This is a genomic window from Syntrophorhabdus sp. (assembly GCA_012719415.1).
Classification (GTDB): domain Bacteria; phylum Desulfobacterota; class Syntrophorhabdia; order Syntrophorhabdales; family Syntrophorhabdaceae; genus Delta-02.
Map to the genome: position 1 here is coordinate 1 of JAAYAK010000053.1, position 41,661 is coordinate 41,661.

Consider the following 41,661-nt stretch of genomic DNA (forward strand, 5'->3'; position numbering starts at 1 on the left):
GGTCGCATGTCAGGGCCACGTTGTATATGGGAACCCTCAGTGCGATCAGGTTCAATCCTGTCATCAGGGCCTTCTATAAAAGGCTCGTCGATGCCGGAAAGGTCAAGAAGCTTGCCATCACCGCCTGCATGAGGAAGCTTCTGACCATCCTCAATACCATGATGAAGAACAAAACGACATGGGCAGAGGTCCGTTCATGAAAAAGAAATCAATTGACATTCAACACAGTTGCTGGAACGGTATTCATACAGATAGCACTGTATCCGGCCGTTGTAGAGCTTGCGGTTTCTGTCGGCACGTTTTCCGTAATGCTTCTCGAAGCCTTCGAATGCTGTCAGGATGAAGAAGGACCACGCCGGAAACTGCCCGAAAAGCCTGCCCATCTCACCGGCCTGTTCGGCGGCGCTCTTCCTGTCTCCTGACCGTTCGCCATAAGGCGGGTTACAGATGACCATGCCATCCTTTGCCGGGATAGGCAGGTCCCGGAAATCGCCCTTCCTGAAAGTGATAGCGGAGAGGACGCCGGCATGGCGCGCGTTGCGCCGCGCCTTCACGATGACGCTTTCATCGATATCGGATGCCAGGATGCGGAGCCTCTCCCTGTTTGCCGCGGCCCCGGCCTCCCGACGCGCATCATCCCAGGCCTGCGAAGGCATGAACGGCCATTGCTCGGCCGCGAATCGCCGTCCCGTTCCGGGGGCAATGTTCCTGCCCATCATCGCCGCCTCGATGGCTATGGTGCCGGAACCGCAAAAGGGATCGGCAAGGGCAATGCCCGGCTTCCATCGGCTAAGGTACACCAGGCCCGCGGCAAGCGTTTCCTTGAGGGCGGCCTCTCCCGCCGCGCTCCGGTATCCCCTCCTGTGGAGACCGGGGCCCGTGGAGTCCAGGTCTATGGTCGCGACGTCCCTGTTCAGGGACACCTCCACGCCGAAACGCGGTCCTGTCTCGGGAAAGCTCCCGCCGTGATAGGTCCTCTTCAGTGCCTCAATGATCGCCTTCTTGACGACGGACTGGCATGCGGGGACGCTGGAGAGTTTCGACCGGACCGATCTGCCCGTCACATGAACGGCCGCGTCGCGGGGCAGGATATCCCCCCAGGGCACCTTGAGGACACCCTGAAAGAGCTCTTCGAAATCGGACGCGGGGAACCGCCCCATTTCGACGAGGACCCTGTCGGCGCACCTCAACCAGATATTGGCCCGTGCCACGTCCCGTTCGGTGCCTGAAAACGATATCCGGCCGTTATCGGTCCCCGACTTCTCCAGGCCAAGATGCTTCAATTCGTGGGCCACCACAGATTCCAATCCGAAAGCCGCGGTGGCGGCAAGCCTGAACTCACTCATGGACCATCTCACCCCGAGACATACTCATCAACATCCTCCGCCCTCAAAACACCCGTCCCAAGCCCGCTTTTCTCCCTTGAAATCTGGAACGTGAAACCACAAACATCTTCAGTACCTTATCCTTCTGAGAAAAAGCCCCTGCGGAGGGGCGGTTGGGCCGGCGCGGTCGCGGTCTTTTGCCTCAACGATCCCTCTGAATCCCTCGAGGGTTATCTTTCCCTCACCGAGCAGCACAAGGGTGCCCACTATGTTCCTCACCATGTAGCGCAGAAAACCCGTTGCCTCGATGACTACATGGACAAAACTCCCTCTTCTCTTCACCCCGGCCATCAGGATCTCTCTTTCACAGCTTCGATAGAACTCCTTCTTCTTCTTGAAAGAGGCAAAATCGTGTTTGCCGACGAGTGACCGCGCCCCCTTGTTCATGATGGCGCTGTCGAGTTCGTACGGTATGTGCCAGGAGTACCGTATGGAGAACGGGGAATGGCGCGGCGCATTCTGTATGGTATAGACATAGGTCTTGCTCTTCGCAGAATACCTGGCATGAAACGACACGTCCCTCTCCACCGGGGACCCGACCCGGATGTCGTAAGGCAACATGCTGTTGAGGCCGCGCACGAGGCTGGCAAGATCGATCCCTTTCTCCGTGACGAAATTGACCACCTGGCCGAAGGCGTGCACGCCCGCATCGGTCCTTCCGGCACTAAACATCTTCACAGGGTGGTCGAGTATCTTCTCAATGGCGCCCTTGAGCGTTTCTTCGATGGTAACGCCGTTGGGCTGGCACTGCCAACCGTGATAGTTCGTCCCGTCGTATTCCACGACAAGGGATATGTTCCTCATTGGGTCCATCGCTGTTTTTTGAGGATAATTCCTGCAAATGTGCGGTTCACAACACCTGAAAGCCCCGGGTCATCGCGGTCTTTCGGTTTCAGGCTTCCTTTTCTCCGCGTCAGGCTTCTCAGTTCTCTCCGGTCCGCCAGGCTTCGCGTCCTTCTTCAACACCTCGGGTTTCGCCTGTGTCTCCGGCGCAGCCTTTGCCTTGTCTCTTTCTTCGAGCTTCCTGTAAAGCTCCTCGACCTCTTTCTTGAGGGCGATATTCTCGGCCTTCAGGAAGCTGTTCTCTTCCTTCATGACCCTCAGTTCCTCCTTGAGGCTCTTCGTCTCCCTGCTGCAGGAAGGCAGGAACAGGGCAAGACACACCGCGGCGACGATAAGGGTAAGGTATTTCATTGCCATTATTCTTCCACGATGCTCCGGCCGTTGTCAACTGCTTCCTGTAAATGTGCGTCGAGCGTCCGCATCATGCCGCTACTCTCATTTACACCCCTCCCGGAATATGGTACATTAACGCAAAAACCTACGAAGCATCCCGGAGGATCACAATGCAGTCATCTGTTGTCACCGTCCCCATCGAAGAGGAGATGAAGCGCTCCTATCTCGACTATGCCATGAGCACCATCATCGGCCGGGCGCTCCCCGATATCAGGGACGGATTGAAACCGGTTCACAGAAGAATACTCTATGCCATGTACGAACTCAACAACACTCACGACAAACCGTACAAGAAGTCGGCAAGGGTCGTCGGTGACGTCATAGGTAAGTTCCATCCCCACGGGGACCAGGCTGTCTACGACGCCATCACCAGAATGGTCCAGGACTTCTCCCTTCGCTATCCCCTTGTGGACGGCCAGGGCAATTTTGGCTCCGTTGACGGCGATGCCCCCGCGGCCATGCGGTACACGGAGATACGCCTGTCCCGCGTCGCGGAGGAGATCCTCAGGGACATAGAAAAGGACACCGTCCTCTTCAGACCCAATTATGACGACTCGCTCGTGGAGCCCATGGTCCTTCCTTCCCGCCTGCCCAACCTCCTCATCAACGGCTCCTCGGGCATAGCCGTCGGCATGGCGACGAACATCCCGCCCCACAATATGAAGGAGGTCATCAACGCCCTTGTCGCCTTCATCGAGAACAGCGACATCCCCCTGTCCGAGCTTATGGAGATACTACCGGGGCCCGACTTCCCGACGCAGGGCATCATTTTTGGAAGGCAGGGAATCATAGAGGCATACCAGTCCGGCAGGGGGCATATCGTCCTGCGCGCCAGGGCGGACATCGAAACGAGAAAGAAGGACGGCAGAGAGGCCATCGTCATCACCGAGATACCCTACCAGGTGAACAAGGCCCGCCTGATCGAAAACATCGTCGAACTCATCAACGCGAAGAGGATCGAGGGTATATCGAACATCAAGGACGAATCGAGCAGGGAGGGAATGCGGATAGTCATCGACCTCAAGAAGGGAGAGATACCCGAACCCATACTCAACAAGCTTTACAAGCACACCCAGCTCCAGACGACCTTCGGCATCATCTTCCTCACCATAGTCAACAACGAGCCCAAACTCCTCAATCTGAAAGAGATGCTCCACGAGTTCGTGGAATTCCGCAAGGAGATAGTCACAAAGAGATCGACGTTCGAACTCAACAAGGCGCTCGACAGGCTGCACCTCCTGGAAGGCCTCAAGACCGCCCTTGACCACATCGACGAGGTGATCGCCATCATCAAGGGTTCCGCCAATACGCCCGCGGCCCGTGAGGCCCTCATCGCGCGGTTTTCCTTTTCCGAGAAGCAGGCAACGAACATCCTCGAGATGCGGCTCCAGCGATTGACCTCTCTGGAGCGGACGAAGATACTCGACGATCACAAGAACACGTCCGACGAGATCGACCGATTGAGGCGGGTTCTGGCCGACGAGTCGCTCCTCATCGACATCGTAAAAAAGGAACTTGTCGAGATGCGTGACAGGTACGGGGACAAGCGCCTGACGGAGATCGTCGACTACGTCCCCGAGATAACCCTCGAGGATATGATCAAGGAAGAGGAAGTCGTGGTCACCATCACCAACAAGGGGTACATAAAGAGGACGTCCCTCGACCATTACAGGAACCAGATGCGCGGCGGCAAGGGAAGAACGGGCATCGTGGTCCGGGAGGAGGACTTCGTCGACCACCTCTACATCGCCTCCACTCACTCGAACATACTCTTCTTCACGAATATAGGCAAGGTCCACGCCGTAAGGGTCCACACCATCCCCGAGGCCTCCCTCACATCGAAGGGAAAGCCCGTCGTGCACCTCATCAATCTCGAGAAGGAAGAGCGGATAACGGCTGTCGCCCACGTCAAGGATTACGCGCCTGACAGGTTTCTTTTCTTCACCACGAAGAAAGGCCACGTCAAGAGGCTCAGTCTCGACCTCCTCAGGAACATCAGGTCGACGGGCATAAAGGCCATCACCCTGCCCGACGACGACAGCCTCATCAGCGTCCTCGAAACGGCGGGAGACGGTGAGATCATGATCGGTACGAAACTGGGCCTTGCGATACGATTCAACGAAACGGAGATACGGCCCATGGGCCGCTCCGCCTATGGCGTCCGCGGCATCCGCTTCAAAAAGGCCTCCGACGAGGTCGTCTCCGTGGAACAGGTCGACGAGTCATGCACGATCTTTACGGTCACGCAGAAGGGGTACGGCAAGTGCGCGCCCTGCTCCGACTACCGCCTGCAGGCACGCGGCGGTTCGGGGATCATCAACGTACGGTGCGGGATAAAGAATGGCAGTGTCGTGAGCCTTAACCGCCTGAGCGAGAAGCAAGACGTCATCCTTGTCACCGATACCGGCCGGACCATCAGGTTCCGTTCCAGCAACATACCGGTACAGAAGCGTGGCGGCCTCGGTGTCAAGCTCATGGGATTGCGTGAAGGCGAGGTCATAAGCGGCGTTGCCATCGTGGAGGCCGCCGAGGACATGATGGAGGAGAGCATCGACACAACGGACAGCAACGAATGAGGATAGGCGTTATCGGCGCGGGGGCATGGGGAACGGCCTTTGCCATCCACCTTGCCCGAACGGGGAAGAAAGTGCTCCTCTGGGTCTACGAGAAGGAGCTTCTTTCCGATTTTCGTGAACGCGGGGAGAACACCGCCTTCCTCCCCGGCTTCAAACTGGGCAGCGCCATTGACTATACGAACGACCTTCAAGAGGCGGCGGACTTCGCGGACACCGTCGTTGTCGCAACACCCTCCTTCGCCCTGCGCGACACCCTGATCCCCGTTGCCGCACATCTCCGGAGCAAGAAGATCCTCATCCTCACAAAAGGCATCGAACGCTCGACGCTGAAACTTATGAACGAAGTGGTGGAAGAGGCCACAGGATCAACGGGTGAAACGATTGCGGCCCTATCCGGCCCTTCCTTCGCGCTGGAGGTGGCCCGCGGCCTCTTCACCGCTGTCGTCGTTGCGTCGAAGAACATGGATCTCTCCCTCAATCTGCAGGAGCGGATCCACAGCGAATACTTCCGTGTCTACCGCGTGGACGACATAACAGGCGTGGAACTGGGAGGCGCCCTGAAGAACGTCATGGCGATAGGATCGGGGATCATCGAGGGTCTCGGCTTCGGCACGAACACCCAGGCCGCGTTCACAACGCGCGCCCTCGCGGAGATAAAACGCCTTGGCCTCGCCATGGGTGCCCGCGAAACAACCTTCATGGGCCTGTCCGGCATGGGCGATCTCATCCTCACCTCATACGGGAGCCTCAGCAGGAACAGGATCTTCGGAATGGAACTCGCCAAAGGAAGGAGCCCGGGGGAGATCATCGCCTCTCAAAAGACCGTCGTCGAAGGCTATTACACGATCAACGCGGCCCGCAACCTCGCCGCCAGGCTCGGCGTTGTAATGCCCATCACCGAGGAACTCTACCGCATAGTCTACGAGGACAAGGACATCACCGCATCCCTGAAAGACATCATCACGAGGGAATTCAAGAAAGAGGACTACTGAGAAGACAGGTAATAGGTAATAGGTGCTGGGTTATGGGAAAATAAGAGAGACCCGTCCCGCCTATTACCCATTACCTATTACCCATTACCCATCACCTGTCTTCTCCACATTCGCCTTTCCGCCCCGCACGGTTTGGAGAATGACGCAGCCCGTTATGAAGAGCACCGATATCGCCGCCACGGCGGGGCGCTGGCTCTTCGTCATGGAGGACACGGTCCCGAAGATGAGAGGGCCGACGACGGCCGACGTCTTGCCCACAAGGCTGTACACCCCGAAGTACTTGGATTCGTCTCCCGGCGGGATGAACTGGGCAAAAAAAGCGCGTGTCGCGGCCTGAACAGTGCCGAGGCCAAGGCCGGCCATGGATGCCACTACAAAGAAGAGCGATCTGTGGTACACGAAATAGGCGGCTATGGTGACAAACATCCAGAGCACGAGGGACAGCGAGACGACCTTCTTCGGCCCCCAGAAGTCTATCGGCCGGGCCATGAGGAACGCCCCGGCGAGGGCCGTCACCTGAACGACGAGATAGAGTCCGATGAGTTGTTGCGCCGTGAAGCCAAGCGTCGTGGAGGCAAAGATGCTCGAAAACACGATCACCGTGTTCACCCCATCCTCGTACAAAAAGTAAGCCAGCAGAAACCTGCGCTGGTCCCTGTCCGACCACATCCTTTTCAGGACACCCCATGTCGTGGCAAAACCATCCTGGGCCGCTTTTGTCAGCCTCTGGCCCCCTGCCCGGTCAGGGGGAAGAAAGATGAACGCCGGGAGGGAGAACACCGCGAAGAAGACCGCCACCATGGGCCAGACAAACGTGATATGGCCCGTCTCCACGAGAAGGAGCCCAACGGCAAGGGAGATTATCGACCCGAGATACCCCGTGGCATATCCCCAGGCAGACACCCTTCCCTGGTGCTCGTTGTCGGCTATGTCATTGAGAAAGGAATTATAGAATACTATGCCTCCCTCCATACCCACATTGGCAAGGACGATCAGAACGAATCCGGTCATCATCATGCCCTTCTCCACCAATGCCAGGGAAGCGGTCGCGAGCACGCACAGAAGCGTGTAGGCGATGAGGAACCTCTTTTTTGCCCCCGCGTTATCCGAGATGCCCCCCAGGAAAGGAGAACTCAAGGCGACGAAGGCCATGCTTACCGATATGGACCTTCCCCACCACACGTCGCCCAGACTGGCGTCGTTCCCGACCACCACCGTCGTGTAGTACACGGGGAAGATGACCGCCGCGATGACCGCCGAGTAACTCGAGTTCGCGAAGTCAAATAGACACCACGAGAATATTTTTCTGTCAAACAGGCTCGTCTTCATTGTCTTTTGGTATTCAACTAATTTACAATAAACGATGCTGTCATTCACTAAAATTTAGGAGGAACATGATGGATCTTTCTGTTTTTGACGACATGAAGGAAGGCGAGCTCAGGGACTATCTAACCTTCCTCCTGTGGCATTACCGTCTTATGGACGCCTTCTGGTTCATATATGTCAGCGACACCTTCGGCCAGGAACATGCCGAACGCATCAACGAAAAGGTCTGGTCCCGCGTCCCTGAAATGGGTACCCGCGATCTTCTGCAGCGCTTCGGCATAACCGACAAGGGGCTCAAGGGCTTCACAAAGGTACTCAAGCTCTTTCCGTGGACGATCCTCGTCGAGTACAAGTTCGAGGAGAGGGACGGGGAGGTCATCGTGACCGTTCCCCACTGTCCGACGCAGGAGGCCCGCCTGAAACGTGGCCTTGGAGAGTTTGTGTGCAAGCACATGCACCACGGGGAGTTCGAGAGCATAGCCCGGGCCGTGGATCCTTCGATAAAGGTGGAGTGTCTCTTCGCCCCTCCCGATGAGCACCCGGAAGACTGCTTCTGCAAATGGCGGTTCACGGAAACCTCATAGACAAAGACCGGCGCCGGGACGAACAATCGAGCGTGGAGGAAGGATCGCGATGATAATAGGTATACCCAGGGAGATCAAGGAAGGCGAGAACAGGGTTTCCATGACACCGGCGGGTGTTCATGCCCTCGTTTCCGCAGGTCATCATATAGTTTTCGAGGCCGGGGCGGGCGCGGCAAGCGGTCTTGCCGACGAGGAATACGCCCGGGAGGGGGCTGAGATCGTCGAATCGAGACGAACGGTCTACGCGAGATCGGACATGATCGTGAAGGTGAAGGAGCCCCTGGACACCGAGCTTTCTCTTCTTCAGGAAGGGCAGATACTCTTCACCTATCTCCACCTCGCCTCATCGGAGAAACTGACGAAAGGGCTCCTGAAAAGAAAGGTCACGGCCATTGCCTACGAGACCATGGAAGACATGTTCGGTCGTCTTCCCCTGCTCATTCCCATGAGCGAGGTGGCGGGACGCATCTCCGTCCAGGTGGCCATGCGTTACCTGGAATCGGACCATGGCGGACGGGGTGTTCTCTTGAGCGGGGTCCCCGGCGTGCCCCCGGCGGATGTCGTCATTATCGGCTGCGGTGTGGTAGGTCTCAACGCCGCCCGGATCGCCGCGGGTCTCGGTGCCCATGTGACGGCCATCGACATCTCCCAGCACCGGCTGAGATACGTGGAAGACATCATGCACGGCCAGGTCATGACCATCTATTCCACGAGCCACGCTATCCGCCGGGCGATCCAGTACGCAGACGTCCTCATCGGCGCCGTCCTCGTGCCAGGGGCGAAGGCCCCCATTCTCGTCTCCGAGCAGATGGTGGCCCTCATGAAGCCCGGTTCCGTCATTGTCGACGTCTCCGTCGATCAGGGAGGCTGCGTGGAGACGATACGCCCCACATCCCACAGCGAACCCACTTACAGGCTCTACGATGTCATCCATTACGCCGTCCCGAACATGCCCGCGTCCGTCCCGAGGACATCGACCTTCGCCCTGACCAACGCCACCCTCCCGTACATCGAGACCATAGCGTCCCTGGGGGTGAAAAAGGCGGCGTCCAAGGACCCGCTGATCGCCTCCGGAATCAACGTGAAGAAAGGCGCGATAACCCACCCCGCCGTGGCGGAGGCCTTCGGGATGAAATGGAAGAAATGGGACAAGGTGTAGGAAGACAGGTCTCAGGTCTCAGGTCTCAGGTCTCAGGTCTCAGGAAAAAGATAAAGACAGTGCTTTGCGTTGTCAATTACCGTCGAGGGCTGTTCGATCCTTCTGCATTCGAGGTAGAGCGTGCGACGGGCCTAGAGGTCTTTGATGATGTTGACGTTTCCGTCGTCGTTCTTTGTGGCTATGAAGGTGGGGACGGTGAATGCGTCGATGGCTTCGGAGATCGAGAGGCTGCCTTCCGCGGAATCCTTTCTGCCCGTGAAGGGGACCGTATCGGGACTGCGCTGGCACTGACAATTGATGTTGACCCGCGACACGTGGTGAACGAGATATCCCGTCAGTTTCCCTAAGGTTGCCCTGTCCTTCCCGAAAAGACTTGCCTGCTGGCCATACGGCGATTCCGCAATATATCTGAGAGGCTCGTCGATATCGTCGTAGGGAACCACCGGTACGACGGGACCGAACTGTTCCTCCCGGCACACCCGCATCTGCGTCGAAGCGGGGTACAGGACTGCCGGAGAAAAAAAGGTCCCCGTTGTTTCGCCCCCGCCTTCGTTGACGATCCCGGCACCAAGGCTCATGGCGTCCTCCACCAGCCCCGACAGGTACTGCGCCCGGTCGTGCTCGGCAAGGGGCGTGACGAAAACCCCATCTTCCCACGGCATCCCGTGCTTCAGACCCCGGACCGCATCGCCAAGGTACTCATTGAAGTCCCCCGCGATGCTGCGATGCACGAAGAGTATCTTCAAGGCGGCACACCGCTGACCGTTAAAGGCGAGGGCCCCTTTTACGCATTCCGAGGCCGCCCTGTCCACGTCGGCATCGGGAAGTATGATGGCAGGGTTCTTCGCCTCAAGACCCAGGATACATTTGAGCCGGTGCGCTTTCGGGTGAAGCCCCTTGAGATACCCGGCTACAGGACTCGTCCCGATGAAGTAGAAAAGGTCCACCATCCCCGACGACAGAAGTGGTGGTATTGTTCTCCTGCCGTCGCCATAGACGATGTTCACGGACCCGGCCGGAAAGATGTCCGCGACGGGTCCGAGAAGATGCTGGAAAAAGAGGCATCCCAGTCGGGGCGGCTTGACGATCACCGTGTTGCCCGCCAGTAGCGCCGGGGCGAAGGCGGTCATCGTTTCAAAGAGGGGATAATTGAAGGGGCCCATGATGAGAACAACGCCGCGAGGCACCCTTTCGAGTCTGCCGGCAACACCGTTGTCCACGGTGAGCCCTCCCGGCCTCCCGCCGCATGGCGGGAGCATCTCAAGACACGCCCGGGCGTATGCGAGGGACCGGTCGAACTCGTTCGCAGCGTCGCCAACCGTCTTCCCGATCTCCCACTCAAGGAGACGAACGATGCTGTCCCTTTTCTCCTCCATCCGGAGAATGAATGCGTTCATCCGCTCAGCCCTGGCGCTTGCCGACAGCCGGGGCCATTCTCCCATCCCGGCGGAATACGCCTCGCGGGCCTGGCGAAGCATGCCGAGGGACGCCTCCTCGTCCATGGAAGGCACAGACCCGATGCACTTCCGGGACAAACCTCCCGCACCCTGCAGGAGCACAGGAGACGAAACCTCCCTGAAGGGACCCTTCCACCCTTCGACCTTTCCCGCGACGAGATAGTCCATCCCCCCGACAGGTATGCCCTCGAGCATTTCCGTCGGAATGTCCTTTTCATATGGAAAAAGGTTCTTCATGCCGCAGTCATCCCTTTACCTATCCTTCACGACTTGAGGCTCTCCGATGCAGGGGTTGTCTATTATAGGAAGAAAACCAGGGAAACATCAAAGAAAAAACTCCGTGGTCACGAAGTCTCGCGCCCTCCCCGACCGGGGTGGAAAAGCGCCACACGGGACAACTGCCGGTCATGGAGCCTGGAGAGCAGGATGAGCGCAACGATGGAGCCTACAAGGCACCAGAACATGTCCGTCTGCGTATCCCAGACATAGCCCTGCGTTCCGAGAAAGGCCTCGGTGTCCGTCGGATCGGACAGGGATGCCAGCCACTCTATGATCTCATACAACGCCGAAAAGGCGAGAGGCACGGCAATTGAAAAACAAGCAAGCCACTTGCCCCGACCGAGCGGGGATGTGCGCACTATGATCTCCCGCGCGTATATCGCCGGCCCGAAACCTTGCATGAAATGCCCGATCTTGTCGTAGTTATTCCGTGTCCAGCCGAACCAATCCTCCATCCAGAAGCCGAGCGGCACTTTCGCATAGGAATAGTGGCCCCCGAGCATTAGTATCATGGCGTGGAGCGCTATTATGGTGTACGCCAGATCGGTCAGCGGGAAACGCCTGTACGTCAACACCATGATGGGTAACCCAATCATGAACGGGGCAGTCTCAAGGACCCATGTAAGCCAGCTGTCATGGGGGTTGATTCCCGACCAGGCAAAAATGGCAAGGACGATAGCCAGGAGTATCAGGTGGTACTTCTTTGATCGGGACACGTCGGTTATAATAATACATCAGGACAAGAAACAGAATACAAAAAACATGGGGGTGGTTCTATTCTGATTCGGAAAGGTTGATATCGATCCGCAGATCGCTGATCAGACGCTTCTCAGGTTGGACGTGTTACCGATACAGAATTTCCTTATCGTAGGCGAATATAGAACATACAGGATGTACATCGCAAAAGACCTCTGACCCAGGTTCCGAAAATAGCAGAAAAAAGCTCCCCGGGCAGGACTCGAACCTGCAACCTACTGGTTAACAGCCAGTCGCTACTGCCGATTGAGCTACCGGGGAGTGGAATTCACTATCTTCTCGTCAAAGAACATTGATAACAGCACAATCATCTAACGCTATCGAGGGTAAAATAAACTACAAATTACCCCTAATGTCAAGGATTACAGCCATCATTGGAGAACAAGTTTCCCGAACTTCCTCTTCCCAACCTTGATAACAAGCTCGTTTCCCGCCGGAAGGTCTTCCGAAGACATCTTTTGCCCGTTTATTGTGACCGCGCCCTGTTTGATCATCCGTTTCCCTTCCGAGGTTGAAGGCACGAGTCCCATGTTCACCATGAGCTTGGGAAGCCATGTACCGGCATTGTACCGGCTCATCGTCACGGTCTCGATTTCCTCGGGTATCTCCTTGTCCCTGAACATCTTCTCGAAGTTCTCATGGGCGACCTCAGCGGAGGATGCGTCGTGGAAGCGGGTGATGATCTCCTTCGCGAAATCGACCTTTGCCTGTTTCGGGTGGACCGAGCCTGCCGCGATCCCCTTCTTGAGAGCCTCCAGGGATGCGAGGGGAATATCGCTCAGGAGCTCGTAGTACTTTATCATCAGCTCGTCGGAAATGGACATCAGCTTACCGAACATCTCCTCGGGTGGCTCGTCGATGCCCACGTAGTTCCCGTAGCTCTTGCTCATTTTGTTGATGCCGTCGGTGCCTTCGAGGAGCGGCACCGTGACGAGGACCTGCGATTCCTGGCCGTAGGCCTTCTGTATGTCCCTCCCCACGAAAAGGTTGAATATCTGGTCATGGCCGCCAAGCTCGATGTCCGCCTTGAGAGCGACGGAATCGTAGCCCTGGACGAGGGGATAAAGGAATTCATGGATGCTGATGGGCAGGTTGTTCTGGTAACGGTTCCTGAAGTCCTCCCTCTCCATGATCCGTGCCATCGTGTACTGGGCGCAGAGCCTGATCATGTCTGCGGCGTTGATCTGTTCGAACCATTCACTGTTGTATCGGACCTCCGTCCTCTCCGGGTCGAGTATCTTGAAGACCTGCTTCTTGTATGTCTCCGCGTTGACCATGATCTCTTCCTTCGTCAGAGCAGGCCGCGTCTCGCTGCGTCCCGTCGGGTCGCCGATCATCCCCGTGAAATCACCGATAAGGAATATGGCGATGTGGCCCAGGTCCTGAAATTGCTTCAGCTTCTGGAGAACCACCGTATGACCGAGATGAAGGTCGGGGGCCGTCGGGTCCAGGCCAAGCTTGACCCTGAGCGGTTTTCCTTCCTTCTCCGAACGCGCCAGTTTGTCCCTGAGTTCCTTCTCATTGATCAGGTCTACAGCGCCACGCTTGATTATTGCCAGTTGTTCTTCGATCCCCATAACGTCTCCAATACGGTGTTTTCAGAAGATCTGAACTGTGTGACGAACTTCCGGTCAGATTACTTTTTCCTTGACCCTTTTGATATCAAGGCACCTGTGCCCGTTCCTGTCGATGGTGAGCAGGACCCCCTGGACCTCGACATCGTCCTTTCCTACCTCGAACTTCTGCGGCATCTGGGTGTAGAAACGTTCAAGGACCCCCTTTTTGTCCATCCCGATGACAGAATCGGTGGGGCCCGTCATGCCCGCGTCGGTGATGTACCCGGTGCCTCTCGGCAACACCCTGTCGTCAGCGGTCTGGACGTGCGTGTGGGTGCCCATCAGGGCCGTAACCCTTCCGTCGAGGTACCATCCCATGGCTATCTTCTCCGATGTCGCCTCCGCGTGAAAATCGACGATGATCGGCGCATCCGGTCTTTCCATCTCGAGGAACTCCTCCATGGCCCGGAAGGGGCAATCGAGGGAATTCATGAAGATACGCCCTTCTATGTTGGCGACACATAGCGAGAGGTCGTTCTTCTTCACCACGGTATACCCGAAGCCAGGTGTTCCCCGGGGATAATTGAGGGGACGGACCACCCTCTTCTCTTCCATGAGGAAGGGGATCACCTCTTTCTTCTTCCAGACATGATTTCCCGTGGTAATTGCGTCAACACCGAGGGAGAGCATCTCCACCGCGGTCCTGGTGGTTATCCCTATTCCCCCCGCCAGGTTCTCACCGTTTATCACGACGAAATCCGCGCGGTTCTGCTCGAGGTACCGACCGACAGCCTTCCGTCCCGGCTTCCCGATCACATCACCCAGGAAAAGTACTGTAAATTGGTCATTTTGCATATTCTATCGAACGTGTTTCCCTGATCACGACCACCTTGATCTGGCCCGGATAGGACAGGTCTGTCTCGATCTTCTTCGCGATGTCCTTGGACATCATAATGATGTTCTCGTCACCCACCCTCTCGCTGTTGACGACTATGCGTATCTCCCTGCCCGCCTGGATGGCATAGGATTTCTCAACGCCCTGGAAGGTGTTGGCTATCTTTTCGAGTTCCTGGAGCCGCTTGATGTAGGTTTCCAACATCTCCCTGCGCGCGCCGGGCCTTGCCCCCGAGAGGGCGTCGGCCGCTTGAACGATCACGTCGAGGAGGCTTTTGACCTCAACGTCCTCGTGGTGGGCCAGAACGGCATGGATGATCTCCTCGCTCTCCCCGTATTTTCTCGCCAGGTCGGCGCCTATCGTGGCATGGGAACCCTCGATCTCGTGGTCGACGGCCTTCCCGATATCGTGAAGGAGCCCCGCCCTCTTCGCCTCCTTGACGCTCACCTTCAACTCCGAGGCGATGGCGCCACAGATGAAGGCCACCTCGAGGGAATGCTGGTAGATATTCTGGGCGTAGCTGCTGCGGAACTTGAGCCTCCCCAGGAGCTTGACAAGCTCGGGGTGAACGTTGTGGATCCCGAGGTCGAACACCGCCTGTTCACCAGCCTCCTTGATCTTCTCCTCCATCTCCTCGGCAACCTTGGAGACGATCTCCTCGATCCGGGCAGGGTGTATCCTGCCGTCGCTTATGAGCTTCGCTATGGCGATCCTCGCCACCTCTCTCCTCACGGGATTGAAACAGGAAAGGATCACCTCCTCCGGGGTGTCATCGATGATGATATCCACGCCCGTCGCGGCCTCCAGGGCCCTGATATTCCGGCCTTCACGGCCTATGATCCTGCCCTTCATCTCCTCGTTGGGCAGAGGGACCACGGAAACGGTGTCCTCACCGACGTATTCGCCGGCATACCTCTGGATGGCAAAAGCTATGATCTCCTTCGCCTTCTTGTCCGCCTTCTCTCTGGCCTCCTCTTCGATCTTCTTGATCATTTTCATCGATTCGAAGCGGGCCTCTTCCTCCATGGCGGTGACGAGCATTTTCTTTGCCTCTTCGGCGGTCATGCCCGATATCTTTTCGAGTTGCTCCTTCGCGCGTACCACGAGGGTCTCCTGCTCCCTGATCCTGCCTTCCAGCTGGTTGTGCTTGTTCGACATCTCGCGGTCTTTTCGCGACAGCTCTTCCTCTTTCCTTTCAAGGGTATCGAGCTTCTTGTCTATGTTGAGTTCCTTCTGCGAAAGCCTGCGCTCGGTGTTCTGCATCTCCACCTTCCGGGCCTTCACCTCCTGTTCGATCTCGTTGCGGGCCTGAAGGACGACGTCCTTCGCCTGGATGGAAGCCTCCCGTATGACGACATCGGCCTCTTTCTTCGCGTCATCAAGGATCTTCTTTCCGATCTTGTCGTATTCGCCAACTTTCTTCTGGTGGATAAGCTTGGTAAGAAAAAAGCCGATAAACAGAGCTACAACGAAAGCGATAACGGCTATCACTATTGTATTCAATGGGACCCCCTAATATATCTCAATATTATTAAGGGGGTGCGGTCAAAAGGAAAGAAAGAGGATTAACAATATAGATACAGACCAATGAATATTTATATTGAATACCCCTCCATGACGGCTCGAAGTTTATTTATGTCAAACCTCTGTTTCCTTAAGCATTACCCCTTAAAATTAGCCCCGCAATGCCGTGTAGACGATATGTCTTGAACCTCGTGTTCACGTGGGTGTCGTTTTACTGCATCAGGCTTCTCACTCGAGGTGAGCATGCACACCGCAGCAGGGAACGACTCCCTGTGTTGAGGTGTTGGCTCACAGCCTACCGCCTATCACGAACACCGCAGGGAACATCTATATTTTCAATATCTTCGAACTTTTTAATAAGTCGAAGCGTCCTTCCGTCCACCTTTTCTATCTGCTGCTTCATCTCCAGGTATTCGTCCGCCAGTTCCATCATTGCCATGATGACTGCATTCAGTGTATTGACTATACCGTAGCGCGTAACAACGCGGTCGATCTTGTCGCCCACAAAGCGGGCATCGCGTTTGATCCTCTCATCATCCTCCCCGACGAAAGTGAAAGGCTGTTTCAGGATGGTCACTTCAACCTTCTTCTCCATGCAGACCCCTAAATCTCTACTCTTTCGACCTTTTCGAGTATCTTCTGGACCTTCTCGATGAGTAATTCCCGCTCGCCCCGGATCTCCGAGATCTTCCCCTGTAGATCTCTGTCATTGCTCTGGAAGGACTCGACCTCAGCTTTCAGCCTCTCGTTCTCTTCCTTGAGGGCTCGATAGCCCTCGATAAGCCGATCGATCTTTTCTTCCAGTTCTTCTATACGGTTTACGTTAATTACCTCTTTATTTATACTGAAAATTTCCATATCTACCTAATTATCCTTCCTTTTCTGATCGAAAGTCAAGTACAAAAGGTATTCCTTAATAAAAGCATCGATATCCCCGTCAAGCACGGCATCGGCATTATGCTCCTCGTGTTTCGTCCTGTGATCCTTGATGAGTCTGTAGGGATGGAGAACGTAGGAGCGGATCTGGCTTCCCCAGGCTATGTCCTTCTTTTCCTTGTTCAGGGAATCCATTTTTTCTTCCTGTTTCTTCTTCTCCAGTTCGTAGATCCTGGACTTGAGGATGGCCATGGCCATCGACTTGTTCTTGTGCTGGGACCGCTCGTTCTGGCATTGAACGACAATGCCCGTGGGAATGTGGGTGATCCTTACCGCCGAATCGGTCCTGTTCACGTGCTGGCCCCCAGGGCCGCTCGATCTGTACGTGTCGATGCGCAGGTCCTCTTCCTTGATATCGACCTGTATATCCTCCGATATCTCGGGATAGGCGTAAACGGAGGCAAAGGACGTGTGACGGCGATTGTTCGCGTCATAGGGAGATACCCTGACCAGACGGTGAATGCCGTTCTCGCACTTGAGATACCCGTACGCATGTTTGCCCGAAACCAGGAAGGTAACATTCTTCACCCCCGCTTCCTCCCCGGGCAGGAGGTCGACGACCTGGGTCTCAAAGCCCTTCCTCTCCGCCCACTTCAGGTACATCCTGAAGAGCATCTCAGCCCAATCCTGGGCCTCGGTGCCTCCCGCCCCGGAGTTGATGAAGATGATGGCGTTGTTGTCATCATTCTCGCCTGAGAGCATCCTCTCGATCTCGTAGGAGCCAAGAGACTCTTCGAGGGACCTGACACGTTCGACGAGTTCTTCGAGGTCCTTCGAGTCCTCCGTTTCCCGGAGGAAATCGCTGAGTATAAGGATCTCTTCGAGTTCTTCTTCTTTCTTCTGCCAGTTCCTTATCTCTTCGTCGATCCGGGAACGGTCCCTGAGAATCTTCTGGGCCTTTTCCTGATCGTCCCAGAAGGTGGCCTCGGAGATCTGCCTGTCGAATTGTGTCAGTGTTTCGTGAAGTTGAGGCAGGTCAAAGATAACCTCTGAGGGAGAGGATGCGCTCCTGAAGCTCGTCTATCTTTCCTTTGAGTTCGTCTATCATACACTTACCTTCCCTGTGTCTCCGTGCTTGCCCCTGAAACGGACAGCCTCCTAACGACCGCCTCACCGTATTCCGAACACCTCACGGCCTTTCCATCCCGGACCTGCCGCGCCAGATCATAGGTCATGATACCCGCCTGTATCGTCTCTTCAACGGCTCGGCGTATCGCTGAGGCCGTCTCGCCCATGCCTATGTGGTCGAAAAGCATTGCCCCCGAAAGAATGAAGGACGTGGGGTTGACCATGTCGCGACCCGCATACTTCGGAGCGCTCCCGTGGGTGGGCTCGAATATTGCCACGTCGGCACCGATGTTCGCTCCCGGAGCGACACCGAGTCCCCCGATGAGCGCCGCGCAGGCATCGGACAGGTAATCGCCGTTGAGATTCGGACACAGGAGGACATCGTAGTCCCCGGGTCTCGCGATGACCTGCATGAACATGTTGTCCGCTATCCTGTCGTTTACGGGTATCTTTCCCGCTGCCCCCTCGGCGGACAGGTCGTCGAATTCCCGTGCCGTTTCGTAGGCCCATTCACGGAAGGCGCCTTCGGTGTATTTCATGATGTTTCCCTTGTGGACGATGGTGATGCCCCTGCGGGCGGCCTTTATCGTCCAGTCTATCGCCCACCTGACAAACCGCCGTGTCCCGGCGGGGCTCATGGGCTTTATCCCTATTCCGCTGTCTGGATCCACCTCCACGCCCATCACGTTCCGCAGGAAGTCAATGACGGTCTTCGCCTCCGCCGTACCTCCCTTCCATTCTATCCCCCGGTACAGGTCCTCGGTGTTCTCCCGGAAGATCACCATGTCCACAGCCTGGGGGTTCACAAGAGGGCTCGGCAGACCCTTGAACCAGCGTATCGGCCGCATGCACACATAGAGGTCGAATCTTTGCCGCAGATAGACGTTGACGCTCCTGAAGCCTCCGCCGACAGGTGTGGTCAGGGGGCCCTTCAAGGCGATCGTGCTTTCCAGGATGGCGTCGACAGTCTCCTGGGGCAAAAGGACATTCCCGGCATCAAGGGCCTTCAAACCGGCCGTGACAGGGATCCATTCTATTTGCTTCGTACCGCCCGTCGTCTTGAGGACCGCCTCCTCGAAGACCTCGCGCGAGGCGCTCCAGATGTCCTCGCCCGTTCCGTCACCGGCGATCACAGGTATCCTGATCCTCTCCATCAGATGGTGAACCCTCCGTGCTTTCTTATATAGTGATCGAGACCGCCTTCATCCAGTATGCTCCGCATGATGGCCGGCAGGGGAGCGAACCGCCTCGTTTCACCTTTCGTGATGTTCGTGAGCAACCCTTCATCGAGGCCGATCTCGAGCGCGTCACCCTGCGTTATGCCGTCGACGGGGCAGATAATGGCCGCGAGACCCACATTGATCGCATTCCGGTAAAAGATGCGGGCGAATGAAGGGGCCACTATCGCGTCTATACCGGCCATCCTGATGATAAGGGGGGCATGTTCCCTGCTCGACCCCAGGCCGAAATTCCTTCCCCCGACGATCACGTCGCCCTTCGCTATCCTCTCGGAGAAACCGGGCGCGATGTCGTCAAAAACGTGCTTCTTCAGCTCTTCCAGGTTGGATCGGAGATGATAGAAGCGCCCGGGGATGATGTGGTCCGTCGAAATATCGTCCCCAAACATCCATGCCTTACCCTTTATGATCATCACAGAACCTCTCTCGGATCGGAGATCCTTCCCGCGAGCGCGCTTGCCGCCGCGGTTGCCGGAGACGCGAGCACAATGCCCGATCCCGGGTTGCCCATCCTGCCCAGAAAGTTCCGATTCGATGTTGCGACGCATATCTCACCGTTGCCCAGGATACCCTGGTGCAGCCCGATGCAAGGCCCGCAACCGGGGGGCAGGATAGTCGCCCCCGCGTCGAGGAGCGTCTCCAGAATGCCCTCTCTCAGGGCCGCGCGGTACACGTCCCGTGACGCGGGACCCACGAGGAGGCGCACATTCGGATGTTTCTTGCGGCCGGCAAGGACCTGTGACGCAACCCGCAGGTCCTCCAGCCTCCCGTTCGTACAGGAACCGATGAAGACCTGGTGCACGGCCATGTCGCGGACCTCGCTGTCATCGACGGTTCGCGTATTGTCGACGGTATGAGGCAGGCTGACGACGGGCGCCAGCCCGCCGAGGTCCACGTCGAAGACCTTCTCGTACACCGCGTCCCCGTCGGGTGCGATCTCCACGAAGGCATCTCCCCGCCCCTTTCGGACGAGATAGGCCCGGGTCATCGCGTCGGAAGGGAAAAGCCCGCACTTAGCCCCCGCCTCAACGGCCATGTTCGAAACCGTCATTCTCTCCTCTATCTCCATGGAACCCACGGCCTCGCCCGAGAACTCCATCGCCTTGTAGGTTGCGCCGTCGGCCCCTATCATGCCTATGATCCTGAGGATAAGGTCCTTCGGGAACACGCCCTTCGGGAACGACCCGGAAAGACGGAACAGGTAACTCTCAGGCACCCTCATCCAGGTCTTACCGAGGCCCATCGCCGTGGCGATATCCGTGGAACCCATGCCTGTCGCGAAGGACGCGAGAGCACCCCCCGTGCACGTGTGCGAGTCGGCCCCCACGAGCACCTCACCCGGCACCAGGATACCCTCGGACATAAGCTGGTGGCAGATGCCCTCTCCCACATCGCTCACGTTCGCGCCGAAACGGCCCGCGAACTCCTTTATCATCATGTGGTCGTTGGAGAGCTCCATCCTGGGGCTCGGTGATGCGTGGTCGATGAAGAAGGTGACCCTCGATCCGTCGAAGAGCCTGTCAAAGCCCATGTCCGCGAATTTCCTGATCGCGAGGGGCGCCGTTCCGTCCTGAAGGAGTATCCTGTCGACATTGACGACAACGTAGTTCCCCTGAACCGTGTCACCACCGACGTTTCTGCCGAGTATCTTTTCAGCCAGCGTCCTGCCCTTCACCATCAAGCCTCCGCCCTTGCCAGGTCCTCGAACCGGATGTCGAGGCCGAGGACGCCGACGATGTCGCCCATCTCGTCCCGAATGGGCCCTGAAACGGTGACGCACAGCGCCCCGGTTATCCTCGATGAATAAAGGTCGGTGGCGTGTATCCTGCCATCAGCCATGGGTTTGATGAACCAATCCCTGTCGGAGAAGTCGTCGTTGAGTCCGATCCTCTGGTACTTGGCCTTGTCCACGATCTGTGTGATGTTGCGCGTGATCTTGACCCCTTCCCCGTTGACGGCATAGGCGAACTGAATATAAGGATAATCCTCGACGAGGCCCTTGAGGCGCTCTTCCTGCCGGTCCGGCTTCATGCCCTTGATGTCAGGGTTCTCAATATACTCTTCCACGAGGTGGGCAGCCATGTCGAAAGCCCTCTTCTTCATCAACTCGAACTCGGACACGAACATCTCGGGGATATACCGCCTCACCTGGTGCTCGAGCTCCTCTTCGGACATGCACGTTATGCGGCCGTCCTCGTATTGTTTCGCGATCCATTTGTTTATTTTGGCCACCCCGGGATGTGTCTTCTGTACCTTCTCCTTCCCCGTGAGCGCGAAGTGAGAGTTGACCCAGTGGGCTATCCCCGCCAGACCCGATTTATCGGTAATATTGACCGCGAGAGGTCTGTTGAGGAGCTTGTTCGTGTCGAATGCAGAATATATCTCCTCGTTCTTCAAGATGCCGTCTATGTGGACCCCCGCCGAGGTCGCATTGAAGTCGAGCCCCACGAAGGGCTGGTTCTTCGGGACATGATGGCCGATCTCCCGCTCGAAATAGTTGCGCATCTCCGTTATGACCGTCGTGTCCACACCGTTGTTCTCCCCCGTCAGGGAGACGTACTCCATGACAAGCCCTTCGATGGGCGCGTTGCCCGTCCTCTCCCCGAGACCGAGCAAGGTACCGTTAACATAGGTGCATCCATACATCCACGCGCTGATGCTGTTGATGAGGACCTTGTAGAAATCGTTGTGACCGTGCCACTCGAGGCAATCCGAAGGCACGCCGGCATCGTCGATCATGGCGCGAATGATCTTTCCGATGGACCGGGGAAGCGCCGAACCGGGGTACGTGATGCCGACACCCAGGGTGTCGCAGAGCCGTATCTTGACAGGCAGCTTCGCCTCCTCCGACAGGGCCATGAGCGCCTGGGCAAAGGGAACGCAAAAACCGTATATATCAGCCCTCGTCACGTCCTCGAAGTGGCATCTCGGCGTTATGCCGTGGTCGAGAGCGCTCTCCACTATCTTGAGATAGTCCTTGAAGACCTGGGGTCTCGTCTTGTTGAGCTTCAGGAATATGTGGTAATCGGAGACGCTCGTGAGGATGCCCGTCTCCTTGAGCCCCATGTCCTTCACGAGCTGGAGGTCCTCCTTGTGCGCCCTTATCCACCCCGTTATCTCCGGGAAGCGGTACCCTTTCTCCTGGCACCTGCGCAACGCCTCCTTGTCCTTGTCCGTGTACAGGAAGAACTCCGATTGCCTGATGACCCCGTTCGGCCCGCTCAGACGGTGGAGGAACTCGAAGAGGTCCTCGATCTGTTCAGCCGTGAAGGGAGGCCTTGCCTGCTGGCCGTCCCTGAAGGTCGTATCCGTGATATAGATATCGTCAGGGGGGTCGATGAGTTCGATCTTGTGGTCGAACTTCACCTTGCAGACCTCATCGTAGGGAAAGATATCCCGGAAGAGCTGGGGGTGGTCCACGTCGATGAGAGGATAATTGGACGCACCGGCAACGTTCTTGAAGATAAATCCCTTCTTCTTCTCCTTCTTCTTCATATCACCCCCGTGAAATTGTCAATCGGCAATGGTCCGTATCTTCAGCTCCGCGAGCTGTCTCGGCCCCACCCTACCGGGTGCGCCGGTGAGAAGGCAGGAGCCCTTCTGCGTCTTCGGAAAGGCGATAACGTCCCTGATGCTGCCAAGCCCCAGGAACATCATCAATATGCGGTCGAGACCGAAGGCTATGCCGCCATGGGGAGGGGCCCCCATCTCCAGGGCCTCCAGGAGAAAGCCGAACTTGTCCGCCGCCTCCGCTTCTCCTATATTGAGGAGCCGGAACATCTCCGCCTGGTCCTCGGTCCTGTGGTTCCTGATGCTGCCCCCGCCCAGTTCGACCCCGTTGAAAACGAGGTCGTAGGAATTGGCGAGAATGGAATCGTAGTCCCCGTCGAAACCGGCAAGGCTCCCCTTGGGGGACGTAAAGGGATGATGGCGGGCAACGTAGCGTTTCTCCTCCTCACTGTACTCGAGGAGGGGGAAATCGATGACCCAGAGGAACTTGTCCAGGCTCTTGTCGATGAGGTCGTATCTCTCGCCCAGGTACAGCCGGAACCTTCCCATGAGCTCACTCACGCGGAGCCGCTTATCACACATGATGAACAACACATCGCCCGGCTCGACGCTGAAAAGGGATATCATCTGCGACTTCTCTTCGTCGCTTAAGAACTTCACCGTCGGAGACTGGAGCGCCCCGTCGGGATCCATGCGTATCCACACGAGACCGCCGGCTCCTATGTCCATGGCCGTTTCCACCGACACGTCGAGGTCCTTGCGGGAGAGGGTCTTTCCCTTGAGAACAAGCCCCTTCACGGCCCCGCCCGCCTCTATCGTCTTCTTGAAGACCCCGAACTCCGTCTTCTGGAATATGTGCGTCATGTCCACGATGGGCAGGTCGAAGCGCAGGTCGGGTTTGTCGCTCCCGTATTTCTCCATCGCCTCGGAAAAGCTCATACGGGGAAAAGGGACCTCGGGGGGCCTCTTACCTTTCAATGCCTCGTAGAGGGCAATGATGAGCCCCTCGTTGACAGTCATCACGTCTTCCCTGTCGACAAAGCTCATCTCGATATCTATCTGGGTGAACTCCGGCTGACGATCGGCCCTCAAGTCCTCATCGCGAAAACAACGGGCGATCTGGAAATACCTCTCGAAACCGCTCATCATGAGGAGTTGCTTGAAGAGCTGGGGCGACTGCGGCAGCGCGTAGAACATGCCCGTGTTGAGCCTGCTGGGCACCACGAAATCACGCGCGCCTTCGGGCGTCGACTTCGTGAGCAGGGGCGTCTCGAACTCGTAGAACCCCTTCGACAACAGGTAATCCCGCGTGACCGTGTAGGCCTTGCTCCTTTCGATGAAGACCTTCTGCACCTCCGGGCGCCGCATGTCGAGATAACGGTACCTGAGGCGCGTGGCCTCGCCTATGTCCTCATCATCGAGCTGGAAGGGAAGGACCTTGCACGTGTTGAGGACCTCAAAGTCCGAAACATACACCTCGACCTCTCCCGTGGGCAAGCCCGGGTTCTCCGTCTCGGCGGGTCTCCTTCTGACCATGCCCGTCACTTTGAGGACATACTCGCTCCGTATGTCGCCTGCCCTCTCGTGCGCCTCCTTCGATATCTCGGGAGAGAACACGATCTGGACGATTCCCGTCACATCGCGCAGGTCGGCGAACACAAGCCCTCCGTGGTCGCGTCTCCTGAAGACCCACCCTGCCAGGGTCACCGTCATATCCACATGCTCTTTTCGTATCGTGCCGCAATAGGTATCTCTCACGTTCAGCCCCTTCTAAAAAAAGTGTATTATTATATTGTCAAATCCTTGATTAGTCAATACGGACAGGCCGGGAAGACAGCGGAAGGACAGGTGATGGGTCACAGGTCATGGGCCATGGAAAAAACCTATTCTCTTCTGTCCGTCACCCATGATCACCTGTACCCAAAAGCAATCCTGGATCCCTCAAGAGTCTTCGCTCGACCGGCCGGAGGACAACCTGAACACTCTCCCGCAAAAACATTGGTCACAATTCCCCGATCGGCACGTTCCTCAGGAACTCGGCGCTCTCTTCGGGCAGGGACGTGTTGATATACATGCCCGTGCCCAGTTCGAAACCGGCGGCCCTGGTAAGCCTTGGGACAATGGCAAGGTACCAGTGAAAGTACTTGGCGTCGGCACCGCCGGGGGACAATGACCGGATCACGTAGTTGTAGTCAGGGTTGCCGAGACCGAGGTAGAGGCGCAGCAGAATCTCCTTCAGGATGAGCGCCAGGGCCGGTATCTCGTCATCCGTGATATGGCCGTAGCAGGCGTTGTGCCGCTTCGGATAGATCCAAATGTGGAAAGGAGACAACGCGGCGTAAGGAACAAAGGCCAGGAAATGTTCGTTCTCGGAGACCACCCTCACTCCGTCGTCCTTCTCTCCTTTCATATAGGTACAATAGAGACAGTCGCCGAAGTTCACGTAGTAATAGTTGCGTATCGCCTCGTTGAGACGGTTCATCACCTGCCCGGGGAAGACGGGGGTCCCGACTATCTGCGAATGGGGGTGTTCGAGGGACGTCCCGGCGTCCTCGCCATGGTTCTTGAAGATTATAACGTGTTCGACGCGGTCGTCATTGTAGAAGGCGAGCTGACGGTGTCGGTACGCGACCAGTATGTCCGCTACCCGGTCAAGCGGCAGGAGGGCGGTCGTCGTGTTGTGGATCGGCGATTCGATGATAACCTCGTGGAGCCCAACACCGGAAAGGCATTCCCTGAGGTCATCCCTCTTCTTCACGATGACACCTTCCGGGGTAAGCGCCGAGTACTTGTTGGGCACCACCCGGACCGTCCACCGGCCCTCATCATCGGAAAGCCTGAGCGTCTCGGAGGGCGTCATGCCCTCGTTGCCCGTGCAGAAAGGACAGGACGGCGAATGATCGGGGAGCGTGACATGTTCCCTCGCGTGCTTGAAGTCCTCGGGACGCCTGGCCCTCTCCGTGGCGATGATGACCCAGTCTCCCGTGATCTGGTTCAACCGTACCTCAGGCATAGGCACCTCCTTCTCTATTTCACATAGTATTCCAAAAACCCCGGCTTCACAATCACGAATACCGGAATGACCTGAAGCCCCTCCACATAGCCCTTCTCCATTGACACCATCACCACACATGCTATACTCCACGGTGGATCGCCGGATGCCGCGGGACCGATAACCCTATGAAAGTCCTTTACTTTATCATATCGATCATCATCCTCGCCCTGGCAACAACGGCGTCATACCGGTATCTGAAACAGGATTGGCTTCTTTACAGGACCGCGGAGGACCTGTCCCGAAGGGGGGCCTGGCAACAGGTGATCCCGATCTGCGACGCCCTGGCCGGGAAAGGTTTCCGGCCCACAGACACCCTGAGGCTTCTCGGGAAGTCCTACGCGGAGGCAGGGGATCTGACGATGGCCATCGAGGCCTTCGGGAAGCTGGCAACCATAAACCCCGGCGACGCCGGCGTCGAACTCGAACTGGCCGGGTTGTATGACCGGCAGGGCGATCACGCGCGCGCGGCGGACATGTACCGTACCCTCCTCGCGAAGGAGCCTGGAAACAGGGCTGCCGCCCTCGGGCTCGCCCGCGCGCTGACCGCCCTTAGACGCTATGATGAGGCCATCCTGCGCTACAGGGCTATCCTGGGAGAGAAACCATGAATCGATCACTGGCTTACCTGGCGGTTCCATGCATTATCACGATCCTTGTCTTCCTCGCGGCGCCAGGATGCCCCTTCGCCGGTGAAGCCTCCCGACGGTCTGACACCTTACCCACAGCAGGCCAGGAGATCCCTGACTGGATGGCACGATGGGAGCTTGCCCGGGTGCTGAGCTACGCGGGGCGACACGAAGAATCCGTCACAGAGTACAGGAAGCTCCTCAAGGAAAGGCCGGACCTCCCGAAAGCAAGGATCGAACTGGCAAAGGTCCTTTTCTGGCAGAAGAAAGCAGGAGAAGCGCTCGCCGTCCTGGAAGGCGTCGACGCCCGCCAGCTCGATGTCGATTCGGTTCTGCTCATGGCCGACCTCTACCGGGACCGGAAGTCTTACGACAGGGCCGCCCCGCTTTACAGGGAATACCTTGGGAAGCGTCCCGGCGACAACCCGGCGAGACTGAGGTTCGCGGAGATGCTGAGCTGGGAGAAACAATACGACCAGTCCCTCGCCGAATACCGCAAGATACTTGCCGCACTCCCCGGGGACGTACAGGTGAGGAGAAAGTACGCCATGGTCCTCATGTGGTCGAAGAGATACGGTGAAGCCGCGGCGGAACTCAGGAGAACGCTGAAATAGCATGAAGAGGCTCATTCTTCTATCGGTCCTCATGGTGGCCCTGTTCCCGGCGGCACCCTGCCGGGCCGAGCGAACGGTCACCATCGTACCCCCGGAAGGCAGGGTATCGGACAGGGAAGCACGCCACGCTCTGGCGCGGATCCTCTCCTACGATGATGCCACGTTGAAAGAGTCTCTTGCGGAGTATCACGCTCTCCTCAAGCTCGCCCCGGGGGACAACACCATCGAAACGGAGACGGCTGAGGTCCTTCTGCGCCTCGGGATGGACGCCGAGGCGGCTTCGCTCCTTCGTGGCCTCCACGCCCGAAAGCCCGGCGATGCCGCCGTGGCCGCGGCCCTTGCCGATATCGAATGCGGGCGCGGCCACGCGCTCGCGTGCAGAAACCTTTACCTCGAAGCGCTGGGGACGTCGGGACACAGGCCGGACCTCTCGCTCCGCTTTGCAGACAAGATGAACATGTGGGGTGATTTCTCCCAGGCCCGGTCTCTCTACCGGCGGCATCTTGCCGGTAACCCCGGTGATCGCGATGTGGCCTTGAGGCTCGCGATGACCCTTGCCAGCTCCGAACGATACGAAGAGGCGGAAGGTGTCTGCAGGGACCTGATGGTTACCCGTAAGGACGCCGTTACCCTCGCAACCCTCGCCTCGATAAAGCTCCTCGAAAAGGACTTTCCCGCGGCAGAACGATACGCGCGTGAAGCCTTGTCGGCCGGGCCGGGTGACAGGGAAGCTTCCCGGGTCCTTGGAGAGGCGCTCATGTCCCAGGACAGATATCCCGAGGCCAGGTCACTGTACGAAGGGTCGACCGGTCGGACCGCTGAGGCAGCAGGGGTCCGCGTGAACATTGGTCGGACCTACCTCAGGGAGAAGAACGCTGCCGAGGCCCGGAGGTATTTCGAAAAGGCCCGCGCGGCAGAGCCGGGGAACATACCAGCCCGTTTCTATGTGAACTGGCCGGACACCGTGCGCTCGGCCGCCTTTCTCTCATCCATTGTCAATGATACGGCTCTGTCCGCGGCCGACCTTTCCCGATGGGCCGACCGATACCTTTCCCATGGCCTCTTCCCCGAAGCCATCGCCTGTTTGAAGGAAGCACTCCGCCGCGATCCCGATTTCTTTCCCGCCTCAATTTCCCTCGCCCAGGCCCTTGCCTCGGCCAGGCAATACGAGGCATCCATCACACTGTACAGGGACCTTGCGGCGCGATTTCCCGGCAGTTCGAAGATCATCACCGGTCTTGCACGGGTCCTCGCCTGGTCGAGGCGGTATGACGACTCCATAGCCCTCTATCGAAAGATCATCGCCCTCGATCCCACGGACCCCGTTCCGCGCAGGGAGATGGCGCGTACCGCCATGTGGGCGAAGAAACCGGGGCTCGCGATGGAAACATATGATGCCGCTCTCTCCGTTCCCTCCGGGGAACCGGTCCGCCGGGAGCACGGTAACGAAAAGGAGACCGTCGACTCACGGGTCCGGGAGCGCATAGAGCGGTCGATCCTCCTCGAGAAGGAGGCAAAGAAGCTCGCCTACGACGGGCGTTTCGCCCGCTCCCTGCCTGTCTACGAGACCCTCATCAGGGAGAACCCCGGAAACGAGGAGGCGCTCTTCGACGAGGCGCAGGCTGCCTGTGCCCTGGGCCTGTGCGGCCGCGAGGCAAGGGTCTATGAAAGGCTTCTCGCCATCGACCCGCTTCACTCCCTTGCCGGGGAAGCCGCCGGGAGGCTCCGGAACCGGGGCAATCCTTCGGCACGTTTCGATTACTCTTACTGGAACGAGCAAGGCAGGGGAGACCTCGCCCGCATCACGCGGAACCGCTTCGATGTCACCGTCGACGTTCCCGTCAGGTGCCAGTACCATTTCTTTTTCAAGGGCCATCGCTGGCTTGATACACCCGACTTCGATCACGCGACCTACGGCGCCAGCGGTGTCTCGGTCGGCTTCGCCGGGGTCTTCAGCCCCTTCGTGAAGGCGGAGGGCTCCTTTACGCACAAGAGATATGACTCGAAGACCCTCGCCGACAGGGACACGGGCCACGGGACGGTCTGGTTCGATCTCGATGACCGGGTGCGCCTCGGCGCCGGATATGCCCGCACGGACGAGATATACAACTATTTCGGCATAGTTCAGGGCACGCAGGCGGACCGCGTCTTCGTCGCCTTCAATAGTAACGTTACCCGCAGGTTTGAGGTGAGCGGCAAGGCGGAGTACACAGGTTACAACGACTCCAACAGCGGCAGCCTCGTCAGCCTCGCTGCCGGCCATGCCCTCACCGACCACCCGCGGACCTTCAAGGTGGCCGCCTCCGGAGAGATGCGCAATACCCGCCACGACAACGAATACGTCTACCGCGACGGGGAGCTCGTCGACATGATCCACCCCTACTGGGCCCCCCGGGACTATCTCGCCGGCAGCGTCATCCTCGAGTGGCGGCATGACCTCTCGAAGACCTTCATCTGCGGGGCGGAGCAGCATTTCTACGATCTCAAGGCCTCCTTCGGCACGGACTCCGAGAACAATCCCTACGCGAAGATCGAGGGTGAATGGAACTGGGAGTTCCTGAAGCACTGGTTCGTCGGCATAAAGGGCCTCGCCCACACGTCCCCGAAATGGGACGCCACGGGGGCGTGGGCGTGGGTGAGGTACCGATTCTGAGATGAACGAGAAACGTCCCGCGTCCTCAAAAATCGCTCTCATCATGGCGGCCCCCGTTGCCGCCATGGCACTCGCCGCCGTGTACCTTATCGTGCGCATCATCCTCTTCATGATCACCGATCATGTGTGGTACGAGAAGGCCCTCGCGCTCCTTTTGCTCATGGCCGAGATATTCATCCTCGTCCACGGCATAGGATACTTCCTGGAGATCCTCTCCGTCGCGTGGACGCGCAGAGACTTCTCGCGGAAAGAGCTCCCCACGGAACCCCTGCCGGCCTATCCGCCGGTCGCCATAGTCATGCCCTCCTACAAGGAACCCCTCGAGGTGGTCAAGAACTCTCTCATCACCTTCTACAATCTATCGTACCCCAACAAGTACATCTACTTCCTGGACGACACCCGTTATGATGTCCCCTGGGACACTCCCGAGAACATGGAGGCCTACAAGAGGTCCATCGAAGAGCTCTGCCAGTACGTCGGAGTCGACCTCTTCCGCAGGAAATGGCACGGGGCAAAGGCGGGGATCATCAACGATTTCATGGAATACCTTGATGGACAGACGAGGGAGGGATTCGTATTCCACAATTATTCCAAGAAGATCAAGAAAGAAACGGAACGGTATATGGTCGTCTTCGATGCCGACTCCAATCCATTCCCCGACTTCCTGGAACCCCTGGTCGCCCGGATGGAGGACAACCCCGAATTGGCCTTCATCCAGACCCCGCAGTACTACATCAACTTCGATTCCAACCGCATCGCCCGCGCCGCCGGACTGCAGCAGACGGTCTTCTATGAGTACATATGCGAGGGCAAAGCGTCAAAGGACGCCACCTTCTGCTGCGGCACGAACGTCCTTTTCCGTCGCGAGGCCCTGAAAAGCGTCGGCGGATTCGATGAATCCTCCGTCACCGAGGACTTTGCCACGTCCCTCCAGTTCCATCTCATGAAGTGGAAGACAACATATATAAACAGGGTGCGGACCTTCCAGATAGGGCCCGAGGACCTGGGGGGCTATTTCAAACAGCAGTTCAGGTGGTCCCTGGGAACAATAGGGCTCTTGAGAAAGCTCATGGCCACCTTCATCCGCCGGCCCCGCGGCCTTACGCTCCTTCAGTGGTGGGAGTATTTCCTGTCGAGCACATGGTATTTCATCGGCTTCGTATTCTTCATCATGATGATATGTCCACCCATCTTCCTGTTCTTCAATGTACCCGTGTACTTCGCCAGACCCGATTTCTATTTCCTCATCTTCGTCCCCTACATCATCATCACCCTTACCACCTTTTACTGGACGTTGAAACAACGCAGCTACACGATACGCGACCTCATGTCGGGGCAGCTCCTGACCTTCATCACTTTCCCTGTCTTCATGAAGTCGAGCGCCCTTGCCCTGATCGGCTTCAAGGGCACCTTCGGCATCACGCCGAAAGGAACGAGTCGCGCCCTGCCTCTTCGGGCCATGTGGGCCCAGATCCTCCTGTGGGCCATATGCATCAGCGCCGCGACATGGGGAGTCATGAGGCTCGTGTACGAGAGAGAACCCTTCGCCGGGATACTGGTCAACGTCTTCTGGTGCCTCTATCACGCCGCGATACTCTCGTCGATATTCTACTTCAACACCCCCGTGGAAGAGCCCGGGGAGACAAGAGGATAGCCGGATGAGACCGTGCGGGACAGCCTGTCTTTTCCTGATGGCCGTCGCCATACTCTTCCCGTCATCCTGCCTCACATCGGGAACGGGGCCTTCGCTGTGGGGCTTCGCCCTCGACGGTTACCCCATAACCCCTGCAAGGATCGAGGGCCTCGAGGCGGCAACCGGCCTTCATCCCGACATGGTCGTCTTCTTCCTCCAGTGGCCCCCCCTCGAGGACGGGTCCTCCGGCGAATTCCCCCTGGAAAGCCTCGAAGCCATCACGGCGACCGGCGCCCTCCCCTGCATCACCTGGGAGCCCATGTTCGTGATGGCCGGCAGGGAGATCGCCATCCCCCATGCCGATGTGCTTGGCGGCCGGTACGACCGCTACATAGAGCGGTTCGCGGAAAAGGCCCGCTCCTGGAGGAAGCCCCTGCTCATGCGCTTCGCCCACGAGATGAATCTGAAGCGTTATCACTGGGGCACGACGGAGAATAAATACGGTCCGGAAAGCCCCGTCATCTACCGGAAGATGTACCGGTATGTCGTCGAGATCTTCAAACGGTCCGGCGCCGGCAATGTTCTGTGGGTGTTCTGCCCCAACGCGGAGTCTGTACCGGGCACGACTTTCGACCCTTCCGCCTCATGGAACGTCCTGTCCGCCTACTACCCGGGAGACGACTATGTCGATATCCTCGGCGTGGACGGGTACAACTGGGGAACAACCAGGAAGAAAGAGATTCACGGATGGGAGAGCGGGTGGAGATCCTTTCGGGAGATCTTTGAGGCCCCTGTCGCTGAACTTAAGGGTTTGAGTCCCTCTGCCCGGCAAAAACCCCTCGTCGTCTTCGAGACCGCAACCGTCGGCACAGGCGGCAACAAGAACGAGTGGATCCGGGATGCCATGTCCGCCTCCGGCAGGTTGGGCATCGAGGGCATCGTCTGGTTCCAGTCAGACAAGGAGGTCGACTGGCGGATAGAAAGCGGCTCCGACGGAAGCCACGTCCCAGCAGTGAAGGGTCGACGCGCCACCGGGCCGCGCCGCCTCGATGGGCTTCTCGAGAAAGGAGGACGGCCCTGATGCGGAGATTCAGCCTCAAGACAAAGATGGCCACCGTGGTCTCCGTCCTCTTCCTCGTCATCTTCAGCGCGGGTGCCTTCATGTTCGAACGCGTTTTCGAGGAGCATTTCAAGAAGACCATAGCGGACCAGCAGTTTGAACTCGTCTCAAAGATAGCCTACGATGTGGACCTCAGCATTCATGAGGCCTTGAGGGTGCTCATCGACGTCTCGAAGCTCATTCCCACGGCAGACATCGACAACCATCCCGCCATGCAGAGGCATCTCGAGAAGATACTGGGGACGCGGTTCTTCCTCAAGGCGTATTTCGACCATGGTATTGTCCTCTATTCACAGACGGGAAGGGTTATAAGCCAGGTGCCCGACTCACCCGAAAGGTCCGGGAAAGACTTCTCCGACAGGGAATACTTCCAGTACACGATGCGGACAAAAGGACCGTACATCTCGAAACCCTTCAGGTCCATCAAGGCGCCCCATGACCCCGTAGTCATGTTCTCCGTTCCCGTCTTTGGCAAGGACGGGGAGATCGCCGCCGTGCTGGGCGGCGCCGTGTCACTGCTCAAGGATGTCACCTTCGGAGGCATAGCGGGCATCAAGATAGGCAGGACCGGGTACCTGTACCTTTTTAATACGGACCGCACAATGATCATCCATCCCGACAAGACACGGATACTTAAGCAGGATCTTCCCAGGGGCTCGAACCACCTTTTCGACGCCGCCATCGAGAACTGGTTCGAGGGGAGCGGGGAGACCAGATCCTCAAAGGACGTGCCCGGCATAGCGACCTTCAAGCGCTTTCGAAACACCGACTGGATACTGGCCGCGCATTACCCCATCAAGGACGCCTATGCCCCCATTTACAAAGAGAGATGGTATATCGTGGCCTACACGGCCATCGGCATCGCCCTTTGCGTGCTCATCATCCTCATCGTGATGCGCAGGAACCTGTCGCCCCTGTCGGAACTGGCCTCGCAGGCCGAAGAGATAGGGAGGACGGAAGGCCCCTTCGGCGCCGTCCGCGTTGACACGGGCGGAGAGATAGGGGCGCTCGCATCATCCTTCAATGCCATGCTCGAACGCCTCGGCGACAGGGAAGCATCCCTGAAGAAGACCATGGAAGAGCTCCGTAAGCTGCACAATGCCGTCGAACACAGCTCGGCCGTCGTCGTCATCACCGACAGCAAAGGGGACATCGAGTACGTCAACCCGAAATTCGTCGAGGTCACGGGCTACGAAAGAAGCGAGGTCTCGGGAAAAACGCCTCGGATCCTGAAATCCGGCGAGATGGCCGGGGAGGTCTACGATGCGCTCTGGGCAACCATCACCTCCGGTGAGGAATGGCAAGGCGTTTTCCACAACAGGAAGAAGAGCGGGGACCTCTACTGGGCGGCGGCGTCCATCTCTCCCCTCAAGGACTCAACGGGCAACATCACGCATTTCGTCGGGGTCCAGGAGGACATCACTCCGGTGAAGCTCTTCGAACAAGAACTCAAAAACGCCAAGGAGGCAGCCGAGAGCGCCAACCGGGCCAAGAGCGATTTCCTCGCCAGCATGAGCCACGAGATACGCACCCCCATGAACGCCATCATCGGCATGGCCGAACTGCTCCTGGAAGGCCCCCTGGACGAGGAGCAGCGAAGATATGTCACGACGTTGCGGAACGCCGGGGACAACCTCCTCAGCATCATAAACGACATCCTCGACATATCGAAGATCGAGGCGGGCTACCTGGAGCTTCACGAGTCCGTCCTCGACATCAGGGAGCTCGTCGATGCCGTCTGCGATACCATGGCCCTTCGTGTCCGGGAGAAAGGCATTGCCCTCGACTGCAGGATAGCGCCCGATGTGCCGGCTCGGCTGACGGGCGACGCGGGACGGCTGAGGCAGGTCCTCCTCAATCTCGTCGGCAACGCCGTGAAGTTCACCGAGGAGGGTCGAGTAACGATCACCGTGGAACGCGAAGGGTCGGACGACGAGGAAACCGTTCTTGCCTTTTCAGTCAGCGACACGGGCATCGGCATCCCGGAGGACAAGATCCCTCACATATTCGAGAAGTTCACCCAGGCGGACTCGTCGACAACGCGAAGATACGGCGGCACCGGCCTGGGGTTGACCATATCCCGTCGTCTCGTGGAGCTCATGGGCGGCCGTATATGGATGACGAGCGCCGTCGGTTCGGGGAGTACCTTCTTTTTCACCGCCTCACTCGCCCCCGCGGCGGATGGGCCAGATAACCCCGCACCGGAAGAAGACGCCGCGGCGACACCTGGAGTCATTTCCGAAACACGGCCTCTTGCCGTACTCCTCGTCGACGATTCCGACGACAACCGGCTGCTCATCCAGTCGTACCTCAAGAAGACGCCCTTTAAGGTCGACATGGCACGGGACGGGCGCGAAGCCGTCGATATCTTCACGACATCGTCCTACGACATCGTCCTCATGGACATTCAGATGCCCGTGATGGACGGCTACGAGGCCACGCGGCAGATACGGCAGTGGGAACGGTCGCAGGGCCGAAGGGCAACACCCGTTCTGGCACTCACAGCCTACGCCCTGGAAGAGGAGATACGAAAGAGCTACGAGGCGGGCTGCAACGGCCACCTCACCAAGCCTGTCAGCAGGTCCGCGCTTATCGATGCCATAAGGGCGCATACGAAGGATATCTCCGTCGCGGACGAAGGCTCCGCGGCAGGCACCACGGCCAGGATCGGCGAAGAGATGGATTCGACGACCGTCGTCAGGATAGACAGGGACCTCGAGGACCTAATACCGGGATACCTGGAAAAACGGTTCGCGGATGTCGCGTCCATACGGGAAGCGGCCGGGAAGAACGACCTCGAGACCGTCCGGGTCCTCGGCCACACCATGAAAGGCAGCGGCGGCGGCTACGGTTTCGACCGCATCACCGAGATCGGCCGCCAGCTGGAAGAAGCCGCAAAAACCGGCGACAAGGAAGCGATCATCACAGGGGCAGCCGAACTGGAACGTTTCCTGACCACGATCCACATAGAATACGCGTAAGGCTTTGACCCGTCTGCCCGTGAGCCCTTCATTTCCTACAGCGAATGAAGATACAGCATCACTATCGTGTTGTAGTTGAAGTAGAGCCTGTTCTCCAGCTCCTTGATGGCATTGAGGTAGGGAACGATGCTCTCGTCGGAGAAGGCGGCCTTGAATATCTCGACATAGATCTCCGACTCCACCATTGCCCTCAATTCTTCCAGGTCGATGAACCTGGCAACGTCCGACTGTCCCGGCGTCTCGGTCCTTGCCCTGACGTACAACGCCTCGAGCTGGTCGCAATGCTCCCTGACGCGCGACCTGACGTCGGACAGAAGAAAACTCTTCAGCTGAGGATACTCCTCCCGGGGGTATCGAGCGATGCGGGAGAAAAAGGGCACCAGGTGGCCGAGGTAGATATCCACTCCCTTCTTGAGAAATGCCGTGTCCTTGATCACCCTGCACAGCAGGCTGTCCCGCACCTCGAATTCCTCAAGATTGACGGACACCGAGCCGGATTCGATGGAAATGAAGACGGGATATAGGGGACGCCCCCTGCTCCCCAGAACGGCACCGCACGTCTCGGACCCGATCGCTTCGTCCCATTTCGTCCACGCTACGACACCCTGATTGTAGTATTGCTCCCCCATGCTGATGGGCAGATGGAAATTTATCGTGTCGCCTTTCCTCATCCCTTCCCTGCTCACCACCCAGTTGGGAACGGCAAACCCGATGCCGCTCTTACTCAGGTCCAGGACAACGTATTGAAAACTGGAGTGGTCCCCGCCCCTGGTACCCAGAAAAGGCAGGTTCACGGAGCTTATTTCGAACCGTTTCTCCTTTCTCCTGTCCCGGCCGGTCCCCGTTGTCGTCTGTTCCATTCCTGTATCTTACACGTTGACAATACGCGCGACAATGGGAAAATGGGGTATACGGGCATACGAGTCCGCGCGCTTCCCGCGCGCGAACGGGTGTACGGGTCAAAGACAAAAGCGAACGCGAGGCTCAGCACTCGGGTCGGGTCACGGCGGCCCGGGAGCGAGAACCATCAAAAACCATGGAATATTCCCGTCATTGACTGTAAGATAGAAGCATACATGAAGGAGAAGATACTGATCATCGATGACAGCGAGGATATCCGGGTACTCCTGAGGCGCATCCTCGCACAAGCAGGGTATGACGTCGCTGAGGCAACGGGCGGAGAGGAAGCTCTATCCCGGGTCGAGGCCATAAGGCCCGACCTCATCCTTCTCGACATCGTCATGCCGGGCATGGATGGTTTCACCGTCTGTGAAGAACTGGGGCGCAAAGGGTTCCTTACCGACGTGCCCGTCATCTTCCTGTCAGCCAGGTCGGACACGGCGGACAAGGTGAGGGGCCTGGAGAAGGGCGGTTCCGATTACGTAACGAAGCCCTTCGACAAGGCGGAGGTGTTGGCGCGGGTGGAAAACCAGTTGAAGATCCGAAGGCTCACATGCGAGCTCAAGAGGTCGAACGCCAAACTCACGGAGAAGCAGGCAGTCCTCGATGAGGACCTGAAGGCGGCGGCCGGCATCCAGCAGAGTCTTTTGCCGCGAACCCTGCCGGACATAAGGAACCTGGCGATCGCCTGGAAGTTCATGCCTTCCCACGTGATCGGGGGGGACATATTCAACGTCTTCCGCCTCGACGAGGACCACATCGGCATGTACATGATAGACGTCAGCGGCCACGGGGTGCCCTCCGCGCTGATCACCGTCTCCGTCTCCCAGGTCCTTGAGCCCAACAGGGGACGGGTCACGAAGGAACGGACCTATGAGGCCCCCGGATACCGCATAGCATCGCCGAGAAAGGTCATGGAGGTCCTCGACAGGGAATACCCCATCGAACGTTTCGGAAAATACTTCACCATCGTCTATCTCATCATCAACACCCACACGGGCACCATCAGGTACAGCAATGCCGCCCATCCGTCTCCCCTCATCCTGAGGGGCGACGGCACCATGGAACCTCTCGACAAGGGTGGGACGATCATCGGCCTCGACGGCCGTCTGCCTTTCGAGGAGGACGAGAGGTCTCTTAGGACCGGGGACAGGTTGGTGCTCTTCACTGACGGGGCGGTGGAATACTGCAACGATTCAGGGGAGTTCTTCGGCGAGGACCGCTTCTATTCGCTCCTTTCCGGTCTCAGGAACGAAGGGATCGAAACCCTCCCTGACGCCGTCATCGCCGCCATCGAGGACTTTGGCGGGGGGGCGGAGTTTCAGGACGACATCACCCTCGTGGCCGTGGAATTCAGGGGAAACGGGGGGAAAGAGGACCCGGTCCCACCGGGGGTACAGGCTGGGAGTATCTGACGCAACGGAGGTGCGCGCATGGAGATAGAGGAAAGGAAGGTGGGTGACGTTCTCGTCGTCCTGCCCCGGGAGAAGCGGATAGACGCGTCCGTTTCGACAGGTTTCAAGGGAAAAATGGTGGATTGGATCAACCAGGGGAACAAGCGCATCGTTCTTGACCTTTCACAGGTCGATTTTATCGACTCAAGCGGACTTGGTGCCATTGTCTCGAGCCTGAAAACCCTCGGGAACGACGGCGATCTTGTCATCTGCGGTGTCAGGGAAACCGTCATGGGGCTTTTCAGGATCACGAGGATGAACAGGGTCTTCCAGATCTTCGCCGACGAGTCCGAAGCGATCAAGGCGCTTGCAAAATAATATGCCGGAACCGCCTCCTTCAAAAAAGATCACCTTTCTCGTCGATAGCAAGCTGAAGAACGTCTCCCTTGCCGGCGTTGCGATCCGCGGCATTTGCTCTTACCTCTCACTCAGCGACGTCGACGCGTACTACCTCGAACTCTGTGTCGTCGAGGCGGTGAACAACGCCATCAAGCACGCCTACGACAACGAGGAAGGTCATGTCGTCGAGGTCGACATAACGTATTCGAGCGAGGAGATCATCCTCGACATCACCGACAGGGGCAGGCCGATGTCCCTGTACCAGCCCGTCCTCCCCGAGTACGACCCCGGGGATCTCAAGGCCCTTCCGGAACACGGTCTGGGCCTGTACATAATCAACACCGTGATGGACAGGGTCACCTACACCTCCGAAGGCGACAGAAACACCCTCAGAATGATGAAGAAGTTATACAGAAGCTGAGAAGAACAGGTGATAGGTAACAGGTGATAGGTGGTGGGAAAGGCCCTTCCCTGGAACCTGAGACCCGAAGCCTGGGATCTTTCTCTAGCTTCCCAATCCGTTCTCGATGCTGTAGCGGATCAATTCGGAGTTGTTCTTGAAGTTCATTTTTTTGAGGATCCTCGTTCGATAGGTGCTGACCGTCTTGATGCTGAGAAAGAGCTTTTCCGATATCTCCTTGATCGAGTTCCCCGAGGCGATCATCACCATGACCCTGAACTCCCTTTCCGAAAGGGTGCTGTGAAGCGGCACGTCGGCGGGACGTTCAACGACCCCTGCCAGCTTCTCGGCAAGCGTCGCGGTGATGTACTTCCTCCCCTGGGAGATCCGGCGTATCGCCATGACCAGCTCATCGGGCGCGCTCTCCTTCGTAAGATACCCTGAAGCCCCCGCCTTGAGCACCCGCATGGCATAATGCTCCTCGGGATGTATGCTGAGAATGAGGACGTTGGCCTCGGGCTTGTGCTGTTTGAGCTCCTGGAGGACGTCGAGTCCGCTCTTCGCGGGCATGGATATGTCGAGAATGATGATATCGAAGGACCCGCCCAGGGCCTTCCGCAAGGCCTCCTGGCCATCGCTCGCCTCATCGACGACCACCATGTCGGGAACGTCGGAAACGATCTGCTTCAGCCCCTCCCGGACAATAAAATGATCATCGGCGATCAGTATCCTTATCATGACCGCCTCTTCCAACCCGCGTAAGGTGTACACATTGCCAGGGCCTCCGTTCTGCGCGTCATTAGATGTTGTCCAAACCACCCTGTCATTTTTCTCAACATATGCCGGGGGATTCAGCCCCTACAAGTTTATCATCATTTGTACCATACATCTTAAGACTATGGTATCAGAACTGCGGAAAGGGTGAAATAGAGATAGCGAAGCCCCTGTTTGCCTAAAAGAAACAGTCGGGGGGGATGACTTTTGTCTCTTTCGTTTTCTTGGAAGCTAACCTTGATGAGTAAACGGCAGTATTTTGTTGCGCAAGCTCGAAAGGGGCTTCGCTATAGGAAGTCGCGCCAATAAGTCTCATATGACAGGTGACAGTCATCAGATGGTGTTATTATAACAGAGTCTTCGCAAATCGAGATATGTAATTTATGGGTATATAATATATAGCTCATTTATATATATTTGTGGCTAACCTAGTGATATTAAATATGCTCTTAGATTGAGTTTCTTTCCGTTCAGATTGAGCTTGCTCCTGATATTGTTGCGGTGGGTATCGATGGTCCCCGTGGAGACACTCATGATCTGCGCTATCTCCTTGGAGGTCTTGCCGGCCTTGATGAGATTCGCAACCTGTATCTCCGTGGGCGTGAAGTTCGAATACTTCATGGACATCTTCTGCAGGAAGGGTGACAGGATCTCATTGAGGTTACGCTCGACGATGTCCACATAAGAGACCTGCCCGGGGTCGAGCCGGCCCTTTCTCATCTTGTCAATGTAGGGAAAGACGAGGGCCTTGATATTGGCCAGAAGCTTTTCCTCGAGCTCCTTCTTGTCGTCATCCCGGTGTTTGAGGAGAACCTTGAGCGCGGTGTTCGCCTCCTCAAGGCGGCTCGACTCCACCTTCAGCTCGAACTCCCTCTTCTTCAGTGACTCCTCTGTGATCTTCCGGCCCGTTATGTCCTGGATGATGGCGCAGACATACCCTTCTCCTTCATATTCCATGTAGTTTCCCGCGATCTCGACAGGAAACAGCTTCCCCCTCTTCGTCCGGAAAACGGTCTCGACGCTTTCGGGCATGCGGTCGACGGTCCGCCCGCTGTTGTCCATCCACATTTCTCCGGAACTGCTCGCGTCCAGTTCATAGATGGTCCTTTCCCGAAGTTCCTCCCTGGTGTAATCGAGAAGTCTGCAGATCTCATCGTTCCCGTATATTACCTGCCCCTTCCCTGATATCCACAGGACACCCACCGCCGCGTTGTCCACGGCGAACTGGGTAAATTTCAGGGCCGCACCGGCCTTCTTGATCTCCGTGACATCATTTGCAAGGAAGATGCGGTAGTTCTTCCCGGGGAACTGAAGGGCGTGACCCGTTATCTCCACATCGATGATCGTGCCGTCCTTCAACCTGTGCCTCCAGGGAACCCTTTCCTGTGACGGGTCGGGCTTCGACAGGTGGGCAAGAAGCGACGGGACATCCTCGTCGGGTTTCAGGTCTTTGAGGGTCATTCTCAGGAGCTCTTCCCGCGAATACCCGTAGCTGCGCACCGCGAAGGTGTTCACGTCGACTATCTTCAGGGTCTCGAAATCATATACGAATGTCGGAAAGGGGATATTGTCGAACATGTTCCGGTAGCGCTCCTCGCTGTCCTTCAGTTCCTTTTCCGTCTTCTTCCGCTCCGTTATGTCCCGCCAGACAACATACATGAGGGGTTTCGTGTCGCCGAAAGGGATCGTTGTCACGGATATCTCCACCCAGAAGTCCCTGCCGTCCACGCTCCGGTGGAGCCACTCGAAGCGGTTGCTTCCCTCTCTTTTCGCCCGCTCCATGACCTTATCGCCCTTCACCCGTGAAAGCTCTCCGTCAGGCTGGTATTCAGGCGAGATCTCCAGCGGGTGGTACCTGAGGAGTTCTTCCTTCGACGCGCAGCCCATGATGTGGACAGCCGCCTCATTGCAGTCGATGTAGCTCCTCCCGTCGAATATGAAGATGGGATCCACGGACTTCTCGTAGAGCAGCCTCAGCTTGGTCTCTTTCTCCTCGAGGGCTTCCCTCGCCCTCGCCAGCTGGGTTATGTCCTCGTAGGCCATGAGGATCTCGCGCGATGCGAGCTGCACGGGCATGAAATGGATGGTCTTGATCGTCCCGTCCTTACAGGCAACACGGAAGACCCAGGGCTTCTTTTCGCCGGGCTTGAAAAGTTCGAAGTCCTTGATCCAGGTATCCACCACAGATCTGCGGTATTCCGGGTCGGGATACGCCTTTTCGAACCACGCCTTGCCGTCGGGAATATCGGCAAGATCGTAGCCGAACATCTCCCTGAACTTGGGATTGAGGTAGCGGTACTCCCCTTCCACGTTGATAAGAGCCAGACCTACAGGTATGTTCTCTGCGAGCATCTGGAATGTTTCGCCCTTTTCGACAAGCATCATCCCGACCCCTCACCTGAAAGGACCGACGGGGCCTGCACGGACCCCCTTGTCGCGGTCCACCGGTAATGAAAATGTTTTGGCAACATTATAATTGAGTCCCGATGCGCAGTAAATGATTTTCGCGGCATATCGCGTGGCGCGGCCCGCGCACCACTGACTGTCCCCCGTGTTAACGTGCAAGGGGCGCAGGTTGACATCGCCGGAACAACTGGTGTATGAAATATGCATGACAAACTGGTACTGGGTAAGA

34 protein-coding genes, 1 tRNA gene, 1 other RNA gene and 1 pseudogene are annotated in these 41,661 nt (G+C 57.5%); 14 read left to right on the plus strand and 23 right to left on the minus strand.

Features of this window, described 5'->3' with window-relative positions; translation table 11 throughout:
* Positions 1-200, plus strand: a 200-nt coding sequence (locus GXX82_03320) for an IS110 family transposase (GenBank protein NLT22057.1), incomplete at its 5' end; no start/stop codon positions are given.
* Here GXX82_03320 and GXX82_03325 read toward each other — a convergent pair.
* From GXX82_03325 to GXX82_03335, 3 genes are all read right to left on the minus strand, one after another.
* The gene (locus GXX82_03325) at positions 195-1,346 is read right to left on the minus strand and encodes a class I SAM-dependent RNA methyltransferase (GenBank protein ID NLT22058.1); all 1,152 of its coding nucleotides are present in this window, start codon (positions 1,344-1,346) and stop codon (positions 195-197) included. The genes GXX82_03320 and GXX82_03325 overlap by 6 nt on opposite strands.
* Positions 1,347-1,454: 108 nt before the next feature.
* Positions 1,455-2,189 carry a tRNA pseudouridine(38-40) synthase TruA gene (gene truA, locus GXX82_03330; GenBank protein ID NLT22059.1) on the minus strand — a complete coding sequence of 245 codons (735 nt, stop codon included), beginning with the start codon at positions 2,187-2,189 and terminating at the stop codon, positions 1,455-1,457.
* 69 nt (positions 2,190-2,258) lie between these two features.
* Positions 2,259-2,585, minus strand: a complete 327-nt coding sequence (locus GXX82_03335; protein ID NLT22060.1) for a hypothetical protein — start codon at positions 2,583-2,585, stop codon at positions 2,259-2,261.
* A gap of 146 nt (positions 2,586-2,731) precedes the next feature.
* On the opposite strand from GXX82_03335, the gene gyrA reads away from it, so the two are divergent.
* Positions 2,732-5,197 (plus strand): DNA gyrase subunit A, encoded by a 2,466-nt coding sequence (gyrA, locus tag GXX82_03340; GenBank protein NLT22061.1) that lies wholly within the window; start codon positions 2,732-2,734, stop codon positions 5,195-5,197.
* The gene (locus GXX82_03345; protein NLT22062.1) at positions 5,194-6,189 is read left to right on the plus strand and encodes an NAD(P)-dependent glycerol-3-phosphate dehydrogenase; all 996 of its coding nucleotides are present in this window, start codon (positions 5,194-5,196) and stop codon (positions 6,187-6,189) included. The genes gyrA and GXX82_03345 overlap by 4 nt, the downstream gene beginning before the upstream one ends.
* Positions 6,190-6,273: 84 nt before the next feature.
* Here the strand turns inward: GXX82_03345 and GXX82_03350 are convergent, their stop codons facing one another.
* Positions 6,274-7,518, minus strand: a complete 1,245-nt coding sequence (locus tag GXX82_03350) for an MFS transporter (protein ID NLT22063.1) — start codon at positions 7,516-7,518, stop codon at positions 6,274-6,276.
* A gap of 68 nt (positions 7,519-7,586) precedes the next feature.
* On the opposite strand from GXX82_03350, the gene GXX82_03355 reads away from it, so the two are divergent.
* Positions 7,587-8,099 (plus strand): hypothetical protein, encoded by a 513-nt coding sequence (locus GXX82_03355; protein ID NLT22064.1) that lies wholly within the window; start codon positions 7,587-7,589, stop codon positions 8,097-8,099.
* 49 nt (positions 8,100-8,148) lie between these two features.
* The gene (gene ald / locus GXX82_03360; GenBank protein ID NLT22065.1) at positions 8,149-9,258 is read left to right on the plus strand and encodes an alanine dehydrogenase; all 1,110 of its coding nucleotides are present in this window, start codon (positions 8,149-8,151) and stop codon (positions 9,256-9,258) included.
* Between the two features lie 131 nt (positions 9,259-9,389).
* Here the strand turns inward: ald and GXX82_03365 are convergent, their stop codons facing one another.
* The 16 genes and pseudogenes from GXX82_03365 to galT form a co-directional block, all read right to left on the minus strand.
* Entirely contained in the window at positions 9,390-10,952 is a 1,563-nt protein-coding gene (locus GXX82_03365) for an aldehyde dehydrogenase family protein (protein ID NLT22066.1), read from the minus strand.
* Between the two features lie 107 nt (positions 10,953-11,059).
* Complete coding sequence (locus tag GXX82_03370; protein ID NLT22067.1) at positions 11,060-11,710, minus strand: DUF2238 domain-containing protein; 651 nt, start codon at positions 11,708-11,710, stop codon at positions 11,060-11,062.
* Between the two features lie 227 nt (positions 11,711-11,937).
* Positions 11,938-12,011: transfer RNA gene (locus GXX82_03375), tRNA-Asn, on the minus strand.
* A gap of 110 nt (positions 12,012-12,121) precedes the next feature.
* Positions 12,122-13,327: a tyrosine--tRNA ligase gene (locus GXX82_03380; protein NLT22068.1), complete on the minus strand. Its 1,206-nt coding sequence runs from the start codon at positions 13,325-13,327 to the stop codon at positions 12,122-12,124.
* A gap of 54 nt (positions 13,328-13,381) precedes the next feature.
* The gene (locus tag GXX82_03385) at positions 13,382-14,161 is read right to left on the minus strand and encodes a TIGR00282 family metallophosphoesterase (protein ID NLT22069.1); all 780 of its coding nucleotides are present in this window, start codon (positions 14,159-14,161) and stop codon (positions 13,382-13,384) included.
* On the minus strand, positions 14,151-15,704 hold the full coding sequence (gene rny / locus GXX82_03390) for a ribonuclease Y (protein NLT22070.1): 1,554 nt from the start codon (positions 15,702-15,704) through the stop codon (positions 14,151-14,153). Before rny ends, GXX82_03385 begins: the two co-directional genes overlap by 11 nt.
* Positions 15,705-15,874: 170 nt before the next feature.
* A non-coding RNA gene (gene ssrS / locus GXX82_03395) (6S RNA) lies at positions 15,875-16,051 on the minus strand.
* Positions 16,052-16,098: 47 nt separating this feature from the next.
* Positions 16,099-16,320: pseudogene (locus GXX82_03400) on the minus strand (cell division protein ZapA).
* Between the two features lie 8 nt (positions 16,321-16,328).
* On the minus strand, positions 16,329-16,583 hold the full coding sequence (gene zapB / locus GXX82_03405; protein ID NLT22071.1) for a cell division protein ZapB: 255 nt from the start codon (positions 16,581-16,583) through the stop codon (positions 16,329-16,331).
* 6 nt (positions 16,584-16,589) lie between these two features.
* A protein-coding gene (locus GXX82_03410; protein ID NLT22072.1) for a peptide chain release factor 2 occupies positions 16,590-17,709 on the minus strand; the annotation gives its coding sequence in 2 pieces (ribosomal slippage) (positions 16,590-17,642 and positions 17,644-17,709; 1,119 coding nt in all).
* A 4-nt stretch (positions 17,710-17,713) separates the two neighbouring features.
* Positions 17,714-18,883: an NADP-dependent isocitrate dehydrogenase gene (locus GXX82_03415; protein ID NLT22073.1), complete on the minus strand. Its 1,170-nt coding sequence runs from the start codon at positions 18,881-18,883 to the stop codon at positions 17,714-17,716.
* Entirely contained in the window at positions 18,883-19,377 is a 495-nt protein-coding gene (locus tag GXX82_03420) for a 3-isopropylmalate dehydratase small subunit (protein NLT22074.1), read from the minus strand. The genes GXX82_03415 and GXX82_03420 overlap by 1 nt, the downstream gene beginning before the upstream one ends.
* Positions 19,378-19,379: 2 nt before the next feature.
* A complete protein-coding gene (locus GXX82_03425) occupies positions 19,380-20,645 on the minus strand; it encodes a 3-isopropylmalate dehydratase large subunit (GenBank protein NLT22075.1) in 1,266 nt (421 codons plus the stop codon).
* Complete coding sequence (locus GXX82_03430; GenBank protein ID NLT22076.1) at positions 20,645-22,462, minus strand: histone-lysine N-methyltransferase; 1,818 nt, start codon at positions 22,460-22,462, stop codon at positions 20,645-20,647. The genes GXX82_03425 and GXX82_03430 overlap by 1 nt, the downstream gene beginning before the upstream one ends.
* A gap of 18 nt (positions 22,463-22,480) precedes the next feature.
* Entirely contained in the window at positions 22,481-24,241 is a 1,761-nt protein-coding gene (gene aspS / locus GXX82_03435) for an aspartate--tRNA ligase (protein NLT22077.1), read from the minus strand.
* Between the two features lie 238 nt (positions 24,242-24,479).
* On the minus strand, positions 24,480-25,490 hold the full coding sequence (gene galT / locus GXX82_03440) for a galactose-1-phosphate uridylyltransferase (GenBank protein NLT22078.1): 1,011 nt from the start codon (positions 25,488-25,490) through the stop codon (positions 24,480-24,482).
* A 167-nt stretch (positions 25,491-25,657) separates the two neighbouring features.
* Between galT and GXX82_03445 the strand changes: the two genes are divergently transcribed.
* Genes GXX82_03445 through GXX82_03470 form a run of 6 tightly spaced genes read left to right on the plus strand, consistent with a single transcriptional unit; the run spans position 25,658 to position 35,159 of the window.
* A complete protein-coding gene (locus GXX82_03445; GenBank protein NLT22079.1) occupies positions 25,658-26,140 on the plus strand; it encodes a tetratricopeptide repeat protein in 483 nt (160 codons plus the stop codon).
* A complete protein-coding gene (locus tag GXX82_03450) occupies positions 26,137-26,772 on the plus strand; it encodes a tetratricopeptide repeat protein (GenBank protein NLT22080.1) in 636 nt (211 codons plus the stop codon). Before GXX82_03445 ends, GXX82_03450 begins: the two co-directional genes overlap by 4 nt.
* Before the next feature lies 1 nt (position 26,773).
* Positions 26,774-29,425, plus strand: a complete 2,652-nt coding sequence (locus GXX82_03455; protein NLT22081.1) for a tetratricopeptide repeat protein — start codon at positions 26,774-26,776, stop codon at positions 29,423-29,425.
* A 1-nt stretch (position 29,426) separates the two neighbouring features.
* The gene (locus GXX82_03460) at positions 29,427-31,079 is read left to right on the plus strand and encodes a glycosyltransferase (protein ID NLT22082.1); all 1,653 of its coding nucleotides are present in this window, start codon (positions 29,427-29,429) and stop codon (positions 31,077-31,079) included.
* Between the two features lie 4 nt (positions 31,080-31,083).
* Positions 31,084-32,139, plus strand: coding sequence for an endoglucanase (locus GXX82_03465; GenBank protein ID NLT22083.1), 1,056 nt, complete (start codon positions 31,084-31,086; stop codon positions 32,137-32,139).
* Positions 32,139-35,159: a response regulator gene (locus GXX82_03470; GenBank protein ID NLT22084.1), complete on the plus strand. Its 3,021-nt coding sequence runs from the start codon at positions 32,139-32,141 to the stop codon at positions 35,157-35,159. The genes GXX82_03465 and GXX82_03470 overlap by 1 nt, the downstream gene beginning before the upstream one ends.
* Before the next feature lie 35 nt (positions 35,160-35,194).
* Here GXX82_03470 and GXX82_03475 read toward each other — a convergent pair whose 3' ends face one another.
* Complete coding sequence (locus tag GXX82_03475; protein NLT22085.1) at positions 35,195-36,019, minus strand: PilZ domain-containing protein; 825 nt, start codon at positions 36,017-36,019, stop codon at positions 35,195-35,197.
* 216 nt (positions 36,020-36,235) lie between these two features.
* On the opposite strand from GXX82_03475, the gene GXX82_03480 reads away from it, so the two are divergent.
* The 3 genes from GXX82_03480 to GXX82_03490 are packed head-to-tail and all read left to right on the plus strand — an operon-like array spanning position 36,236 to position 38,273.
* Positions 36,236-37,474, plus strand: coding sequence for a fused response regulator/phosphatase (locus GXX82_03480; protein NLT22086.1), 1,239 nt, complete (start codon positions 36,236-36,238; stop codon positions 37,472-37,474).
* Between the two features lie 18 nt (positions 37,475-37,492).
* Positions 37,493-37,831: an STAS domain-containing protein gene (locus GXX82_03485; protein ID NLT22087.1), complete on the plus strand. Its 339-nt coding sequence runs from the start codon at positions 37,493-37,495 to the stop codon at positions 37,829-37,831.
* Position 37,832: 1 nt separating this feature from the next.
* Positions 37,833-38,273 (plus strand): ATP-binding protein, encoded by a 441-nt coding sequence (locus GXX82_03490; GenBank protein ID NLT22088.1) that lies wholly within the window; start codon positions 37,833-37,835, stop codon positions 38,271-38,273.
* Between the two features lie 84 nt (positions 38,274-38,357).
* On the opposite strand, the gene GXX82_03495 is transcribed toward GXX82_03490, so the two are convergent.
* A complete protein-coding gene (locus GXX82_03495; GenBank protein NLT22089.1) occupies positions 38,358-38,990 on the minus strand; it encodes a response regulator transcription factor in 633 nt (210 codons plus the stop codon).
* A 459-nt stretch (positions 38,991-39,449) separates the two neighbouring features.
* On the minus strand, positions 39,450-41,411 hold the full coding sequence (locus GXX82_03500) for a PAS domain S-box protein (GenBank protein ID NLT22090.1): 1,962 nt from the start codon (positions 41,409-41,411) through the stop codon (positions 39,450-39,452).
* Positions 41,412-41,661: the final 250 nt, after the last annotated feature.

Excerpts from the sequence above, each read along its gene's own strand:
- GXX82_03325 (NLT22058.1), bottom strand. The coding sequence starts at position 1,346 with ATGAGTGAGTTCAGGCTTGCCGCCACCGCGGCTTTCGGATTGGAATCT.
- truA (NLT22059.1), bottom strand. The coding sequence starts at position 2,189 with ATGAGGAACATATCCCTTGTCGTGGAATACGACGGGACGAACTATCAC.
- GXX82_03335 (NLT22060.1), bottom strand. The coding sequence starts at position 2,585 with ATGGCAATGAAATACCTTACCCTTATCGTCGCCGCGGTGTGTCTTGCC.
- gyrA (NLT22061.1), top strand. The coding sequence starts at position 2,732 with ATGCAGTCATCTGTTGTCACCGTCCCCATCGAAGAGGAGATGAAGCGC.
- GXX82_03345 (NLT22062.1), top strand. The coding sequence starts at position 5,194 with ATGAGGATAGGCGTTATCGGCGCGGGGGCATGGGGAACGGCCTTTGCC.
- GXX82_03350 (NLT22063.1), bottom strand. The coding sequence starts at position 7,518 with ATGAAGACGAGCCTGTTTGACAGAAAAATATTCTCGTGGTGTCTATTT.
- GXX82_03355 (NLT22064.1), top strand. The coding sequence starts at position 7,587 with ATGGATCTTTCTGTTTTTGACGACATGAAGGAAGGCGAGCTCAGGGAC.
- ald (NLT22065.1), top strand. The coding sequence starts at position 8,149 with ATGATAATAGGTATACCCAGGGAGATCAAGGAAGGCGAGAACAGGGTT.
- GXX82_03365 (NLT22066.1), bottom strand. The coding sequence starts at position 10,952 with ATGAAGAACCTTTTTCCATATGAAAAGGACATTCCGACGGAAATGCTC.
- GXX82_03380 (NLT22068.1), bottom strand. The coding sequence starts at position 13,327 with ATGGGGATCGAAGAACAACTGGCAATAATCAAGCGTGGCGCTGTAGAC.
- GXX82_03385 (NLT22069.1), bottom strand. The coding sequence starts at position 14,161 with ATGCAAAATGACCAATTTACAGTACTTTTCCTGGGTGATGTGATCGGG.
- zapB (NLT22071.1), bottom strand. The coding sequence starts at position 16,583 with ATGGAAATTTTCAGTATAAATAAAGAGGTAATTAACGTAAACCGTATA.
- GXX82_03415 (NLT22073.1), bottom strand. The coding sequence starts at position 18,883 with ATGGAGAGGATCAGGATACCTGTGATCGCCGGTGACGGAACGGGCGAG.
- GXX82_03425 (NLT22075.1), bottom strand. The coding sequence starts at position 20,645 with ATGGTGAAGGGCAGGACGCTGGCTGAAAAGATACTCGGCAGAAACGTC.
- GXX82_03430 (NLT22076.1), bottom strand. The coding sequence starts at position 22,462 with ATGAAGAAGAAGGAGAAGAAGAAGGGATTTATCTTCAAGAACGTTGCC.
- galT (NLT22078.1), bottom strand. The coding sequence starts at position 25,490 with ATGCCTGAGGTACGGTTGAACCAGATCACGGGAGACTGGGTCATCATC.
- GXX82_03445 (NLT22079.1), top strand. The coding sequence starts at position 25,658 with ATGAAAGTCCTTTACTTTATCATATCGATCATCATCCTCGCCCTGGCA.
- GXX82_03450 (NLT22080.1), top strand. The coding sequence starts at position 26,137 with ATGAATCGATCACTGGCTTACCTGGCGGTTCCATGCATTATCACGATC.
- GXX82_03455 (NLT22081.1), top strand. The coding sequence starts at position 26,774 with ATGAAGAGGCTCATTCTTCTATCGGTCCTCATGGTGGCCCTGTTCCCG.
- GXX82_03460 (NLT22082.1), top strand. The coding sequence starts at position 29,427 with ATGAACGAGAAACGTCCCGCGTCCTCAAAAATCGCTCTCATCATGGCG.
- GXX82_03465 (NLT22083.1), top strand. The coding sequence starts at position 31,084 with ATGAGACCGTGCGGGACAGCCTGTCTTTTCCTGATGGCCGTCGCCATA.
- GXX82_03470 (NLT22084.1), top strand. The coding sequence starts at position 32,139 with ATGCGGAGATTCAGCCTCAAGACAAAGATGGCCACCGTGGTCTCCGTC.
- GXX82_03475 (NLT22085.1), bottom strand. The coding sequence starts at position 36,019 with ATGGAACAGACGACAACGGGGACCGGCCGGGACAGGAGAAAGGAGAAA.
- GXX82_03480 (NLT22086.1), top strand. The coding sequence starts at position 36,236 with ATGAAGGAGAAGATACTGATCATCGATGACAGCGAGGATATCCGGGTA.
- GXX82_03485 (NLT22087.1), top strand. The coding sequence starts at position 37,493 with ATGGAGATAGAGGAAAGGAAGGTGGGTGACGTTCTCGTCGTCCTGCCC.
- GXX82_03490 (NLT22088.1), top strand. The coding sequence starts at position 37,833 with ATGCCGGAACCGCCTCCTTCAAAAAAGATCACCTTTCTCGTCGATAGC.
- GXX82_03495 (NLT22089.1), bottom strand. The coding sequence starts at position 38,990 with ATGATAAGGATACTGATCGCCGATGATCATTTTATTGTCCGGGAGGGG.
- GXX82_03500 (NLT22090.1), bottom strand. The coding sequence starts at position 41,411 with ATGATGCTTGTCGAAAAGGGCGAAACATTCCAGATGCTCGCAGAGAAC.